This is a genomic window from Kribbella antibiotica, assembly GCF_004349055.1.
Classification (GTDB): Bacteria; Actinomycetota; Actinomycetes; order Propionibacteriales; family Kribbellaceae; genus Kribbella; species Kribbella antibiotica.
Window position 1 is genome coordinate 1 of record NZ_SMKX01000041.1, and the last position, 55947, is coordinate 55947.

At 67.6% G+C, this 55947-nt stretch carries 55 protein-coding genes, 1 tRNA gene and 1 pseudogene (1 of these 57 only partly in view); 30 read left to right on the plus strand and 27 right to left on the minus strand.

Going from position 1 to position 55947, the window contains the following annotated elements:
• Window positions 1-359: 359 nt before the first annotated feature.
• The gene (locus tag E1263_RS16515) at window positions 360-1136 is read right to left on the minus strand and encodes a PrsW family glutamic-type intramembrane protease (protein WP_132168227.1); all 777 of its coding nucleotides are present in this window, start codon (window positions 1134-1136) and stop codon (window positions 360-362) included.
• Window positions 1137-1287: 151 nt separating this feature from the next.
• Here E1263_RS16515 and E1263_RS16520 point away from each other — a divergent pair, with 151 nt between their 5' ends.
• Complete coding sequence (locus tag E1263_RS16520) at window positions 1288-4884, plus strand: S8 family serine peptidase (RefSeq protein WP_132168229.1); 3597 nt, start codon at window positions 1288-1290, stop codon at window positions 4882-4884.
• A gap of 1 nt (window position 4885) precedes the next feature.
• On the opposite strand, the gene E1263_RS16525 is transcribed toward E1263_RS16520, so the two are convergent.
• On the minus strand, window positions 4886-5866 hold the full coding sequence (locus E1263_RS16525; RefSeq protein ID WP_132168231.1) for a helix-turn-helix domain-containing protein: 981 nt from the start codon (window positions 5864-5866) through the stop codon (window positions 4886-4888).
• A gap of 202 nt (window positions 5867-6068) precedes the next feature.
• On the opposite strand from E1263_RS16525, the gene E1263_RS44055 reads away from it, so the two are divergent.
• Both E1263_RS44055 and E1263_RS16530 read left to right on the plus strand, forming a co-directional pair.
• Window positions 6069-6200, plus strand: coding sequence for a hypothetical protein (locus E1263_RS44055; protein WP_272949671.1), 132 nt, complete (start codon window positions 6069-6071; stop codon window positions 6198-6200).
• A gap of 79 nt (window positions 6201-6279) precedes the next feature.
• Window positions 6280-7110: a carbon-nitrogen hydrolase family protein gene (locus E1263_RS16530; RefSeq protein ID WP_132168233.1), complete on the plus strand. Its 831-nt coding sequence runs from the start codon at window positions 6280-6282 to the stop codon at window positions 7108-7110.
• Between the two features lie 82 nt (window positions 7111-7192).
• On the opposite strand, the gene E1263_RS16535 is transcribed toward E1263_RS16530, so the two are convergent.
• Window positions 7193-7275 (minus strand) — tRNA-Leu (locus E1263_RS16535).
• A gap of 170 nt (window positions 7276-7445) precedes the next feature.
• Here E1263_RS16535 and E1263_RS16540 point away from each other — a divergent pair.
• The 6 genes from E1263_RS16540 (at window position 7446) to pknB (ending at window position 14937) form a co-directional block, all read left to right on the plus strand.
• Window positions 7446-8279 (plus strand): FhaA domain-containing protein, encoded by an 834-nt coding sequence (locus E1263_RS16540; RefSeq protein ID WP_132168235.1) that lies wholly within the window; start codon window positions 7446-7448, stop codon window positions 8277-8279.
• Window positions 8280-8289: 10 nt separating this feature from the next.
• Window positions 8290-8778 carry an FHA domain-containing protein FhaB/FipA gene (locus tag E1263_RS16545; RefSeq protein WP_132168237.1) on the plus strand — a complete coding sequence of 163 codons (489 nt, stop codon included), beginning with the start codon at window positions 8290-8292 and terminating at the stop codon, window positions 8776-8778.
• A 10-nt stretch (window positions 8779-8788) separates the two neighbouring features.
• A complete protein-coding gene (locus E1263_RS16550) occupies window positions 8789-10168 on the plus strand; it encodes a PP2C family protein-serine/threonine phosphatase (protein ID WP_132168239.1) in 1380 nt (459 codons plus the stop codon).
• Window positions 10165-11550, plus strand: a complete 1386-nt coding sequence (locus tag E1263_RS16555; RefSeq protein ID WP_132168241.1) for an FtsW/RodA/SpoVE family cell cycle protein — start codon at window positions 10165-10167, stop codon at window positions 11548-11550. The genes E1263_RS16550 and E1263_RS16555 overlap by 4 nt, the downstream gene beginning before the upstream one ends.
• Complete coding sequence (locus tag E1263_RS16560; protein ID WP_132168243.1) at window positions 11547-12998, plus strand: peptidoglycan D,D-transpeptidase FtsI family protein; 1452 nt, start codon at window positions 11547-11549, stop codon at window positions 12996-12998. The genes E1263_RS16555 and E1263_RS16560 overlap by 4 nt, the downstream gene beginning before the upstream one ends.
• Window positions 12999-13110: 112 nt before the next feature.
• Complete coding sequence (gene pknB, locus E1263_RS16565; protein WP_132168245.1) at window positions 13111-14937, plus strand: Stk1 family PASTA domain-containing Ser/Thr kinase; 1827 nt, start codon at window positions 13111-13113, stop codon at window positions 14935-14937.
• A gap of 68 nt (window positions 14938-15005) precedes the next feature.
• Here pknB and E1263_RS16570 read toward each other — a convergent pair whose 3' ends face one another.
• Both E1263_RS16570 and E1263_RS16575 read right to left on the minus strand, forming a co-directional pair.
• Complete coding sequence (locus E1263_RS16570; RefSeq protein WP_132168247.1) at window positions 15006-15623, minus strand: aminodeoxychorismate/anthranilate synthase component II; 618 nt, start codon at window positions 15621-15623, stop codon at window positions 15006-15008.
• A 27-nt stretch (window positions 15624-15650) separates the two neighbouring features.
• Complete coding sequence (locus tag E1263_RS16575; protein ID WP_132168249.1) at window positions 15651-16424, minus strand: DUF881 domain-containing protein; 774 nt, start codon at window positions 16422-16424, stop codon at window positions 15651-15653.
• A 112-nt stretch (window positions 16425-16536) separates the two neighbouring features.
• Here E1263_RS16575 and E1263_RS16580 point away from each other — a divergent pair, with 112 nt between their 5' ends.
• The 4 genes from E1263_RS16580 to E1263_RS16595 all read left to right on the plus strand — a co-directional run bounded on the left by E1263_RS16580 (window position 16537) and on the right by E1263_RS16595 (window position 19525).
• Window positions 16537-16797, plus strand: a complete 261-nt coding sequence (locus tag E1263_RS16580) for a cell division protein CrgA (protein ID WP_132168251.1) — start codon at window positions 16537-16539, stop codon at window positions 16795-16797.
• A gap of 367 nt (window positions 16798-17164) precedes the next feature.
• A complete protein-coding gene (locus E1263_RS16585; RefSeq protein ID WP_132168253.1) occupies window positions 17165-17689 on the plus strand; it encodes an EXLDI protein in 525 nt (174 codons plus the stop codon).
• 112 nt (window positions 17690-17801) lie between these two features.
• Complete coding sequence (locus tag E1263_RS16590) at window positions 17802-18737, plus strand: ATP-binding cassette domain-containing protein (RefSeq protein WP_132168254.1); 936 nt, start codon at window positions 17802-17804, stop codon at window positions 18735-18737.
• A complete protein-coding gene (locus E1263_RS16595) occupies window positions 18737-19525 on the plus strand; it encodes an ABC transporter permease (protein ID WP_132168256.1) in 789 nt (262 codons plus the stop codon). Before E1263_RS16590 ends, E1263_RS16595 begins: the two co-directional genes overlap by 1 nt.
• Here E1263_RS16595 and E1263_RS16600 read toward each other — a convergent pair.
• A complete protein-coding gene (locus E1263_RS16600; protein ID WP_132168258.1) occupies window positions 19522-20202 on the minus strand; it encodes a pyridoxamine 5'-phosphate oxidase family protein in 681 nt (226 codons plus the stop codon). The two genes, E1263_RS16595 and E1263_RS16600, sit on opposite strands and share 4 nt — an antisense overlap.
• A gap of 69 nt (window positions 20203-20271) precedes the next feature.
• Here E1263_RS16600 and pdxR point away from each other — a divergent pair, with 69 nt between their 5' ends.
• Together pdxR and E1263_RS16610 are read left to right on the plus strand one after the other, a co-directional pair.
• Window positions 20272-21651, plus strand: coding sequence for a MocR-like pyridoxine biosynthesis transcription factor PdxR (pdxR, locus tag E1263_RS16605; protein WP_132168260.1), 1380 nt, complete (start codon window positions 20272-20274; stop codon window positions 21649-21651).
• 33 nt (window positions 21652-21684) lie between these two features.
• Window positions 21685-22650 (plus strand): hypothetical protein, encoded by a 966-nt coding sequence (locus tag E1263_RS16610; protein ID WP_132168262.1) that lies wholly within the window; start codon window positions 21685-21687, stop codon window positions 22648-22650.
• 124 nt (window positions 22651-22774) lie between these two features.
• Here E1263_RS16610 and E1263_RS16615 read toward each other — a convergent pair whose 3' ends face one another.
• Genes E1263_RS16615 through arfA form a run of 3 tightly spaced genes read right to left on the minus strand, consistent with a single transcriptional unit; the run spans window position 22775 to window position 27325 of the window.
• Complete coding sequence (locus tag E1263_RS16615) at window positions 22775-23614, minus strand: glycoside hydrolase family 43 protein (protein ID WP_132168264.1); 840 nt, start codon at window positions 23612-23614, stop codon at window positions 22775-22777.
• Window position 23615: 1 nt separating this feature from the next.
• Window positions 23616-25823, minus strand: a complete 2208-nt coding sequence (locus tag E1263_RS16620; RefSeq protein ID WP_238161282.1) for a family 43 glycosylhydrolase — start codon at window positions 25821-25823, stop codon at window positions 23616-23618.
• 14 nt (window positions 25824-25837) lie between these two features.
• Complete coding sequence (gene arfA / locus E1263_RS16625; protein WP_132168268.1) at window positions 25838-27325, minus strand: arabinosylfuranosidase ArfA; 1488 nt, start codon at window positions 27323-27325, stop codon at window positions 25838-25840.
• Between the two features lie 127 nt (window positions 27326-27452).
• Here arfA and E1263_RS16630 point away from each other — a divergent pair, with 127 nt between their 5' ends.
• Window positions 27453-28463 (plus strand): LacI family DNA-binding transcriptional regulator, encoded by a 1011-nt coding sequence (locus E1263_RS16630; RefSeq protein WP_132168270.1) that lies wholly within the window; start codon window positions 27453-27455, stop codon window positions 28461-28463.
• Here E1263_RS16630 and E1263_RS16635 read toward each other — a convergent pair.
• Window positions 28460-30139 carry a M14 family metallopeptidase gene (locus E1263_RS16635; RefSeq protein ID WP_165956636.1) on the minus strand — a complete coding sequence of 560 codons (1680 nt, stop codon included), beginning with the start codon at window positions 30137-30139 and terminating at the stop codon, window positions 28460-28462. The genes E1263_RS16630 and E1263_RS16635 overlap by 4 nt on opposite strands.
• 125 nt (window positions 30140-30264) lie before the next feature.
• Window positions 30265-31413, minus strand: a complete 1149-nt coding sequence (locus tag E1263_RS16640) for an FAD-dependent oxidoreductase (RefSeq protein WP_132168274.1) — start codon at window positions 31411-31413, stop codon at window positions 30265-30267.
• Between the two features lie 78 nt (window positions 31414-31491).
• Between E1263_RS16640 and E1263_RS16645 the strand changes: the two genes are divergently transcribed.
• Window positions 31492-32043, plus strand: a complete 552-nt coding sequence (locus E1263_RS16645) for a TetR/AcrR family transcriptional regulator (protein ID WP_132168276.1) — start codon at window positions 31492-31494, stop codon at window positions 32041-32043.
• Here the strand turns inward: E1263_RS16645 and E1263_RS16650 are convergent.
• The 3 genes from E1263_RS16650 to E1263_RS16660 form a co-directional block, all read right to left on the minus strand.
• A complete protein-coding gene (locus E1263_RS16650) occupies window positions 32036-32755 on the minus strand; it encodes a sugar phosphate isomerase/epimerase family protein (protein ID WP_238161283.1) in 720 nt (239 codons plus the stop codon). The two genes, E1263_RS16645 and E1263_RS16650, sit on opposite strands and share 8 nt — an antisense overlap.
• Window positions 32756-32799: 44 nt before the next feature.
• Entirely contained in the window at window positions 32800-34770 is a 1971-nt protein-coding gene (locus E1263_RS16655) for a DUF4328 domain-containing protein (protein ID WP_238161284.1), read from the minus strand.
• Between the two features lie 238 nt (window positions 34771-35008).
• The gene (locus tag E1263_RS16660) at window positions 35009-35734 is read right to left on the minus strand and encodes a DUF4328 domain-containing protein (protein WP_132168280.1); all 726 of its coding nucleotides are present in this window, start codon (window positions 35732-35734) and stop codon (window positions 35009-35011) included.
• Window positions 35735-35794: 60 nt separating this feature from the next.
• Here E1263_RS16660 and E1263_RS16665 point away from each other — a divergent pair, with 60 nt between their 5' ends.
• Window positions 35795-36271 carry a methylated-DNA--[protein]-cysteine S-methyltransferase gene (locus E1263_RS16665; RefSeq protein ID WP_132168282.1) on the plus strand — a complete coding sequence of 159 codons (477 nt, stop codon included), beginning with the start codon at window positions 35795-35797 and terminating at the stop codon, window positions 36269-36271.
• Between the two features lie 176 nt (window positions 36272-36447).
• A complete protein-coding gene (locus E1263_RS16670) occupies window positions 36448-36777 on the plus strand; it encodes a hypothetical protein (RefSeq protein ID WP_132168284.1) in 330 nt (109 codons plus the stop codon).
• A gap of 69 nt (window positions 36778-36846) precedes the next feature.
• Here the strand turns inward: E1263_RS16670 and E1263_RS16675 are convergent, their stop codons facing one another.
• Window positions 36847-37575 carry a DUF5324 family protein gene (locus tag E1263_RS16675; protein ID WP_132168286.1) on the minus strand — a complete coding sequence of 243 codons (729 nt, stop codon included), beginning with the start codon at window positions 37573-37575 and terminating at the stop codon, window positions 36847-36849.
• 158 nt (window positions 37576-37733) lie between these two features.
• Between E1263_RS16675 and E1263_RS16680 the strand changes: the two genes are divergently transcribed.
• Entirely contained in the window at window positions 37734-38276 is a 543-nt protein-coding gene (locus E1263_RS16680; RefSeq protein WP_132168288.1) for a peptidylprolyl isomerase, read from the plus strand.
• A gap of 63 nt (window positions 38277-38339) precedes the next feature.
• Entirely contained in the window at window positions 38340-39095 is a 756-nt protein-coding gene (locus tag E1263_RS16685) for a rhomboid family intramembrane serine protease (protein ID WP_132168290.1), read from the plus strand.
• Here the strand turns inward: E1263_RS16685 and E1263_RS16690 are convergent.
• Window positions 39092-39508 (minus strand): PPOX class F420-dependent oxidoreductase, encoded by a 417-nt coding sequence (locus E1263_RS16690; RefSeq protein WP_132168292.1) that lies wholly within the window; start codon window positions 39506-39508, stop codon window positions 39092-39094. The genes E1263_RS16685 and E1263_RS16690 overlap by 4 nt on opposite strands.
• A 44-nt stretch (window positions 39509-39552) precedes the next feature.
• Here E1263_RS16690 and E1263_RS16695 point away from each other — a divergent pair, with 44 nt between their 5' ends.
• On the plus strand, window positions 39553-40149 hold the full coding sequence (locus tag E1263_RS16695) for a TetR/AcrR family transcriptional regulator (protein WP_238161285.1): 597 nt from the start codon (window positions 39553-39555) through the stop codon (window positions 40147-40149).
• Window positions 40149-41072 carry an aldo/keto reductase gene (locus E1263_RS16700; RefSeq protein ID WP_132168296.1) on the plus strand — a complete coding sequence of 308 codons (924 nt, stop codon included), beginning with the start codon at window positions 40149-40151 and terminating at the stop codon, window positions 41070-41072. Before E1263_RS16695 ends, E1263_RS16700 begins: the two co-directional genes overlap by 1 nt.
• Before the next feature lie 174 nt (window positions 41073-41246).
• On the opposite strand, the gene E1263_RS16705 is transcribed toward E1263_RS16700, so the two are convergent.
• The 3 genes from E1263_RS16705 to E1263_RS16715 are packed head-to-tail and all read right to left on the minus strand — an operon-like array spanning window position 41247 to window position 44564.
• Window positions 41247-42278 (minus strand): S-adenosylmethionine:tRNA ribosyltransferase-isomerase, encoded by a 1032-nt coding sequence (locus E1263_RS16705; protein ID WP_132168298.1) that lies wholly within the window; start codon window positions 42276-42278, stop codon window positions 41247-41249.
• On the minus strand, window positions 42275-42994 hold the full coding sequence (locus tag E1263_RS16710; protein WP_132168300.1) for an SDR family NAD(P)-dependent oxidoreductase: 720 nt from the start codon (window positions 42992-42994) through the stop codon (window positions 42275-42277). The genes E1263_RS16705 and E1263_RS16710 overlap by 4 nt, the downstream gene beginning before the upstream one ends.
• 22 nt (window positions 42995-43016) lie before the next feature.
• Entirely contained in the window at window positions 43017-44564 is a 1548-nt protein-coding gene (locus E1263_RS16715) for an FAD-binding oxidoreductase (protein ID WP_132168302.1), read from the minus strand.
• A 115-nt stretch (window positions 44565-44679) separates the two neighbouring features.
• Here E1263_RS16715 and E1263_RS16720 point away from each other — a divergent pair, with 115 nt between their 5' ends.
• The 3 genes from E1263_RS16720 to E1263_RS16730 all read left to right on the plus strand — a co-directional run bounded on the left by E1263_RS16720 (window position 44680) and on the right by E1263_RS16730 (window position 47952).
• The gene (locus tag E1263_RS16720; protein ID WP_132168338.1) at window positions 44680-45300 is read left to right on the plus strand and encodes a TetR/AcrR family transcriptional regulator; all 621 of its coding nucleotides are present in this window, start codon (window positions 44680-44682) and stop codon (window positions 45298-45300) included.
• Window positions 45297-46835, plus strand: coding sequence for a glycerol-3-phosphate dehydrogenase/oxidase (locus E1263_RS16725; protein WP_202868915.1), 1539 nt, complete (start codon window positions 45297-45299; stop codon window positions 46833-46835). Before E1263_RS16720 ends, E1263_RS16725 begins: the two co-directional genes overlap by 4 nt.
• A gap of 193 nt (window positions 46836-47028) precedes the next feature.
• Window positions 47029-47952 (plus strand): DUF4328 domain-containing protein, encoded by a 924-nt coding sequence (locus E1263_RS16730; protein ID WP_132168304.1) that lies wholly within the window; start codon window positions 47029-47031, stop codon window positions 47950-47952.
• On the opposite strand, the gene E1263_RS43685 is transcribed toward E1263_RS16730, so the two are convergent.
• The 3 genes and pseudogenes from E1263_RS43685 to E1263_RS16740 all read right to left on the minus strand — a co-directional run bounded on the left by E1263_RS43685 (window position 47943) and on the right by E1263_RS16740 (window position 49612).
• On the minus strand, window positions 47943-48206 hold the full coding sequence (locus E1263_RS43685) for a hypothetical protein (protein WP_238161288.1): 264 nt from the start codon (window positions 48204-48206) through the stop codon (window positions 47943-47945). The two genes, E1263_RS16730 and E1263_RS43685, sit on opposite strands and share 10 nt — an antisense overlap.
• Before the next feature lie 172 nt (window positions 48207-48378).
• Window positions 48379-48795: pseudogene (locus E1263_RS44225) on the minus strand (hypothetical protein); the annotation flags it as partial.
• The gene (locus E1263_RS16740; protein WP_238161286.1) at window positions 48716-49612 is read right to left on the minus strand and encodes an NAD-dependent epimerase/dehydratase family protein; all 897 of its coding nucleotides are present in this window, start codon (window positions 49610-49612) and stop codon (window positions 48716-48718) included. The pseudogene E1263_RS44225 and the gene E1263_RS16740, both read right to left, overlap by 80 nt.
• A 105-nt stretch (window positions 49613-49717) precedes the next feature.
• Here E1263_RS16740 and E1263_RS16745 point away from each other — a divergent pair, with 105 nt between their 5' ends.
• Window positions 49718-50326 carry a pentapeptide repeat-containing protein gene (locus E1263_RS16745; RefSeq protein ID WP_132168306.1) on the plus strand — a complete coding sequence of 203 codons (609 nt, stop codon included), beginning with the start codon at window positions 49718-49720 and terminating at the stop codon, window positions 50324-50326.
• 90 nt (window positions 50327-50416) lie between these two features.
• Here E1263_RS16745 and E1263_RS16750 read toward each other — a convergent pair whose 3' ends face one another.
• The 4 genes from E1263_RS16750 to E1263_RS16765 all read right to left on the minus strand — a co-directional run bounded on the left by E1263_RS16750 (window position 50417) and on the right by E1263_RS16765 (window position 53092).
• Window positions 50417-51070 carry a VanZ family protein gene (locus E1263_RS16750; RefSeq protein ID WP_132168308.1) on the minus strand — a complete coding sequence of 218 codons (654 nt, stop codon included), beginning with the start codon at window positions 51068-51070 and terminating at the stop codon, window positions 50417-50419.
• A gap of 218 nt (window positions 51071-51288) precedes the next feature.
• Window positions 51289-51852, minus strand: a complete 564-nt coding sequence (locus E1263_RS16755; protein WP_132168310.1) for a hypothetical protein — start codon at window positions 51850-51852, stop codon at window positions 51289-51291.
• Window positions 51849-52409: an RNA polymerase sigma factor gene (locus tag E1263_RS16760; RefSeq protein WP_132168312.1), complete on the minus strand. Its 561-nt coding sequence runs from the start codon at window positions 52407-52409 to the stop codon at window positions 51849-51851. The genes E1263_RS16755 and E1263_RS16760 overlap by 4 nt, the downstream gene beginning before the upstream one ends.
• 68 nt (window positions 52410-52477) lie before the next feature.
• Window positions 52478-53092, minus strand: a complete 615-nt coding sequence (locus tag E1263_RS16765) for an FMN-binding negative transcriptional regulator (RefSeq protein WP_132168314.1) — start codon at window positions 53090-53092, stop codon at window positions 52478-52480.
• A gap of 105 nt (window positions 53093-53197) precedes the next feature.
• Here E1263_RS16765 and E1263_RS16770 point away from each other — a divergent pair, with 105 nt between their 5' ends.
• Window positions 53198-53803: a hypothetical protein gene (locus E1263_RS16770; protein ID WP_132168316.1), complete on the plus strand. Its 606-nt coding sequence runs from the start codon at window positions 53198-53200 to the stop codon at window positions 53801-53803.
• Here E1263_RS16770 and E1263_RS16775 read toward each other — a convergent pair.
• Entirely contained in the window at window positions 53766-54197 is a 432-nt protein-coding gene (locus E1263_RS16775) for a hypothetical protein (RefSeq protein WP_132168318.1), read from the minus strand. The two genes, E1263_RS16770 and E1263_RS16775, sit on opposite strands and share 38 nt — an antisense overlap.
• A 25-nt stretch (window positions 54198-54222) precedes the next feature.
• Between E1263_RS16775 and E1263_RS16780 the strand changes: the two genes are divergently transcribed.
• Complete coding sequence (locus E1263_RS16780) at window positions 54223-55161, plus strand: threonine ammonia-lyase (protein ID WP_132168320.1); 939 nt, start codon at window positions 54223-54225, stop codon at window positions 55159-55161.
• A 45-nt stretch (window positions 55162-55206) separates the two neighbouring features.
• On the plus strand, window positions 55207-55947 hold the 5' portion of the coding sequence (locus E1263_RS16785) for a GNAT family N-acetyltransferase (protein WP_132168322.1). Its footprint extends 222 nt past the window's final position; 741 of the gene's 963 nt are visible here — the first part of the coding sequence; the start codon lies at window positions 55207-55209; its stop codon lies beyond the right edge, outside the window.

Below are 55947 nucleotides of genomic sequence, written 5' to 3' on the forward strand. Positions count from 1 at the left end.
AAACCGTCGCCGACGAACTCAACGACCGGCCCCGCAAACGCCTCGGCTACTACACCCCTACCGAAATGCTCGCTAGCCTCATCCTCAAAGACCTAGACAGCGTTGCGACCACCCCCTGAATCCGCCGACATGAAGTTTCCACACTCGGCGCTGCTTTTGGACCTCAGCCATAGCGGGCACCTCAAGCAGCGGTCACGCGATCGCCGACCTCGCCAGTACCTCAACCACCCGCCGGGCCCAGCCAAGCTCTTTATGTAACGCGGCCGCCGCGGCGACCAGCCACAGACAACGTGTCCGGCTTGTCCGGAGCGGCGACCAACCAGGTCCGCCATACCGGAGCCGAACCCGAAAGCGGCGAGTTAGACGGCGGCGTCGGCTCGTTGGGCTCGGCGGAGGCCGTAGAGCAACAGGCCGATGGAGATGGCGCCGACTACGGCGTAGGTGATGACTCCGCCGATGCCGTCCGAGGCGGTGTGGAGGGCTACGGCCAGGGCGTACATGCCGGCGAAACCGGCTAGGTGTTTGGCGGTGGGGGCGCTGACGAAGCGCCAGAGGCCCCAGCAGCTGAGGCCGGTCCAGGCGGCGTGGCCGGCGGGGGAGAGGAGGCCGCGGACGAAGAGGGTTTGTTCGGCGGCGCCTACGTTGCCGCCGGACTGGAGGAGGGCGACGAAGGCGTAGCCCATGGTTTCCAGAACGGCGAAGCCGGTGCCGACCGCCACTCCGATGACGATGCCGCGTCCGATCGAGCTGCGGTAGCGGTGGCCGAAGAAGACCACCAGGATCGCGGGGACGACCAGCTTGGCCGCCTCCTCGATCAGGCCGACACCGAGCATCGGCAGCGTGCCGAGTCGGCGCATGGCGTCGTACTCGAGTAGTCCGGCGACTACGACGCCCACTACGCCGCCGAACAGGAGGCAGCCGCCCAGGGTCGGTCCGTCGATCAGCCAGCGGCCGGAGCGGCCGGCGGCGAACGTGACGAAGGTCAGGGGGACGACTAGGGCCCCGAGCAGGATCATCGTCGGGAACAGGTTCGGATTGTTGGTGTCGGCAAGCACTGCGAGGACGGCGAAGTACAGCGCCGCCCCGATCAGCAGTGTTCCCAACCATGCCCACTTGCGGACCGCAAACACACTCATGTGCTGATGGTGCCGGTGCTGGCGTGCTTGCGCCATGTCGCAGGGACGGCAGTGATGGACAGGGCGGATCACCGTGACCTGATTGCAAACTCAAGGCGAAGGGGTTGCCCCCAGCTCCTGAACCTCTCCCTCCGAACGAGGAGACCTGCCCATGCGCTCCCCACGGATCACTGCGGTCGCAGTTGCCGCGGTCCTGACCCTCGGCGTGGTCCCGGTGACCCCGGCTGTCGCCGCGGCACCGCCCACCCGTGCCACCAAGACGCAGCCCACCAGCACGCCTCGCACCAGCACGGTCACACTGATCACAGGTGACGTCGTCTCGGTCACCGACGCCGGTAACGGCAAGAAGGCTGCCAGCGTCCAGCCCGCCCCCGGCCGGGAGCGCATCGCGTTCCACACTGTCGAGGCTGACGGCGGACTGCGTGTCCTGCCGAGTGACGCCGTCCCGTACATCTCGACCGGAGTCCTCGACGTCGACCTGTTCGACGTCGACGAGCTGGTCCGAGACGGATACGGCGACTCTGCCGCACCGCAGCTCCCTTTGATCGTCAAGTACGCCGGTGGTGCCCGCACCTCCTCAGCACTCACCGGTACGACGACCACTCGGCCGCTGGACTCGATCGGCGGCGCTGCGGTGTCGGCGGCGAAGGACCAGCTGCCCGCACTGTGGAAGTCACTCTCCGGCGCGCATGCGCTGAGCGGTGGCGTCAGCAAGATCTGGCTGGACGGCAAGGTGCGTCCGGTGCTCGACAAGAGCGTGCCGCAGATCGGTGCGCCGGATGCGTGGAAGGCCGGTTACCAGGGCTCCGGCGTACAGGTCGCCGTGCTGGACACCGGTGTGGATGCGCAGCACCCGGACCTGGCCGGCAAGGTCAAGGAGGCGCAGGACTTCTCCGACAGCGCCACCGGACCGGTTGACCACTTTGGGCACGGTACCCACGTCGCTGCGACGATCGCCGGGACCGGTGCGGGCGCAGGTGGTACCCGGAAAGGTGTTGCGCCGCAGGCAGACCTACTGATCGGCAAGGTGCTCAACGACGACGGCATCGGCTACGACTCGTGGATCATCGCCGGGATGGAGTGGGCGGCCGCGAAGGGCGCCAAGGTGGTCAACATGAGCCTCGGCGGTGAGGCCACCGACGGCACTGACCCGATGAGCCAGGCCGTCAACGACATCACCGCCCGTACCGGCACGTTGTTCGTCGTTGCGGCCGGCAACGACGGCCCGAGCGAAGAGACCGTCGGTACGCCGGGCTCTGCCGCCTCGGCGCTCACAGTCGGAGCGGTCGATCGCGCTGACAAGTTGGCCGAGTTCTCCAGCCGCGGACCGCGGCTCGGCGACGGCGGACTGAAGCCGGAGATCACCGCACCGGGTGTCGAGATCGTTGCGGCCCGCGCGGCCGGTACCGCCATGGGTAACCCGGTGGACAACCTCTACACCGCGGCCTCCGGTACGTCGATGGCCACGCCGCATGTGGCCGGAGCCGCAGCGCTGCTCGCGCAGCAGCACCCGGACTGGAAGGCAGACCAGCTCAAGAACGCTCTGGTCAGCACGGCGAAGACGCAGGCGAACCAGACCGTTTACCAGCAAGGCGCCGGCCGGGTCGACCTGACGCGTGCAGTCGCCCAGCAGGTGTTCGCGAGCGGCGTGGCCGACTTCGGTCTGACCGCAGACAGCAAGACCATCACCTACCGGAACGACAGTGCAGCACCCGTCACGCTGGCCCTGTCCACAGCAGTCACCAACGTCGACACAGGCAAGGCGGAGACCGATGCGTTCGGCCTGCCGACCACTGTGACCGTCCCGGCGCACGGCAGCACCGACGTCCCGGTGAAGCTGGACACTGCGAAGCTTGAGCGCGGTCTGCACAGTGGCTGGGTCGCTGCGACCGGACCTGGTGGCGTAGTCCTGCACACTGCGGTTGGCGCTTTCAAACAAGGCCCTAAGCACACAGTGACGTTGCGGGCGGTCGGACTGGACGGCAAGCCGACCGGTGTCCCGGTCATCTCGCTCTACGGCAGCAACGCGCGTTCCGACGTACTGGCTTGGATCGGCGACGGTGAGAGCTACCAGGCCGAGGTCGAGGAAGGCACGTACCTGCTGCACTCGTTGGTGGAGGACTACAACCCCGAGTTCGAGCAGGTCAGCCTGTTCACCGACAACGTCGAGGTCACCAAGGACAGGGAGATCGTGATCGATGCCCGCAAGGCGGTTCCGATCACCATCCAGACCCCGAAGCCGTCCGAGCAGCAGGCAGTGCTCAGCTACTACGTGCATCGCGAGTACCCGAACGGTCGCTCGATCAGCCACGGAGTCATGCACTTCAGCACTGTGCAGCAGGTGACCGTGACGCCGACCAAGCCGGTCAAGGACGGCAAGTTCGAGTTCTCGTCGCGCTGGCAACTGGTCGCGCCGATGGTGCAGACGTCAGTGTCGGGAGTCGACATCAACCTGCTGCACGAGTCACCGTCGTACGAAGGCAAGCGGCGGTTCCCCCTGGCGCTCAAGCCGACCAAGGGTGCGCTCGTGGTGCAGCGGACGAACGACGACGTGGGTGAGCGCGAGCAGATCGCCGCAGCGGCTGCTGCTGGTGCCGCAGCGATCATTCTGGTTCGGCCTGCTGGGGAAGGCGCCTGGACTGTCTGGCGACCAACCGGCGACCGGGAGCCGATCCCAGCGATGGTGGCCACCGCCGGAAACGGTCAGAAGCTGCTCGACCTGGCCCAGCGCGGCCGCGCGACCATCGACGTCACGCTGACGACCTCAAGCCCGTACCTGTACGACGTGCAGCAGGTGTCGACCGGATCGATCCCCAGCAAGATCACCTACCGGGTGAGCGAGCAGAACTCGGCCCGCGTCACCACGCGTTACAACGACAACGGCGGATTCGGCTGGGCCAAGGAGCAGCGCTTCGGCTGGCGTCCGTGGCAGGACTACTCGTGGAACGACTCGCAGCGGTTCGTGCAGACACCCAAGGTCCGCGAGGAGTGGGTGACGTCAGGCGACTCGCTCTGGCAGCACCGGGTGAGCCATGGCTATGGCTGGGACACCATGAACCCGCTGCGCGGAGGCATGACTCATCAGCCGAAGAACTACCGCGCCGGTACGTCGAACGAGACGTGGTTCGGTCCGGTCGTGCGGCCGGCCGCTGCGCCTGGTGTGGTCTCCACGCGGACAGGTGATCGGCTCTCGCTGCGCATCCCGACGTTCGTCGACTCCGACGGGCACTACACGATCGGCGAGACCACTGCAGCCTCCGCTGTGCTGTCCCGCAACGGCAAGACGATCGCCGAGCTGCCCGATGCGTGGCAGGACGTGATCACCACCAGCGGCGACGCGTCGTACCGGCTGGACCTCAGTACCGAACGGACCGATCCGGACGGTGAATGGCTCTGGGGCACCAAGACTCAGACCAGCTGGGACTTCCGCTCGGCGAAGACGGCAGAGGACAAGTCCACTCCGCTGTCGCTGCTGCAGGTTGGCTACAAGGCGCCAACCGACCTCACTGGCCGCGCACCGCGCACGCACGTCCTCGGCTTCGATGCGCCGAAGGCCACCAGCCTGCAGGCGTGGGCGTCGTACGACGAAGGCAAGTCCTGGCAGCGGCTCCCGGTCGTGGGCGCCTTCGGCCAGTACGTCGCTCTCGTGGCCCACGCCCGCAACACCGTGTCCCTGAAGGTCCAGGCGACCGGTGCGAACGGCACCAAGGTCACTCAGACCGTCATCAGGGCATACGGCATCAAGTGAGTTAGATCCAGTCGCGTCGAGCGGCTTGGTACGCAAGGCCGGTGCGGGTATCCACACCGGCCAACGACATCAACCGGTCGAGCCGGCGCTGGACAGTACGACGGCTGATGCCGAGCTGGGAGGCGATCGACTTGTCGGGGACACCTGCGACGAGCAGTGAGAGCAGGAAGCGCTCGTGGTCGTCGAGGACCTCACCAGCCGGCAACTGAGCAGTGTGCAGAGCCACCGGAGTCGCCATCTCCCAGTGGACCTCGAACAACGCCAGTACGGCGTCCAACAGCTGACCGCGGTTGATCACAGCCGCGGTGGGTTCGCCGATGCCCAGTTCCTCGTCTCGGACCAGCGGACAGACTGCGGTCGCCCGGTCCACGATGGCGAGCCGGACCGGCAGTGTGGGGAGCGTTCTGGCCTCCTCACCCCAGCTGACGCCCTCGGCGATGGTGTCGAGCTCACCGGGTGTCTCGAGCAGCGCTCGCTCGTAGATGGCGCGATAACGCACCCCACGGGACAGAGCGCCGTACTCCTCGGTGTTCTCGGCGCCCTGCATCGCCACTGGGTTCGCACGGCAGAACCAGAGGATCTCCTCGCGCGCTGACTCCTGTAGGTCGCGGAGCCGCTCGCGTAGCGCGGTAGCACCGACGACGACCTCGACCAGATGGTGTGCGTCGCGGCGGCTCGCACTGGCCCGGAACTCCTCGCTCAGCACAGCCACCGACTTGCGGGCTGCTTCCAGCGACTCCTGGCGCCGCAACAGCGTCGTACCGAGAGCTAGGTCCGGAGGGAGCGCGCGGAACACCGGTTCGTCGGCGGACTGGCTGACCGCAACCAGCCCCTTCGCCTGCAACCGCTGCAGCAGCTCATCAGCCTCGTGCTGCGACACCTCGGCCACCTCCGCGAGGTCCGCCGAGCGCGCAGCCGACAGGCCGACCAGCAACCGGTAGGCACGTTCTTCCCGCGCATCGAGCAACAAGCCGTCCTGCATCGATTCACCTCCCGCCCCCAGCTAACCAGTCCATCCACGCTCACGGCGACCGTTTTCCGCGCCGGTTTGATCAAATCCTTACTGACACTGCTGAGACACGGCACTCCTATGCCATCACGGAACAGATGAGCGCGCGTCACTTCCCGTCAGTTGTCCGCGGACCCTCGCCGCCGCCCGAGCCCGCCGCTGGAAAGAGAAACTCATGAGCGTGACCGACCTTGCCGGCATCGCCGGTCTCATCAGCGCGGCCCTGCTGGCCCTGTGGATGCTCCTCGGCTCCCCCAACCTCCGCCCCACCCCGCAGACCGGGAGGCATCGCCGCACCCGCGCCTAGTCGTCGCGGTCCTGGTTGTCAGCGGCAACATTCCGCGCCGGTCCGCGGTTCTGTCGGCGCGGGCTGAGACCGTAGGGCGATGACGGGGATTCGCATGGCCATCGCTCAGCCGACCATCACTGCAGATGCGGCGGCGAACGGGAAGCAGGTCCGTTCGCTGATGCGGAAGGCAGCGGCCGGGCGGGCCCGGCTCGTGCAGTTCCCCGAAGGCATGCTGAGCGGTTATGCCAAGGAGCAGATCGCCGACTGGTCCCAGGTCGACTGGGACACCGTCCGGGCCGAGCTCGAGCAGATCATGGCGCTCGCCGCCGAGCTGGAGATCTGGGTCGTGCTCGGCTCGGCGCATCCGCTGACCCCGCCGCACCGCCCGCACAACAGCCTGTACGTGATCTCCGACGCCGGCGTACTGATCGACCGCTACGACAAGCGGATCTGCTCGCACACCGAGATCACGCACTTCTACAGTCCCGGTTTCGAGCCCGTGGTCTTCGACATCGACGGCTACCGCTTCGGCGCCCTGCTCTGCGTCGAGGTCAACTTCCCGCACCTGTTCAGCCAGTACGAGCGGCTCGGTGTCGAGTGCCTGCTGCTGTCGGCCTACCCGGTCGATGTCGGCTTCGAGGTCAAGGCCCGGGCCCATGCCGCGATCAACTGCTACTGGATCGCGATGTCGCTGCCGGGCCAGACCGTCGACCTGATGCCGTCCGGCCTGATCAACCCGGCGGGTATCTACACCACCCAGGTCGCCGGCCAGTCCGAGCTGGCCTTCGCCACCATCGACCGCGACGACCCCACCGTGACCGGCCCGCTCAAGCACGCCCGCCCCTGGCGCGCCGCCGCCACCAAGGGCGACATCTACCGCAGCCGGGCCGTCACCGATCCGCGTTCCAGCAACCGCACAGCGTTGTGACGGGAGCCGTTGTGAGCAGGGACACTCCCGGGACAACAAAAAATCCCGGTCTTTCGACCGGGACTCCTGCTGACATTCGCTGTGCGCGAGGGGGGAGTTGAACCCCCACGCCCTTTCGGGCACACGGACCTGAACCGTGCGCGTCTGCCATTCCGCCACTCGCGCGATGATGCCTCGGACGATGCCCTGGCAACGAAAAGGAACATTAGCACGGGAATGTCGAGTGCTTCACATTGCGGGTTCGGTCGAACATCCCGTTACGATCGATCGTCGTACCCGGTGTGTCCGCCACGACCGGTGGATACGGACCGTGGACCGACCGTGGAGGAGGAGGCGTGCGACCGCTGCAGCGCTTCGAGCGTCGTCTGGAGGGCATCGTGAGCGGTGTCTTCGCGCGTGCGTTCAAGGGTGACGTCGAGCCGATCGAGCTGGCCGCGGCGCTCAAGCGTGAGATCGACAACACCGCCCGGATCCTGTCCCGGGACCGGCGGCTGGTGCCGAATCACTTCACCATCGAACTGGGTCCGGGCGATTTCGAGCGCCTGAACGCGTACGGCCGGACCCTCAACCACGAGCTGTCCAACGAGCTGCGGGACCATGCCGACATCCAGCGGTACACCTTCTCTGGGCCGATCGAGATCGAGTTGACCCAGCAGGACGACCTCCCGACCGGTAAGTTCCGGGTGGTCAGTGCGACCGTCGGGACACCGCAACGGCGGGCCCCGTCCTACGAGCAGCCCTACCAGCAGGAGCCCTACGTGCCGCCGAACGACGGCCAGACGGTGCTGCAGAGCGCCCCGGTCACCCCACCGCCCGTCCCGCAGCCACAGCGCAGCGGCCACCCGCAGGTGATGCTCGAGGTCAACGGGCGTCGCCGTCCGGTCAACCCTCCGGGCGTCGTACTCGGCCGTGGCACCGACGCGGACATCCAGATCAACGACCCCGGCGTCTCCCGCCGGCACGCGGAGATCCGGCTGATGCCCGAAGGCAACGGCGGGATCCGGGTCGTGCTGGTCGACCTCGGTTCGACCAACGGCACGCTGGTCAACGGCCGGCGCGCCTCCGAGCAGGAGCTGGTCGACGGCTCCACCGTGCGGATCGGCAACACCACGATGACCCTGCGGCTGGCCGACGAGCCGATGGCCCAGCCGCCGAGCAGCGGGTGGTGACCGCACCACCATGTCGGAACTGACGCTGACCCTGATCAAACTGGGGTTCCTGGCCCTGCTGTGGATGTTCGTCCTGGCCGTGCTGTCCGTGATTCGCTCCGACCTGTTCGGGGCGAAGGTGGACAGCCGGGCAGCGGCTTCGGCCGCCGCGCCGTCGGCGACGGCCCGGACGCCGCAGCCGGTCAAGCCGGTGAAGAAGCGCAAAGGCCTGCCCGGCTCGGTGACGATCGCCGACGGGCCGCAGGCCGGGGTCGGCGCGACCCTGGTCGAGGAGCCGGTCGTGATCGGCCGCGGTTCGGACTGCCAGATCCGGCTCGACGACGACTACTCCTCCACCCGGCACTCGCGACTGTTCCTGTCCGAGGGCCAGTGGTGGGTCGAGGATCTCGGCTCGACCAACGGCACGTATCTGGACGGCCAGCGGGTGACCCGCCCGGTGCCGGCTGAGATCGGTGGCTCGATCCGGATCGGCCGGACGACACTGAACATCGCGAAGTAGGTCTGCCTCGATGACCCTGTCGCTCGACTACGCCGCACTGTCCGACGTCGGACGGGTGCGCCGCAACAACGAGGACTCGGCGTATGCCGGTCCGCACCTGCTGCTGCTCGCCGACGGAATGGGTGGCGCGGCAGCCGGTGAGGTGGCCAGCGCTGCGGCGGTCCAGGTGATCCGGCGGCTCGACACGGCCACCATCGGTGGCGAGGACATGATCGAGGCGCTGGCCGGCGCCGTGCACCGCGCCAACGAGCGGCTGTCCGAGCTGGTCGAGGAGGACCCCGAGCGCGAAGGCATGGGCTCCACCGTGACCGCGCTGATGTTCGACGGCCAGCAGCTCGGCCTGGCCCACCTCGGCGACTCCCGTGCGTACCGGATGCGCGACGGCCTGCTCTACCAGTTGAGCCACGACCACACCTTTGTGCAGTCGCTGGTCGACGAGGGCCGGATCTCCCAGGAGGAGGCCTTCACGCATCCGCACCGCAACTTGATCCTGCGCGTGCTGGACGGCCGGCCGGACTCCGATCCGGACCTGCAGATTCTTGATGTCCAGGCGGGCGACCGCCTGATGCTGTGCAGCGACGGCCTGCCGGACTACGTGGCCGCCGAGGTGATCGCCGCCTCGATGGCTGACGGGACACCCGACTCGGTCGTCGTCGAGCTGATCACGCATGCACTCGAGGCGGGCTCCAACGACAACATCACCTGTGTTGTGGCCGATGTCGTCGAGACCGCGCCGGCGAGCGGGAGCACTCCGCAGCTGGTCGGTGCCGCGGCCGAGCTCGCCCAGGGCAGCACCGGGCGTGGTGAGGCAACCACGCTGGTGCCCGGTGGCAGCAACAGCGGTGGCAGTGGCGGCCGTGGCGGCGCACTCGACCCTGAGGAGCTGCGCTACGCGCCCCGCCCGCCGAAGCGGTTCCCGTGGGTCCGCCGGATCGCTGCGGTCGTGGTCATTCTCGGGCTGATCGGTGGAGCCGGCTGGCTCGGCTATCGCTGGACCCAGGACCAGTACTACGTCGGCACGGACGGTGACTTCGTCGCGATCTACCAGGGTGTCGACGCGGGGATCCCCGGTCTGAGCCTGACGAAGGTGTTCGAGAAGCAGTCGCAATTGCAGGTGGACGACCTTCCGACGTTCCGGCGCCAGCAAGTGGAGAACAACATCGAGGCTGACGACCTGGCCGGAGCCCGCGCGATCGTCGGCGAGCTGCAGAGCACCGCCGACGAGTGCGCGAAGAAGCTCCTGCCGCCGACGCCGACACCCAAGCCGAGCACGACGCCGACGAAGCCCCCGGTCTCGAAGGCGCCGACCACCGCGCCGACGAAGGCCACGTCCGGTGTGCCAAGCACTCCGGCCGGCGCCAACCCGGACGACTGCGACGGCGTCAAATGAGCATTGCCTCCACTTCGGTCATCCAGATCATCCCGCGCACTCGGCGCGGGGTGGAGTTGTTCCTGCTCCTGATCGCGGTCGGTATCTCGGTCGGCGCCTACGTGAACATCGGCATCACCGCCCAGGGCGGTGTCCCGGCCAGTACCGGCCTGTACGCCGCTGGGATCGGCCTGCTCGCCTTGGTCGCCCACCTCGCGCTGCGCTTCCGGGCGCCGTACGCGGATCCGGTGATCCTGCCGTGCGCCGTGCTGCTGAACGGCCTCGGCGTCGCGATGATCCACCGGCTCGACCTCGGACTGACCTCGGTCGGCAAGACCAAGGGCGTCCCGTTCGCACCGCAGCAGATCACCTGGACGGCGGTCGGCGTGGTGCTGTTCGTCGCGGTGATCATCATCATCCGCGACCACCGGCGGCTGCAGGCCTTCACGTACACGCTCGGGCTGGTCGGTCTCGTCCTGCTCGTACTGCCGCTCGTGCCGGGTCTCGGCGTGAACATCCACGGCGCCTCGATCTGGATCCGGGTCGCGGGAATGTCCTTCCAGCCCGGCGAGTTCGCCAAGGTCTGCCTGGTCATCTTCTTCGCCGGCTATCTGGTCGTGAAGCGCGACGTGCTGACGCTGGCCGGCCGCCGGTTCCTCGGTCTGGACCTGCCGCGGGCACGCGACCTCGGCCCGATCCTCGTCGCCTGGCTGGTCAGCCTCGGCGTCCTCGTCTTCGAGAGCGACCTCGGCTCCTCGCTGCTGTTCTTCGGCCTGTTCCTGTTCCTCCTGTACGTCGCCACCGAGCGGGCCGGCTGGTTGATCATCGGTGGCCTGCTGTTCGCCGGCGGCGCCTTCTTCGCCTTCCAGACCATCGGGCACGTGCACAAGCGGATCACCGACTGGCTGGACCCGCTGGCGATCGAGGGCGGCCAGATCGCCGGCGGCATGATGGGCCAGGCCTGGGGCGGCATCCTCGGCCGCGGCCTCGGCCAGGGCCAGCCGTACCGGACCCTGTTCTCGAACAGCGACATGATCATCTCCTCGATGGCCGAGGAGCTCGGGCTGACCGGGCTGATCGCGATCCTGCTCGTCTACACCCTGATCATCGAGCGCGGTCTACGGACGGCACTCGGCTGCCGCGACATCTTCGGCAAGCTGATCGCGACCGGTCTGGCGATGTCGTTCTCGCTGCAGGTCTTCGTGATCGTCGGCGGTGTCACCGGCCTGATCCCGCTGACCGGTCTGGCCACCCCGTTCATGACGCTGGGCGGTACGTCGCTGGTCGCCAACTGGGCGATCATCGCGCTGCTGCTCCGGATCAGCGACCAGGCCCGTAGGCCCCAAACTCCAGCCGCCCCAGTGTCCGACGAAACGATCGCGATGGCGGTGCAGAAGCAGTGAATGCGGCAATCCGAAAACTGGCAGTGGCGGCGATGGTGCTGATGCTCGCCCTGATGGCGAACTCGACGTACCTGCAGGCCTTCCGGTCCAACGAGCTGAACAGCCGCAACGACAACGCGCGGGTCCGCGACTCGCAGTTCTCGATCGACCGCGGCCCGATCCTGATCGGGAACATGCCGATCGCGTCCAGCAAGCCGGTCGACGACCGGTTCAAGTACCAGCGCACGTATTCCAACGGCCCGGTCTACGCCCCGGTCACCGGCTACTACTCCTACATCTTCGGCCGCGCCGGCATCGAGCTGAACCAGAACTCGGAGCTGAACGGTTCGGACCCGTCGCTGGCGTTCCGCCGGATCATCGACGTGATCAGCAACCGGCCGCAGCAGGGGGCCAGCGTCAGTCTGACGCTCAACGCGCCCGCCCAGCTGGCGGCGTACAAGGCGATGGGCAACAAGAAGGGTGCGGTCGTCGCGATCGAGCCGAAGACCGGCAAGATCCTGGCGCTGGTGACCACGCCGTCGTACGACCCGAACCAGCTCGCCGGGCACGACCTGGACAAGGTCGCGGCCGACTGGAAGAAGCTCGGCGCGGACCCGGACAAGCCGACGACGAACCGGGCCGTCCGCGAGACCTACCCGCCCGGCTCGACGTTCAAGCTCGTCACCGCCGCGGCCGCGCTCTCCAGCGGGAAGTACACGCCGGAGACCAAGACCAACTCGCCGGCCGAGCTGCCGTTGCCGCAGACCACCACCCCGCTGGTCAACGAGAACCGGCAGAACTGCGGTGGCAGCAACACCGCGACGCTGACGATCGCGCTGCGCTACTCGTGCAACACCGCCTTCGGCAGCGTCGGCCTCGACATCGGCGCGGACGCACTGCGTGAGCAGGCCGCCAAGTTCGGCTTCGGCGAGCGTCAGCTGCCCGAGCTGTCCGGTGTCGCCAGCGCGTTCCCCGGTGACCCGAACCCGCCGCAGACCGCACAGTCCGCGATCGGCCAGTTCGACGTCCGCGCCACCCCGCTGCAGATGGCGATGGTGGCCGCCGGGATCGCGAACAAGGGCGAGGTGATGAAGCCCTACCTGGTCCAGAACGTGAAGACCGCGAACCTGAAGACGGTCTCCGAGACCAAGCCCGAGTCGCTGCACCAGGCCATTACCCCCGAGGTGGCCGCGCAGCTGACCGGCATGATGGTCGACGTCGTGAAGAACGGCACCGGCAAGAAGGGCCAGATCGACGGGATCGACGTCGCCGGCAAGACCGGTACGGCGCAGACCTCGCCGGAGCGCCCGCCGTTCGCGTGGTTCACGGCGTTCGCGCCGGCCAACGACCCGCAGATCGCGGTCGCGGTGATGATCGAGTCGGCCAACGTCGCGCGCAACGACATCGCCGGTGGCGCGCTGGCAGCTCCGGTCTCGAAGGCCGTGATGGAGGCGGTGCTCAAACGATGAGCACCATACGGAATGATTCGCTCACAGAGCGTCTTTCCAACGGGGATCCACTGGTGGCGACAGCTACCGTGGGCAAATTGAACGTGTTCCGGACAGGTTGGAAGGCTGAGTCATGACATCGCAGGCACGTCTCGTCGGCGGCCGGTACGAAGAACACGAACCGCTTGGCCGCGGCGGCATGGCCGAAGTGCGCCGGGGGATCGACAACCGGCTCGGCCGGGCGGTCGCGATCAAGCGGCTGCGGGTCGATCTGGCCAGTGACTCGACCTTCCAGGCCCGGTTCCGGCGGGAGGCTCAGTCGGCTGCCTCGCTGAACCACCCGACCATCGTGTCGGTCTACGACACCGGTGAAGAGCCGGACCCGAACGGCTCCGGCATCACCATCCCGTACATCGTGATGGAGCTCGTCACCGGCAAGACGCTGCGGGACCTGATCCGCGAGGGCCGCAAGATCATGCCTGAGCGCGCCCTGGAGATCACCTCCGGTGTGCTCGAGGCGCTCGACTACAGCCACCGGGCCGGGATCGTCCACCGTGACATCAAGCCCGGAAACGTGATGCTGACCCCGCAGGGCCAGGTCAAGGTGATGGACTTCGGGATCGCTCGCGCGGTCGCCGACACCACCTCGGACATGACCCAGACCGCGGCCGTGATCGGTACGGCGCAGTACTTGTCGCCCGAGCAGGCCCGCGGCGAGACCGTGGATGCCCGCTCCGACCTGTACTCCACCGGCTGTCTGCTCTACGAACTGCTCGTCGGCCGGCCGCCGTTCGTCGGTGAGTCGCCGGTGTCGGTCGCCTACCAGCACGTCCGGGAACAGCCGCTGCCGCCGTCGTCGTTCGATCCGGACATCCCGCCGGAGGTCGACGCCGTCGTCCTCAAGGCGTTGGTGAAGAACCGCGACGAGCGCTACCAGAGCGCGGTCGAGATGCGTCAGGACCTGCATCGCGTGCTCGCCGGTCAGCAGGTGACCGCGCCGATGCACGCCGTCGCCGAGACCCGGGCGATGGCGCCGACGACAGTGGCGCCCGCCGCGCCGACCCAGGCCTTCCGGCAGACCGGCAACGATCTGCTGCCGCCGGACAACGGTGACGACGAGGTCGACGACGCCCGGGCCCGCCGGAATCGTGGGTTGGCCTACTTCCTGCTCGGCCTGGCGATCGTCGCGATCGCCATCGGTGGTTACGCGCTGATCAACAACCAGAACAACAAGGACAAGGATCCGGGCGGCGGCAACACCTCGGCCCCGGTCGCGAACAAGGTTCAGGTCCCGGATGTCAGCGGGATGACCACCTCGCAGGCGACCGCCGAGCTGGCCAAGTACAAGCTGAAGTTCATCCAGGGCGCTTCGCAGCCGAGTTCGACCGTCGACAAGGGCAAGGCGATCTCATCGACCCCGACGGCCGGTTCGCAGGCCGAAGAGGGCTCGTCGGTCACCGTGCTGTTCTCCACCGGCCAGCAGGCGTTCGAAGTGCCGCAGGGGCTGATCGGGCTGCCCGAGGACCAGGTCCGGTCGAAGCTCGAGAACGCGCAGGGCCAGTTCAAGGTCGCGAGCAAGAACATCGAGAAGGACTCCGAGGAGAAGGCCGGCACCGTGCTGGCGATCAGCCCGGACACGGGCCAGAAGTACGGCTCCGGGACGACGTTCACGCTGACCGTCTCCAGCGGCAAGGTCAACGTCGAGGTGCCGAACCTGCTCACCGTGACCGCTGACGACGCGATCGCGCAACTGAAGGCCAAGGGCTTCGTGCCCGGCCAGAAGTACGGCGAGGACCCGAATGCGGTCGACGGCACCGTGATCGCGCAGAGCGTCGAGGGTGGCAAGACCGCGCCGAAGGGCAGCACGATCACGATCACCATCAACCGGCTGCCCGAGGACGACCCGTCGGACCCGCCGTCGAGCACCCCGACGACGACGCCGATCATCCCCAACGGCTGATCGCCGGACCGAACGGCAAAGCCCCCGCGAGCCCTTGAGGTTCGCGGGGGCTTTCGTTTGTCGCGGGGTCAGCTGACGAGCGGGGCCATCCCGGCCGAGCGCTCGACGGCGCCGGGGTCGCCGCACATCTCGAGCCAGTTGGCGAGCATCCGGTGGCCTCCCTCGGTGAGCACCGACTCGGGGTGGAACTGGACGCCCTCGACCTGCAGGTCGCGGTGGCGGGCGGCCATGATCACGCCGGCCTCGGTCCGGGCGGTCACCTGCAGCTCGGCCGGGACGCTGTCCTGGGCGATGGCCAGCGAGTGATAACGGGTCGCGGTGAACGGCGACGGCAGGCCGCTCAGGACACCTGCGCCCTCGTGGAACACCTGGCTGGTCTTGCCGTGCAGCAGCTCATCGGCGCGGCCGACAACTGCGCCGTACGCGACGCCGATCGCCTGCAGACCCAGGCAGACGCCGAAGATCGGCACCTGACCGCCGGCTTCCTTGACGATGTCCACACAGGCGCCCGCCTCTTCCGGGGTCCCGGGACCGGGGGAGAGCAGAACACCGTCGTACGCCGTGACCTGGTCAGGGGTGACCTCGTCGTTGCGCAGCACGATGGTCTCGGCCTGCAACTGCTGGAGGTACTGCACCAGGTTGTAGACGAAGGAGTCGTAGTTGTCGACGACAAGGATCCGCGGCATGCGGCCCATTCTGACAGGCAACCGCTGTCAGCGCCCGCCGGTGGCTGTCGGACTGACTGTCGGCGTCCGCTCGAACCCCGGCGCGGCCGCGCTCTGCAGGTCCAGCGTGCCTTCGTAGGCCGGCATCAGGATCGACGATTCGTTCGTCACGTCGTACCCCAGCTGGAACCGCACCACGTAGTCCTGCAGGTTCTCGATGTACTTCGAGTCGTCCAGCGCCTTCTGCAGCTTCCGCTTGTCACCGATCGCCGTGATCTTGTACGGCGGCAGGTACGGAACGCCGTGCAGGACGACCGAGTTGCCGACGCACTTGATCCCGGTCGTCGAGATGACCCGGTGGTTCTGGATCGTCAGCGCCTCGGCACCGCCGGCCCAGAGCGCGTTCACCACGGCCTGGATGTCCTGCTGGTGGATGACCAGCCAGTCGGCGTCGACATCGGGATTGTCCCGTACGACGTCCTTCGGCGCGTCCTTGAGTGTCACCGTCAGCCCGGGCCCGGTCACCGGTGTGGTGCCGACCGCGTCGGACAGGCTCTTGAGCCGCGCGGCCACCTTCGGATCGATCGAACCCTGCTGCTCCTGCAGCTGCTCGATCTCCTGGGTGAGCGTGGCGTGCTGGCGGACCAGGGCAGCGCTCCGGCGGCTCTGCTCCTCCACCAACCCGGCCAGCGTCGTGTTCCGGCTGGGGCGCAGATCGGTGCCGCGGGCGCTGGTGGCACTGGTCGCGAACAGCAGACCGGCGCACAGCAGCGCCAGTGGCACGCCTGCGCGCCATAGTGAAATCCGCTTCAACCTACGCACCAGTCACCTCAAGATCGCTCTCTGCACTACGCTAACCCGGGACCGGACCCGACAGGTCCTGCCTCCTGGCCATTAAGAGGTCAGCTTATGCGTCCTTACAAGGAGTTCAGCCGTGCCCGAGTCGAGCAGTCGTAACAAGAAGAAGACCGAGAAGGTCAAGGCCGAGAAGACGCCGAAGGCGCCGCGCACGCAGAGCCGGGTCTGGGTGGCCCCGCTGATGCTGGCCTCCTGGCTGCTCGGGCTCGCCTGGCTGGTCGTCTTCTATGTCGCCGGCCAGGACATCCCGCTGATGAAGGACCTCGGCAACTGGAACCTGCTGGTCGGCATGGGCCTGATCGCGCTGGGCTTCGTCGTCTCCACGCAGTGGGTCTGACCTTCCCCTTCTTCGGGCAGCACAGTTTGCTCCACTGGCACGACTGAGGCGCTCCGCCGCGCCTCTTGGCCGACGTTCCCGGGTCACCGGGTGAACGTCGGCCACTTTGCGTTGTCCGGGGTCCGGCGCTGAGAGCAGAAGTTATCCACACCACTTTCCCCAGCTGTGCACACCGATTCGGCGGGGTTATCCCCAGATGAGACCTTACTTATCCACGGTTTCCACCGAAAACTGCCCAAAATCTGTGGATAACTCAGGTTTCAACAGGCTGGTTTCCACACCGTTCACCTGCGGGTCATCCACACTCTGATCTATACGTACAGATATAAGTAGACGTGGAGTTCGTTCTCTACGTATAGTTATGCGCATGCCGAACAAGACGATCTATGTGTCGGACGACGACCTGCCGGTTTACAAGCGCGCGCAGGAGTTGGCCGGCAACCTGTCCTCGGCGATCTCGGTCGCCCTGCGCAAGTACGTCGAGCTGGAAGAAGGCCGGCTCGCTGGGTACGACGAGATCACCGTCCGGATCGGCCGCGGCTCCGGACGTAAGCAACGCTTCTCCGGGGTGCTGCTCGCCGAAGGCGGCCGGTCCAGCAGTTCCGGGTACGAGGCCTTCAAGGTTTATCGCAGCCGCACCGGCAAGTTCGTGCTGCACGCCGACCGCAGCGCGCAGTACACCCAGGGCGCGGACGACGAGAAGTACCTGAGCGGCTGGCGCTCCTGGGTTGGCAACTGGAGTGCCGACTCGTCCTGGAGCATGGCCCAGGGCGAAGCCACCCTCGACGTGGTCGACACCGTCGAGGAGCTTCGTGCCCTCATCCCTGACGACCTCTATGTGCTGGTCGAGATGGCCTCCGACCAGCCCGCGGTGGAGGACCTCGACATCTAGTCCCCACACCCCCAAGCCGATGCCTCTCAGGTAGCTCGGCCGATCTCCCACACCCTTTTTCACCCACACACACCCCAGGGCGGCGGCAGCCTGCCCGGAAACAGGACCACTCATGTCTGCAGCGATCGAAGCCCTCGGGCTGCACAAGTCCTACGGCGACAACGTCGTCCTCGACGGCATCGACCTGACCGTTGCCCAAGGCACCATTTTCGCCCTGCTCGGTCCGAACGGCGCCGGCAAGACCACCGCCGTCCAGATCCTCTCCACGCTCATCACCGCCGACGCCGGGCAGATCCGCGTCGCCGGCCACGACCTGTACGCCGATCCTGACGCGGTCCGCGCCGCCATTGGCGTCACCGGCCAGTTCTCGGCGGTCGACGGCCTGCTCACCGGTCGCGAGAACCTGATCATGATGGCCGACCTGCACCACCTCGGCCGCCGTACCGGTCGGGAGCGGGCCGACCGGCTGCTCGAGCAGTTCGATCTCGTCGAGGCGGGCGGGAAGCTCGCGATGACGTACTCCGGTGGCATGAAGCGCCGCCTCGATCTGGCGATGACGCTGGTCGGCAACCCGCAGATCATCTTCCTCGATGAGCCGACCACCGGTCTCGATCCGCGCAGCCGGCACAGCATGTGGACGATGATCCGGGAGCTCGTGGCCGGTGGGGTGACAGTGCTGCTCACGACGCAGTACCTGGAAGAGGCTGATCAGCTGGCCGACAGGATCGCCGTACTGGATGGTGGGCGGTTGGTTGCGCAGGGGACGCCGGAGGAGCTGAAGCGGCTCGTGCCGGGCGGGCATGTCCAGCTGCGGTTCACCTCACCAGAGGAGTTCGCGCGCGCCGGGCAGGCCCTGTCGACCGCGCTGCCCGATGGTGACGCCTTGACGCTGCAGGTGCCGAACGACGGCAGCGTGAACGCGCTGCGCGAACTGTTGACCCAGATCGAGGCCTCCGCGCTCGAGGTCAGCGAACTCACCGTCCACACCCCTGACCTCGACGACGTCTTCTTCGCCGTCACCCACTCCGACTCGAAGGTAGCCAGCTGATGAGCACCACGTCGTACGCCCTGGCCGACACGGCCACCATGCTGCGCCGCAACCTGCGGCACTCCTTGCGCTATCCGTCGCTCGCGATCGGCGCCGTCGGGATGCCGATCATCATGTTGCTGCTGTTCGGTCTCGTCTTCGGCGACACGTTCTCGGCCGGGATCAACGGCGGCGGCTTCGACTACCTCGACTTCCTGACGCCGGGTCTGCTGCTGATGTCGATCGCCTCCGGAACCATGTCACCCGCAATCGGCGCCGCCGTGGACATGACCGATGGCATCGTGGCGAGATTCCGGACAATGGCGATCTATCGGCCGGCCGTACTGACCGGGCATGTGCTCGGCAATGTGGTGCTGACAGTCATCAGCCTGGCGTTCGTGATCGGTTTCGCCGTGCTGATCGGATTCCGCCCGAACGCCTCGGTCGTGGACTGGCTGCTGGCCGCCGGGTTGCTGATCCTCGTCACGATCGCACTGACCTGGTTCGCGATCGCGCTCGGCCTGATCAGTAAGACGGCCGAGGGCGCGAGCAACATCGTGCTGCCGATCAGCTTCGTCCTGCCGTTCCTCAGCAACACGTTCCTGCCGCTGGAGGCGATGCCGAGTGGCATTCGCTGGTTCGCCGAATACCAGCCGTTCACGCCGATCATCGACTCGCTGCGGCACCTGCTGCTCGGTACGCCGGCCTCGGCGGGCTCGGGCTGGCTCGCGATCGCGTGGTGTGTCGCGATCACGATCGTCGGCTACTTCTGGGCGCAGAAGAGCTACAACAAGGGCACTGCGGCTTAGGAAGGAGCGCCGAGCTGATTGGCTCGCGTGCGGACGTGGGCCGGCACCAGCAGATCGCAGTCGGAGTTGGTGATCGGCTCGTCGGCCACGACGCGGAGCGGAACCACCCCGGTCCAGTGCGGGAGGTCCACGTCGTCGGGTTCGTCGTTCGCCTCACCGGAGCGGGTCTTCACGGACGCTTCGGTGAGTTCGAGTGCCAGCACCGAGGTCTTGGCCAGCTCCTTGCGGTTCGGCGCCCGCGTGCCGGTCGAGCGGCCGGGCACCAGGTGATCGACGATCCGGTTCAGGGCGTGCAGCTTCTCGTCAGGATCGGTGACGAGACGCGGTACGCCGAAGATGACCGCCGAGCGGTAGTTGACCGAGTGATGGAACGCCGACCGCGCGAGCACCAGCCCGTCCGCGTGGGTCACGGTCACGCAGATCGTCTGGTCCGGCGCCGCGACCACGCTCCGCGCAGCGACCGAGCCGTGCAGATAGAGGGTCCCGTCGGGTCCACGGTCGAGGTCCACGCCGTACGCGGTCGGCAGGACGAGTGGTGAGCCGTCAACCACCACGCCGAGGTGACAGAACATGCCGTCGATCAGTACGTCGTACAGGGCCGCGCGCTCAGTCGCGGCACGGTGCTTCTCTCGGCGCAATGAGGTCCGGGCGGTCGGCTGCAGCGGCGTCGTGGTCATAACTCAAGAGTGGGCCGGGAAGTGGCATGCTTGCACGGTCCAATCCTCGACGAAATAGGTAGTCCATTCGTGGAGAGTTCGCTCCCGCTTGTCATCGACCGTGCTGCTGGGCAGGCGCTGCATCTGCAGTTGGCTGAGCAGATTCGAGCTGCGGTGCTCGATGGTCGGTTGCAGGCGGGGCATCGGCTGCCGTCGACTCGGGATCTGGCGCGGCAGTTGGCGATTTCGCGAGCGGTGGCACAGTCGGCGTACGACCAGTTGCACGCGGAAGGCTGGATCGAGGGTCGCACCGGGGCGGGCACATTCATCACGGATGTCGGGCCGCTGCGACCAGCCGAGCCCCGCCGTACGGCGTCTCCTCCCGAGCCTGAACGCTCATTGCTCACTCTGCGCCCTGGTATCCCGTACATCGACCCGACGCCCGATCCAGGCTGGCGCCGCGCCTGGCGGGAGGTCTCCAGCCAGTCACCACCCCGCGGGTACGACGATGCTGCGGGGTTGCCCGCGTTGCGCGTCGCCCTGGCTGAGCATGTCGGCCGGGTGCGCGGGATCGCTTGTGGGCCGGAGAACATCCTGGTCACCAACGGCACCGTGCATGGACTGCGGCTGTTGCTCGGAGTGACTCGGGAGCCGGGGGACCGGATCGCCATCGAGGACCCTGGCTATCTGAACGCGGTCGCGGCCGCACAGGATCACCGGCTCGAGATCGTCGACATCCCGGTGGATCGGGACGGTCTGCAGGTGTCCGCGCTCACTGATGACCTGCCTGCTGTGTACGTGACACCGTCGCATCAGTATCCGCTCGGCGGTCGGCTACCCGTTGCCCGGCGCAACGAATTGATCCGGTGGGCCCGCCGTACCGGGGCAATGCTGATCGAGGACGACTACGACAGCGAGTTCCGCTTCGACGTCGCGCCGCTGCCCGCGCTCGCGCAGCTCGACCTGGATCGGGTCGTCCATCTCGGGACGCTGTCGAAGACACTCAGCCCGGCGCTCCGCCTCGGCTGGCTGGTCGCCTCCGAAGCCACCGTCGTTCAACTCGCCGACTTCCGCGCCAACTCCGGCGACTGGCCAGGCTGGCCCATGCAGGCCGCGCTCCTCGCCATGCTCCGCGACGGCTACCTCGACCAAGCGATCCGCAAACACCGCCGCCGGTACGCCGAGCGTCGTACCCGCACGTGCTCGGTCCTCGCGCCGTACGGCCGCGTGATCGGTCAGGATGCCGGTCTGCACATCACGCTGCTGCTCTCCAACCACATCGACGACCGCGAGGTTTCTGCTGCAGCCCGCGAAGCCGGTGTCGCCGTCGGTCCGCTCTCCGACTATCGCCGTACGGTCTCGGGGCCACCCGGCCTCGTCATCGGCTACGCGACACCCACCACCGACGACCTCCACCGGGCCCTGGAGATCCTGACCGAGGTCCTCCTTCGAGCAGGCTCGAAAGGCTGACATTCTGGACCGGCCGACTGCCACGCTCGGGCCATGAATCGACGAGCCGGCCTGGCCATCCTTGCGCTATCCCTTCCCCTGCTGGCGACCCAGACCGCTCACGCGGCTCCGGCTCCCTGCCTGCAGCACCCACTCACCACTGTGTCCGGCCTGACTGGGCTGGGCCCGTCCGGAGCCGCACCGGCCGGGCGTTTCGTGGTCGGTTCCGGCGAACGCAGTGATGGTCAGCAAAGCGCCGTCCGCTGGCATGACGGCGTACCGAAGCAGCTCGGCATCACCGGCGACTTCGTGCGGCCGGTCGATGCCAGTGATGACGGGCAGATCGTGATCACCACCAGTACGGCGAACCTGCGCTACCGCGACGGGGTCACCGAGCAACTCCCCACACCCACCGGGTACGCCGGCGCGGGCGTGACCGCGATCGACAACGCGCACGGCCTGATCGCCGGCTACGCCACCGACGCGAACGGCGAGAACGGCCACGGCGTCGTCTGGAGCGCCACCAACCAGCCCCGAGTCCTCACCCTGCCCACCGGCTTCAACCACGCCATCGCCAACGACATCGACGACGACGGCACAGTCGTCGGCATCATCCAGGACTGGGACTGGCAGAACGCGAACATCCGCGCCCAAGAAGCCGTCGCCTGGAACCCCGACGGCACCATCACCGTCCTCCCCAAGACCGATACCAGCCCCGAGCCGACAGCAATCCGCAACGGCACCGCCGTAGGCGCCGACGCGGGTCAAGCCGTCAGCTGGAACCTCGCCGCCGGCACACCGCCCACTCCCATCGCCCGCGGCAAAGCCACCGCCCTGAACGACCGCGGCGACGTACTGGTCGGCACCGAGGTAGCCCTCACCGCCCAGGGCCTCCGCCCTCTCGAGCAGAAAGACTCCGGCGGCGCCTCCGGCATCTCCGTCGCCGCCCTCACCAACACCCGCCAGCTCTACGGCACCGACGGCTTCACCCACCAGGCAGTCCGCTGGGACTGCAACTAAGCCGACCGAGAGCTCCAGCTACCCCCTCTTTGGGCACGGATCGCATCTTTGTGTACCTGCCAACCACGCAGAGCCGGTTGAAATGGTTGGTGGGTACTCAAAGTTGGTGGCGGTGCCCAAAGAGCTACTCGCGAACGGTCGGGCGATCGCCATTCCAGGTGAGCTGGGTGATGTGCATGGTGCGGCCTCGGGGGTCGGTGCCTACTTGGGTGGGGTCCCAGGCGTGGTAGACGAAGTAGTCGCCGGCGGGGGTGCTCAGGACCATGTTGTGGCCGGGGCCGCCGGGGCCGGAGAGGATTGGGTCGCCGGATTTGGTGAAGGGGCCTGTGGGGGTGGGGGCTACCGCGTGGCCTACGGCGTAGTCGGCTCGGTCGAAGGCGTTGGCTGAGTAGAAGAGGTGGAAGAGGCCGTTGCGTTCTAGGACGTAGGGCGCTTCTACTAGGGCGCCTTCCCAGGGGAGGTCTTGTTTGATGAGCCGGTACGACGGGCCAGTGAGGGCTAGGCCGTCGTCGGAGAGGCGCTGGGCGTAGATCCAGGTGTCGGCGCCGATCGCGTTGCCGTCGTTCTTCCAGTAGAGCCAGCTGCCGAACGGAGACGCGTCAATGGAGCCGCCTTCGTCCGCCTGGCTAATCAGTGGACTTAGAGATTTGTCGATATATGGACCTTCGGGGCTGGTGGCCTCGGCGACACCGACTGCCTGGTGGCCGGTGACCGGATCGGCGGAGGTGTAGTACATGAGGTAGCGATGGGGGCCATGGGCAACCACTTCGGGAGCCCAGACGCGGCCCGGGGTGGTCCACGCCGGCAGCGTGGGGAGCGCGTCGCCGACGGGCTCCCACTCCTTCAGGTCCACCGATCTGAGGGTTTGCACGTTGCCGAGTGGGCCGTTCGTCGCGTAGGCGTAGAACGTGTTGCCTACGGCCACAACGAACGGATCGGCGAAGTTGCCGGCGTAGACCTCCATGTCACTTGCTCTCGTAGAACCGCAGGTAGTCGAAGGTTGCGACCGGAGCCGGGTTCGCGCCGGTGAACTCACCGTGCGCAAAGAGACCGAGCTTCGCTGGGGCCGACAGGACCCACGACGCACCCCACGTCCAGTTCTTCCCGTCCACACTCGTCCCCGCCTGGTAGACGTGCTCACCAGCCGCGTTCTTGTGATAGGCCAACCGCATCCACTGCGTCGGCGCCGACCGACCGATCGCGGCCCCGCCATAACTGGTCGCGCCATCCGATGCGCGCGCCACCAACTCACGCCCGTACTCGATCTGTCGCGTCTTCCAGATCGCCACGTTCCCGAGTCGCGCGAAGTCGCTGTCGTTCAGATAAGCGATCATCCCGGCCTGCTGGTAGTTGCGGATATCGCCCGACCCCGTGTCGAGATGCAGCTTCGTCTCCGCAATCCAGCTGTCGCCCGCAGGCGCGTTGTGGAACAGCAGTCCGGCGTTATTGCCGCCACCCACCAGATCCGCGTTCTCCAACGGCCACGATAACTTGCCGTCAGCAACTACTGCCTTGTCGTCCTCCCGCACCCAGGACCAGGCAGCGCCGAGCGGACCACCGAAGTCGTCACCCAAGAGCAGCTTTCCAAGCTTCGGTACGGCGGCCATCCGTCGTACCGGCGTTGCCACCGGCCGCACCGTCAGGTTGTCGGCCTCCGCCGACCCGATCCACCGCACCGGCGCGGCATTCAGCTTCAACCCCGGTACGGCGACCACGGCCTCGGCGTACACATCGCCCAGCCCCGCGTCATTCACCCGCGCGCTCACCGTGGAACCCGTCACCTGGACGATCAGCTTGTTCCACTGCGACCGGTCGAAGTCCGCCGGCAACGCAGCAGACGCCGTACGACGCCCTGCCACCACCGTCACTTTGCCGTGCGCAACCGTGGCCGAGACCTGATGACCACCAAGCACCGTGGTGAACGACGACCCCAGCCGGACATCAGCCTCGACCCGGAGCGAGCCACCCGGAGCCGACTTCCGCGTCTGCGCTGCGCCGGAGATCGAGGCAGTCGGACCACCCAGCGCGTCACCAGGGCGCCTGGAAGCCCCGACCAGCCCACCAGCCGGGTCAGTCGCGTTGATCCCAAGACCAGAGCCGGTGACCGGAGCCGGCACCGGACCCTCCGACGGACCAGCACCGGCGCGGGTCCGCGGCCAGCCGTCGATCCAGTCGATGCGGTCGATCAGCATCGGCCGCCGGTTGATGCCGAACGGGTCGGTCAACCAGGCCGCGTTGCGGTCGATCGCGTGATAGACGATGTGGTCCTGACCGGCCGCGTCCGTCATGAACGCGTGGTGACCGGGGCCGATCCACTTGTTGCCGTTCTGCGTGATGACCGTCGTACCGCCAACCCTCGACTCGGTCATCGAGACTCCGTCGGCGTCCAGGAACGGACCCTTTGGCGACTTCGAGCGGCCGGCGAAGACCGAGTAGCCGGTGGTCGGGCCGGCGCAGCAGTTCTGCGACGAGGCCATCAGGTAGTAATAGCCGTCGCGGTAGACGACGTACGAGCCTTCGTAGCGGTCGCCGATCGTCACCTGAGTCGGTTCGCCGACCGCGTGCAGGCCATCCGGGGTCAGCTCGGTGACCGAGATGCCGCCGTAGAAACCGCCGTAGTACATGTACCGCTTGCCGTCGGCCGCAGTCAGCAGCGCCGGGTCGATCGTGTTGTACCAGCCGCCGTTCCCGTCGGACTTCGGTGTGACCACCGGTCCATCTGAAACGGTCCACGGCCCGGTGGGAGTCGGCGCGGTCGCAGCGCCGATCGCGAAGTCGCTACCAGGGTTGGCGAGCGTGTCCGTGACGGTGAAGTACATGACGTACTGACCGTCGAAGAAGCGAATGTCCGGTGCCCAGAAGAACGAACCCGGCGCGGCCCACTTCGGCTTGGTCTGCTCGTTGAAGACCGTGCCCAGGTACTCCCAGGAGCTGAAGTCCTTGGTCCGCGCCATGTGCATCAGGCCGAACGGGCCGTTCGCGACCAGCGGGTCCGAGGTGGCGTAGGCGTACCAGTAGCCGTCGCGGCCCTGGATGATCGACGGGTCGGCGAACGTGTCCGCGAAACTCGACGAGATCGCGTTGGTGGTCGTCACTGCTGGAGGTGCGGCGGTGGCGGCCGTCGTACCGGCGGTCACCGCGACAACGGCAAGAGCTGCGGCCAAGAGTTTCACGGGCGGTTCCCCTCTTAGGTCAGTCGGATCAGATGCCACGACGCCGGCGGCAGCGTGGCGGTGCAGACGCCGTCGACGATCTCGGTCCCCTCGATCACCCGGGGTACCACCCGGTCCGGGTCGTCGGCCGTGTTCACGGCCACGCGGTCGTCGTCGTACAAGGCAAGGTGCTGCGCGACCCGCAGGCCGCCGACCGGGATCTCCAGGTCGAGCTTGTCGGTCTCGCTCCGGTTCACCACGAAGATCGCGATCTCGCCGGTCTTCTCGTCGTACGTCGCGGTGCTCCACAACGCAGGCACGCGCCCGAACGCGGCCGTGTCAACCGAAGGACCGTCGCTGATCGCGGTCTGCAGCACGGTCGGACCGGCGTACTGGGCAGTGAGCGCGAAGGGATGGAAGATCGACTGCCGCCAGGCGCGACCGCCCGGCTCGGTCTTGATCGGGCCGATCACGTTGACCAGTTGCGCGAGGCAAGCGATCTTCACCCGGTCCGCGTGCCGGAGCAGCGTGATCAGCAGGCTGCCGACGACCACCGCGTCGTCGACCGTGTAGGTGTCCTCGATCAGCGGGCTGACCTCACGGATACCGAGGCCGAGCTCGCCCGGGAAGTCCTGTTGCCGCCAGACGTTCCACTCGTCGAAGGAGAGCGTGATCTCCTTCGTGCTCCGCTTGAGCGCCTTCACGTGGTCGGTCGTCGCGATCACCGACGAGATCATCCGATCCATGTCCTCGGCCGCAGCCAGGAAACTCGCGTGGTCGCCGTCGTGAGGTTCGTAGTACGCGTGCAGGCTGATGTGGTCAACAAGGTCGTAGGTGCGCTCGAGAACCACGCGCTCCCATTCGCCGAACGTCGGCATGCGTGAGTTGCTGGAGCCGCAGGCGACCAGCTCGATGTCGGGATCGACCCGACGCATCGCATTCGCGGTCTCTTCGGCCAGCCGCGCGTACTCCTCGGCAGTCTTGTGCCCGATCTGCCAGGGCCCGTCCATCTCGTTGCCCAAGCACCACACCTTGATCCCGTACGGCGCTTCCTGGCCGTTCGCGACGCGGCGGTCGGGGAGCTCGGTTCCGCCCGGGAGGTTCGTGTACGACAGCAGCTCGACAGCTTCCTTGATCCCGCGCGTCCCGAGGTTGACCGCCCAGACCGGCTCGACGCCCGCCTTGGTGGACCAGGCCATGAACTCGTCGGTGCCGAACTGGTTCGGCTCGATCGCCCGCCAGGCCAGGTCCAGCTTGCGCGGCCGCTGGTCCTTCGGCCCGACGCCGTCCTCCCAGTCGTAGTTGGAGACGAAGTTGCCGCCGGGATAGCGGACCGCGGTCACCCCGAGCTCGCGGACCAGGTCGAGCACGTCACCGCGGAAACCGTCCGGATCGGCGGTCGGATGCCCGGGCTCGTAGATCCCGGTGTACACACAGCGGCCCATGTGTTCGACGAACGACCCGAACAACCGCCGGTCCACCGCGCCGACGACGAACGCCGGATCCACCACCAGCCGGGGCATCGAACCTCCACTTGTCGAGCATTACAACGTTTACCGTGGATTCTTACAACGATTGACATCCGCGGTAAAGGGTTCGTGGTTCGCGAGCGTGGCACACTCGGGCATCAAGCCGAGCACGGAGGTACGGATGGCGACCAGGCTGAGCGATGTGGCGGCACGCGCCGGGGTGTCGGTGAAGACGGTGTCCAACGTCATCAACGACTACCCGCACATCACCGCGCATACCCGGGCCAAGGTCGAGGCCGCGATCGCCGACCTGGACTACCGGCCGAACGTGAGCGCCCGATCGCTGCGCAAGGGCCGCTCCGACTTCATCGCGCTGGCGATCCCGGAGATGGCCTCGCCGTACTTCGCCGAGCTCGGCGCCGCGTTCTCGCGCGCCGCCAAGCGGCGCGGGATCACCGTGCTGATCGAGCAGACCGAGGGTGAGCCGGCCGCCGAGCAAATGGTCCTGGACGGGATGCGCGGCCAACTGATCGACGGCATCGTCTTCTCCCCGATCACCAGTACGCCGGCCAAGATCGGTGCCGCGGTGAGCAGCGGGAAGCCGCTGATCCTGCTCGGCGAGCGGACGGCCGGCGGAACGTTCGACCACGTCGCCGTCGATTCGGTCCAAGCGGCGTACGACGCCACCACACATCTGATCTCACTCGGCCGCCGGCGGATCGCGGCCATCGGTGTCGGCGGCGGCGGTGCCTCGGGCACAGGCGCCGTACGGCGTCGTGGGTATCGGAAGGCGTTGAAGGCGGCCGGGCTGCCGCACGATCCGGCGCTGGAACTGGCCGGGACTGGTTATCACCGGCTGGATGGCGCGGCCTCGATGCGCGCGCTACTGGAGTTGCCTGAGCCTCCGGATGCGGTGTTCTGCTTCAACGACCTGCTCGCGCTGGGCGCATTGCGCACGCTGAACGATGCGGGGCTGTCGGTGCCGGACGATGTGGCCGTCGTCGGCTTCGACGATATCGAGGACGGTCGCTATCACTCGCCGTCGCTGACCACGATCTCGCCCGACAAGGAGTGGCTGGCCGACCAGACGGTCGCGCTGCTGCTCGAGCGGATCGCCGGGAGCGGTGAGGATGCTCGTCGCACCCTCACCGTCCCTTACACACTGGAAATCCGCGAGTCGACTGCCGGCTAGAAGGCTGTTGAGCAGGCCGTCAGGTTGGCAGTGACACTGCCGCCGCGAGCGACGGTAACCGAGCGGGTCTCGAGGACCTGACCGGTCGGACGCTCACAGGTCAGCGTCCACGACTCCGTACCGCCACCGTTCTGGATGGTGATCGGACGCGTGGACTGGTTGGTGTGCCACGTGTAGGTCCCACCTGCGGGCACCGTCATCGTGGTCTCCAGGACGTCGGGCAGCAGCGTGCCGTTCCACGTCTTGGTGGTGAACGACTTCTTCAACCGCAGTACGGCGCCGGCCGGGCCGGTCCCGGTGACAACCGAGTGCCGTGCCGGGTTGATGGTGGACTCGGCCGCGATCAGATACGCCTCACGGTTGCCCTTGCCCGCCGTACTTCCGGATCCGAAGTAGTAGTTCGGGATGTTCGAGAACGCCGGGTGGAAGCTGCTCGCACCGTGCTCGAAGGTGAACCCGAGCCCGCCGGTTGCGTAGTACGACCAGTCCTCGGTCGTGCCGGTGGTGTCGTACAGCTGGTACGCCTTCTGGCTGGTGTAGCCGTTCTGCGCAGCCATCTGGTCGCCGAGCGACTTGTAGACCGTCTCGTCCGGAGTGTTCGCAGCCGCGGCATAGCCCGGCTCACGCAGGACCAGGTTGGAGTACGTGTGGTTGGTGATCAGCGTGGTCACCTGGTGTGCGGAGACCAGCGCCTGGATGTTGCGGGTCTCCGGTTCGCTGAACGCACCCGGGCCGCGGTAGGTCTCCGAGGTCGTGCTCGTCGACGCTCCCGGGCCACCCCAGAAGCCGGAGTAGTTCCGGTTCGGGTCGACACCGCGGGACTGGTTCGACGACTGCGCGCACTGCCCGGCGGTCGGGATCTGCCCGTTCGTGATCCGGCAGTTCTTCCGCTTCATCTCGTAGCCGAGCGTCCGGCTCAGGTTGAAGCCGTCCGGGTTCACCACCGGTACGACGATCACCTTGGACTTCTCCAGGATGTTCGTGATCCGGGTGTCGACCCCGTCGTTCTTCAACAGGTCATAGGCGAACTCGATGGTCAGCTCACCCGACGGCCACTCCCGCGCGTGGTGCAGACCCATCGACAGGAACACCGGCTTACCGCTGCTGACCCCGACGTTGTGCGAGATCTCCAGCCCCTGGACGCTCCGGCCCTCCAGCGACTTCTCCTTGAGGGTGATCAGCTTCGCCTTGGTCGGGTACTGCTGCGCAAGGCTCGCCAGGTCGTTGTTGAAGTCGGCCAGTTGCCGGTACGACGTCCGGCCGCTCGGCAAGGTGGCCAGGATCGACTTGTTCCGGACCGCCTTCGCGTAGGCGGCGTCGTCCTTCTCACGCTGCCGGTCGGCCCCTTCGAGGTCGTCCTCGAGCACCGACCAGGTGAATCCGGCCAGTGTCAGCAGCCGGAGATCACTCTTGCCATAGGCAACAACATCGGTGTACGTCGGTCCGGCCGACTCGGCCAGATCGAGGTCGAGGCTGGTCAGGCGCTTACGGTCAGGCTGCGTCGGGGTATTCACCCGGAGCAGTTGAATCAGCTCGTCGTTCTGCTCAGCCACGGACTTGCGGTCCGGTGGTGCCGACGCCTGCACGGCGGCAGGCAGTTGGCTCCCGGCACCGACGGCAAGAACGGCCGCCAGGGCGAGGGGAACGAGTCGAGTCCATCGGGCGGGACGGAACACGATGACCTCCAGTAGTTGAGGCATTGCATGCGGTAACTGGAGCGTAGAGGTAGCACCCCTCCCGCGGAAGCGATTCCCCGCGCGGCGAGGGCTAACCTTCGCCGCCGGTTCGTCTGTCCCCGCGCTCAGCGTGCTCGGGTCGCCTCGGTCAGCCCGGCCAACTGCTCAGCCAGACCGCGAGTCGCTCGGTGCGAGCCGGCCACCAGCCCCAGCACCGCGTTCCGGATCGGCCGCACCGGTCGCGGAACATTCGCCAGCCGCGTCAACCGACCCGCGAGCGCGATCACGCGGACTGCCTCCGCACGAGCCTGTACGGCGTACCGGTCGAGCTCGGACTCGTCTGCCGTGTTGAGTGCAGTGGCGAGTGCGTTGGCTAGGGCGATGGCGTCGCGGAGGCCGAGGTTCATGCCTTGGCCGCCGGCTGGGCTGTGGGTGTGAGCGGCGTCGCCGGCGAGCAGGACGCGACCGGTGCGGAAGGTGTCGGCCACCTGCTCGTGGATGCGGAAGCGGGAGCCCCAGACGACCTCGGTGACCTTCGGGGCGCCCGCGCGCGGACCGCGTTCGGTGAGCAGTTGCTGGGCATAGGCGAGATCCGGGTGCTCCGGCGCATCGCCCACCTCGGCGACCAGGCGGAACGAGCCGTCGCGGAACGGCGCGACCACCAGCAGGCCCGCCGTACCGAAGTACAGGGCGACCTCGTCGGCTCGTAGACCACCGTCGACGCGGACGTCCACCAGACTGCAGGACAGCGAGAGGGTGTCACCAGGCATCGTGATCCCCGCCAGCTCGCGGATCGTGCTGTGCATGCCGTCGGCGGCGACGACGTACTGCGCGTCGATCACCTCGCCGGAGTCGAGCGTGACGCGAGCACCTTCGGCGTCCTGGGTCAGCGCGACCGCGCTCCGCGGACGCAGCACCTCACCACCGAGCTCGATCAGCCGATCCAGCAGCACCTGCTCGGTGACGGGCTGCGGGATCATCAGCGTGAACTGATAGTCGGACGGCAACTCCCGCATGCTGACCGGCACGAGCATCCGGTCGCCCTCGCGGATCGAGAAGTCCTGAAGCGGTAGGCCCAGCTCGATCAGCCGCTTGCTGACGCCGAGCTGCTCCAGCATCTCCAGGGTCCGAGCGTGGACGACGGCAGCGCGCGAGGTGTTCGCCCCGGCGGCCTGCTTGTCGACGACCACCACGCTGCGTCCGTGCTGCCGGAGCGCGGCCCCCGCCGCGAGCCCGACCGGTCCGGCGCCCACCACCACGACATCGACCTTCATCGTCGCCTCCCATTTGTCAACGCTTGTTGATTTTAAAGGTAGCACGAAAGTCAACAGCCGTTGGCATATGCTGCGACCATGGCAGAACGGAAGTCCGAACGGACCCGAGCCGCGATCCTGACGGCGGCGCGGGAGCGGTTCGGTGCAGATGGGTACGAGCGCGCCACGGTGCGAGCGATCGCGGCCGATGCGGCGATCGACCCGGCGATGGTGATCCGGTATTTCGGCAGCAAGGAGAAGCTGTTCGCCGAGGCGGCCGAGTTCGACATCCGGATCCCCGACCTGAGCGACGTACCGGCTGATGAGGTCGGGGCGAGGCTGGTTCGGCATCTGGTCACGCGGTGGGAGGAGGAAGACACCTTCCGGGTGCTGCTGCGGACGGCGGCGACCAACGAGAGTGCGGCCGAGCGGATGCGGCAGATCTTCGCCAGCCAGCTCGCACCGACACTGGCACGGCTCGCCGTCGATCAGCCCGCGCTACGTGCAGGTCTGGTCGCGACGCAGGCACTCGGCTTCGCGTTATGCCGCTACATCCTGCAGTTCCCACCAGTGACCGCGCTGTCGGCCGATCAGGCTGTCGCCTTCCTCGCGCCGACGATCACGCGCTACCTGACCGAGCCGCTCAGCTGAGCCAGGCCCGTACGGCGGGGAGTGTCTCCGCGAGCGACGGGAGGTGCGGGTGCCACTTGGTTTCCCACTCGAGCGAGAGCGGGTAGTCGGTGCCGGCGAGAGCGGCCAGCAGGTCCTGGATCGGGAAGTCGCCGTCCTCGATCGCCACCGGCCGGTAGTTCTGCGCCGAGTCGCTCTGCTTGATCTGGACGAACTCCAGCCACGGCTGCAGCAGCGCGAACGCCTCGGCCGGCGTCTCGCCGTGCGACCAGGTGTGCGCGCTGTCCCAGATCACCTGCACGTTGTGGCCGGCGACATTCGAGTCGATCAGAGTCAGCAGGGCGGCCATCTTCTGGCCGGCCGAATGCGAGTCGTGGGTCTCGAGCAGGATGCGCGACTCCTTGGGAGCCGTCGCGATGCGGTCGAGGGCGCGGAATTCGCCGGCGGTCGGGGCGTCCGTCGTACCGGGGTCGTCGCCGGGGAAGACGCGGACGCCACGGGCGCCGAGGTCGGCGGCGAGCTCGAGGTGCGCCTCGAGCGGCTGCTCCTCGACGGCGCAGAGTTTCACGTAGCTGCTGACCGCGAGGATCTCCAGGCCGGCGTCCTCGATCCGGCTGCGGAGCTCGCGGCGCTCGGCGGCGGACAGACCGGTGTGGGTGAACTCGTCCGGCGCGGCACGCAGCTCGAGCCCACTCACATCGTTGCCCTTGGCAAGCTTCAGAACGTCTTCCAAGGGTGCGCCATGGCACCCGAGGGTCGAGAAGGCGATCGGCAAGATCAGGTCCACCGACGACGCGGGTGCGGACGGGGATCGGTCGGCTCGGCGGGAGCGGGCTCCTCCGGCTTGTACGACGGATACTCCTCGGCGGGCTGCTGTCCGTAGGACTCGTTGCCGTAGCTGTAGCTGGTCGGCTCGTACGACGTCGCGGGCTCGGTGTACTCCGAGCCGCTGTACGAGGCCGGGGTGTACGTCGAGTCGTACGACGGAGCCGGCGGCTCGTAGGCGGTCGCCGTGTAGTCCGAGTTGTAGCCGTACTGGCCCGCGTCGTAGCCGGTCTCGCTCGTGTACTCCGAGCTGTACGACGACGTGTAGTCCGCAGCCGGCGTCTCGTAGGACGGGTAGCTGGTCGGCTCGTACGACGGCGTCGTGTAGTCCGAACCGTAGGTCGGGGTCTCCGACGCGTACGACGACGGCTCCGGCCCGTACTCGGGGACCGAGGGGAGCGGCTTCGACGGTGTCAGGTAGTCGTCCTGCGGCGCGGACTGGTAGTACTCCGGCTCGACAACCGACGGGCTGTCGACCGCGACCCGAGCGGCCCGGCGGCCTACGCGCGCAACGGGCGCGGGCTCAGGCTCGGGTGCGGGCTCGACTGACGATGACGCCGTCGAGGTCAGGTAGTCAGAGGTGGTCTCGTACGACGTGTAGGGCTCGGAGTAGCTGCTCGCCCACGACGGCTCGGGGTCGGCCTGCTGCTCGGGCTGGTACGCGTACGGGTCGGGCTGGACGCTGGTCTGGGCCGGCTCGCTCATCCAGCGGCTCTTCGCCGCGGCCAGCGGGTCCTCCTCGGCCGGCGAGCTGAGGAACTCGTCCCAGGACGGCTTGAGCGGCTGGTACGCCGTCTGCTCGGCCGTGTTGTTGTCGTCCTGCCAGGTGGAGACTGCGTCGAACTGCTCGGTGGAGGGTCCGGCGTCGACCGGCTGCTCGGCAACCGGGGCGAACGGGCTCCACTTGGGCGCCTCCTCGGCCGGCTCGTTCGCACCGAACGGGCTGGGGGCGGCTGCACCATCACCGGGGAAGCCGCCGGGTCCTGCTGCGAACGGGCTGCTCGCCGGCGGGAGAGATCCCTCGGCGAAGGGGCTGCCCGCTGCGGCTGCTCCGGGACCACCGGCGAACTGCAGCTCCGGCTGACGCTCGAGGCGCCGGGTCGGCGACGAGGCCAGACCGGCCTGCGCCGAGGCGGCGATCGGCTCGGCGATCGCCGGCTGCTCGTCGGTATCGTCGTTCGCGTAGGTCGGGACCGCAGTCAGCTTCGGCTCGCGCTGGTCCCACCACGGGGTCCACTCGCGTTCGGTCTGCATCGCGGTGATCTTGCGGATGATCAGCGTCGCGGCGACCGCGGACACTCCGGTCAGGACGAGCGACGCCGTACCGGCCAGCGCGATCCCGCGCAGCGACTTTTCCGTCGCATCCATCCACATCAGGAAGCGGCGCACCACGACATCGAACGCAAGAGCGCCGATCCAGGCGACCCACCAGAAGTTCGTGAGGCTCGGCGTCCGGAATCGGCGCAGGTCATCGGCGTACACCGGGGTCTTCGGATCGCTGGCCAGCCAGACGTCATCGACGATCTGCTTGGGATACCAGAGGTTCGGGCCGGGGACGAACCAGCTCGCCAGCACCCAGCCGTGGCTGCGGCGGTGGTCGGCCTGGCAGAACACCTCGGAGTTGACCCGGGCGCGCCACAACCAGATGACGAAGAAGACGGCCGCGGCCACGGAGATGATGACGTTCGGGATCGCGGTGAACTTCGCGATCGCGTCGGCACGGTTGAGATCCGCGTCGTCGACACCCGGCAGGCCGCCCAGGTACCGGTGGACCACGGAGTACGTGTTCCAGTCGGACCAGGTGGAGAGCAGGTGCGTGACAGTCGACGCCCCCAGCAGTCCGATCGCAATCTTGCCGACCGTTCCTACCTGCTGGAACTCTTCGGTTGCGTGCGGCTGCCACTCATCGTCTGGGCTCTGCACAGATGACAGAACTGTGGGTTGCGGGTGGCTCACGTCGTGCGTCCCTCGCGTTGCCGGAACTCCGTCTGTTAGTCGGTTCGGCCAGAACCTGCCCCCGCATGACCGAGCCACATTGATACCACGAAGTAGGTACGCCAAGGGAGCCGGTCCCAGCACGGAGGGTATCGACTTAACGTGTTCTTTTCGTACGGCCATCACCACTTGTAACGACGAATCAGACCCTGTGTAACGGTTTGGTTTACCGCGCAGGAGGTTGGAACCGTCGTTGCGCCTGATCCGCCGCCCACCAAGGCACCCAGGGACGGTTCGTCTGCAGGTCGTCGAGGTGCGCGATCAGCTGTACGGCGAGCACTGCCGCCGCCGATGTGGAGACCGCCGAGATCGTCGACAGGATCACGTTCGTACGCAGGTCACCGACCGAGGTCGCGCCACCGAGAACACCCCGCTGGACGATGTTGCCCGAGACCAGGCCGACCACCCAGGTCAGCCACCAGGCCCACACCAATCGGGTCCCCGGCAATTCGCGCAGCGACTCGGTCTGCGGCGGCGTCCGCGGGTCGCTGGCCGCGACGATGTCGTCCATCACCTGCTTGGGGTACCAGAGGTTCACCACCGGGCAGATCCAGCTCCCGAGCACCCAACCGCGAGTGAACCGATGCTCGCCCCGGCAGAACATCTCAGCGTTCCATCGAACCCGCCACAACCAGACGATGAACACCGCCGCCGCAGCGAACAGCACGATCGCCGAGACGATCCCGAGCGATCCCGAGAACAGGTCCGCCTCGGCCAGTCGATCCGGATCGTCGCCGTACCGCTCGACTGTCCGATAGGAGTACCAGTCCGACCACGTCGTGGCCCAGGTGGTGATCGTGACGACACCGATCAGCACCGAGGAGGCCAGGCCCATCGTCCGCTCAGAACTGAACCATCGGTCCAGCGGCGGTTGCGGCGGCCGGCTCGGCATGGACCAAATGTAGGACAGGAGTCACACAAAGTGTCGGTGGCGCCCGCGAAGATGGATGACATGCGCTGGTCAGTTATCGATTCACCGATTGGTGAGCTCTCGTTCGCCGTGGACGACACCGGCCTGTGCCGGGTCAGTTTCCAACGGCTGGATCATCCGGAGCAGAGCGATCCGCTGCTGACCAGGACGGCCGAGCAACTCACGGCGTACTTCGCCGGTGAGCTGCAGGAGTTCGACCTCCCACTGTCGGTGCGCAGCGGGACAACCTTTGAGCGTGCTGTCTGGACGCACCTCTCCGAAATCCCCTACGGCGAGATGCAGACGTACGGCGATGTCGCCAAGATGGTGGCGGCGGATGTGGGTGCCTCCCGAGCCGTGGGGACGGCCTGCAACCGCAATCCGCTGCCGATCGTGGTGCCCTGTCACCGGGTGGTCGGCGCCGGCGGGAAGATGGTCGGCTTCGGTGGCGGGATCCCGACCAAACGGCATCTGCTCGAGCTCGAGGCACGGGTCAGCTTCGAGACCCTGTGGTCGTGACTGCACACGGAGCGAAACCTGACGAAGATCTGACACCGACATAGCCTCATTCGGCGCGCCTCGTTGGACAGAGCAGGACTACGGTTGCTATCAGCGATCAATCGATCACCCAAGAAACAAGCGATTCAGCAAATGATCGATGGTCGCGCCCTCCACCTGCCCGGGAAGACGCCCAAATGACCAAGACCCGCTCGATCACCCACCCCCACCCGGACCTGAGCGCGCTGATGGACAAGAGCGCCGAAGAATGGTCCGCTCCCGAAATCCAGGACGCCGCCCGGGCTGCGATGCAGACCCATGCGCCTGACCGGGAACCGATCACCCGCAGCAAACGGTTCGGCATCGTCCCGTGGATGCACCGCAATCACGCGCTGTGCACCCACTGCGGCGGCACCTACCCGTGCATCACCCACCGCTACGCCAGCCAGCTGCTGTCCGCCGGCCGCTACACGATGGCCGCGGCAGGCCACGACGACCACACGGACCCAGAGCCGCAACCGGTCTGATCGGCAAAGAACAACACGAAGGGCCGCAACCCCACCGGGGAAGCGGCCCTTCGTGATTGCGGTGCTAGCTCAGGAGTCGGTCGGCTTGGTGTCGGTCGACTTCCTGGGGGTGGTGGCCTTCTTGGCCGTGCCGTTCGACGCGGCCTTGACGTCGTCAGCCTTGGGCGCCTCGGCCTTGGGGGCTTCCGTCGTCGGAGCCTCCGGCTTCGGCGTCGTGTGACCGTTGGCGCTCTCTGCGTTCGAGCTCTGGGTGCGCGGGGCTGCAGCAGAGCTGTAGTCGCGACCGCTCGTCGGCGTCGACTGCCAGGCCGGCTCCGGCGGAGTCAGCAGCTTCTTGACAGCCGCTGCAGCGAGCGCACCGAAGCCGAGCAACAGCACCGCCGTACGGAGCTTGTGGCTCTTCTTCGGGACCTCGATCTCACCGCGCAGCGCGGCCTTGGTGGCCTTGCCTCGACGCGAGCTCTCCTCGATGACCGGCTCGGCGACGGCCGCCAGCGACGCCAGCGCTGCCGTCACCTTCGGCAGGACGTCGTCATTGAACCGCTCGCGCGCCTTCTCGGCCGCATGCTCGGTGGCCGGTCCGACCTTCGACAATGCGTCGTCGATGCGCGGTCCGGCCTTCTCGACCGCGACGTGGGCCAGGTGCGCGCCACGCTCGACAGCCTTCTCGGCGTACGGCGACACCTTCTCCCGTGCGGTGCCCACGGCCGGGCCGAACTTCTCCGACGCCGTTTCGGCGTACGGCCGGACCCGATCCTTGGCGATCTCGATCCGGCCCTTGGACTTCCTCAAACCCACAGTGCCCTCCATGGACGCAACTGATACCGCTCTGGACAAATCCGGTCTCATCTGCATCGTAGCCGTACCCACCTGGCAAACCCCCGGTCCCACTGATTCTTGCCTGGACGTGACAGGATCGATGGCGTCAGAGGTAACTACCGAGGAAAGTGACTCCCGTGGCCGAAGAGCTGTACGCAACCCTGCAGACGACGATGGGTGATGTCGTCATCCGGTTGTTCCCCAACCACGCACCCAAGACCGTGGAGAACTTCGTCGGCCTGGCCGAAGGCACCAAGGAGTGGACGGACGCCCAGACCGGGCAGCCGAGCCACGAGAAGTTCTACGACGGCCTGGGCTTCCACCGCGTCATCAAGGGCTTCATGATCCAGGGCGGCTGCCCGCTCGGGACCGGGACCGGTACGCCGGGCTTCTCGTTCGACGACGAGATCCACCCCGAGCTCCAGTTCGACCGTCCGTACCTGCTGGCGATGGCGAACGCCGGCATCCAGTTCGGCAAGGGCACCAACGGCTCGCAGTTCTTCGTGACCGTGACGCCGACGCCGCACCTGAACCGCAAGCACACGATCTTCGGCGAGGTTGCCGACGACGCGTCGCGCAAGGTCATCGACGAGATTGCGGTCGTCAAGACCGCGGCCGCCGACCGGCCGATCGATCCCATCGTGATCAACCACGTGGTCATCGAGCGCAAGAACGCCTGATCCACCCCCCGCGGGACCGGTCAGCGGACCGGTCCCGTCGCCCGTTCCCCGGAGGACCGCCGCGTGACCGAACCGTATGCCGGCCCTGTCTGCTACCGGCACCAGAACCGGCCCGCGGGTGTGCGGTGCCAGCGCTGCGACCGCCCGATCTGCCCGGACTGTATGAACAATGCGGCCGTCGGCTTCCAGTGCCCGAGCTGTTTCAACGAGGGCGTGAAGTCGATCCCGAAGACCCGTACGTCGCTCGGCGGCGTCCAGCGCGGCGGTAACCCGCAGGTCATCACGATCACCCTGCTGGCGCTCAACGTGCTCGTCTTCATCGCGGTCCGGACCGGCAGCCCAAGGCTCCTCAGCGACCTCGTGCTCTACCCGGTCATGGTGGACTCCGAGCCGTGGCGCCTGCTCACGTCGGCCTTCACCCACGTGCAGATCTTCCACATCTTCTCGAACCTGTTCATGCTGTGGCAGATCGGTCCGCCACTGGAGCAGATGCTCGGCCGCCTGCGCTTCACCATCCTGTATCTGCTGTCCGCCCTCGGCGGCGGCGTCGCAGTCTGGCTGCTGAGCGCCCCCGGTACGCCGACCCTCGGCGCATCCGGCGCGGTCCTCGGCCTGGTCGGCGCCCTGCTGGTGATCAGCCGCGCCCGCGGACTCGACGTCACCTGGATCCTCGGCTACGTCGCCGTCACCGCCGTGATCTCGTTCCTGCTCCCGAACATCTCCTGGGAAGGTCACCTCGGCGGCTTCGTCACCGGCGCCGCAGTCGCCTGGCTGTTCCTCCAGGACACCAAGCGCCGGCAGGACAAAGCTCGGCGCTAGTCCACAGCGTGCTCCGTACGGCGCGGCCCGAACTCGTCGGTGTGGTCGAGCGCCTGGCCATCGAGATGCCAGCTCCAGCTCGTGGTCGGCGTGATCTGCAAGTACGGGCCCGCACCGAACCGCCCCGCCCGGGTCATCACCTCGGCCGTCCCGTACACCCGCAGGAAGCGCGGCGACCACGGGTCGACCGAGACCAGGTCGTCGATCACGAACGCGACCTGCTGCTGCCCAGCCGCGACGTTGCGCAGCTTGCGCGTCCGGGCCGGCTCCATCGCCCCGCCGATGTAGAAGTACTTCCCGTCGTACTCGAACCCCACGGGCACCACATCCGGTTGCCCGTTCGCGCCGACCGTGGCCAGCCGGGCGAGCGGCTGCGTCTTCAGATAGTTCAGCTCTTCCTCAGTGAATGCCATATACTCAAAGTACAACGGTCGTTGCACTTACGCCAAGGAGCTCCGTGGCCCGAACCAGCAAGCGGCAGGACGTGCTCAGCGGTGCGTTGACCGTGTTCGCGCGGGACGGCTATGCGCGGGCGAGTATCGACGTCATTGCGGCTGCGGCCGGCGTCTCGACCCGAACGCTCTACAACCACTTCGGCGACAAGGCCGAGTTGTTCCGGGTGGTCATCCAGGAGAGTGCGGTCCGGGTCGCCGCCGCGCAACTTGCCATCGTCGAGAGCCACCTGACCGAGATCACCGACCTCGAGTCCGACCTGGTCGCCTTCGGTATCGCCTGGCGGACGCCGATCCCCGACTTCGCCGAGCACTCGGCCCTGGTCCGGCAGATCAACGCCGAGGCCGGTCACCTCCCCGAGGACGCCATCGACGCCTGGCAGGAGGCCGGCCCCCTCGCCGTACGGCGGGCGATCGCCGACCGGTTCGCTGCCCTCGCCGCCGACGGACTGCTCCGGATCGACGACCCACTGCGGGCGGCACTGCACTTCTCGCTACTCATCTCCGGATCCAATCCGTCCTACCGTGGAGGACCTATGCCCGACCTCGCCGACACCGTCACCACCGGCGTCCACGCCTTCCTCCACGGCTACGCCAACTGATGCGCTACCGGCTGTTCGGTCGCACCGGCCTCCGCGTCTCCGAACTGTTCCTCGGCGCCATGCGCTTCACGTCGGTCGAACAGGCCCGCCCGATCATCGACCTGTACGCCGCATCCGGCGGCAACGTGATCGACACCGCCGACGCGTACGGCCCGAGCGAGGACATCGTCGGCGAGGTGCTCGCCGAACGCCGGGACCAGTTCGTGCTGGCGTCGAAGTACTCGCTGCCGCGGGACCGGCACGATGTCAATGCCACCGGCAACCATCGGAAGAACCTCCGGCTCGCCCTCGAGTCCAGTCTGCGGCGGCTCGGCACCGACTACCTCGACATCTACTGGGTGCACTACTGGGAGCGGCACACCCCGATCGAGGAGACGTTGCGTGCGCTCGATGACGCCGTCCGCGCCGGGAAGATCCTGTACGCCGGGATCTCGGACGCGCCGGCCTGGCTCGTCGCGCGCGGCAACACCCTGGCCGAGTGGCGGGACTGGTCGCCGTTCGTGGGCCTGCAGGTGCCGTACAGCCTGCTGCAGCGTGACATCGAGCGTGAGTTGCTGCCGATGGCAGAGGCGTTCGGGATGACCGTCGCGGCCTGGGCCCCACTGGCGCACGGCCGGCTCACGAAACCCGCAGCCGACGACGCTGTGGTCAGCACTGTCCACGAGGTGGCCGCCGAACTCGGCGCCACCCCCGCGCAGGTCGCCCTCGCCTGGACCAGAACCCATTCACCGGCCGTGCATCCACTCGTCGGCGCAAGCTCACCCGAGCAACTCACGGACAACCTCGGCGCACTCAGCCTCGATCTGCCGCCCGACGCCGTACAACGGCTGGAGACCGCCACCGGCTTCGCGATCGGCTTCCCACAGGACTTCATCACCGAGGCCATGCTCGACCCCGACCGCATCGACGGCCGGCGAGTCTGATTTGAGGGCTAGGCCACAATTAGCGCTCGGTTGGATCAAAAACCGTGACACCTTCCGGTGTGGCGTGTCCTATAGAGGCACGTCCCGACGGGGGACCCAGGCGGTTAGGACTGTTCGATGAGCCCACGCGCAGTGAACAAGCGCGCCCGGCCCGGTAACGAACCGGCGCCCGTGTCAGCGCAGGATCAAGCAGCTGTCCCCGAATTCATGCCAGAGATACCGCTCATGCAGAGCCGCGTCGTAGGCCTGCTGCACGGTGCCACCTCCCGCCACGGACTCCAGGAGGAGAAGGTGCGAGGCCTCGGGAGCGTGCATTCCGGTGATGAGTCCGTCGACGACGGCAGCGGGGTGATCGGGACCGAGGACGAGGTCGGTCCAGCCGCGCGCAGCGACGACTGATCCGTCCGCCGCGACCGCCGACTCGATCGCCCGGACCGCAGTGGTTCCCACTGCCACGATGCGACCGCCGTTGCCCTTGACCCAGTTCACCAAACCTGCGGTGTGCTCGGGTACGTCGTACCGCTCGGGCAACGGCGGTTCGTGGCTCTCCAGCGAGGAGACACCACAGTGCAACGTGATCGGCGCGATCAGGACGCCTTGCGCAGCCAGTCGACTCACCAGCTCGAAGCTGAACGGACGCGCCGCGCTCGGCATCTCCGCGCTGCCCGGATCCCTCGCAAAGACAGTCTGGTACGACGCCAACGGCCACTGTTTGTTCACGTAGCTATAGGTGATCGGGCGCCCGTGCCGTTGCAGGTAGCCCACCATGTCGGTCACGGGCGGCTTGGCTCGCCACAGCCGGTTCGACTCCGACTGGTACGGCGCTAGCAGCGTCAGGATGCCGCGTGGCAACTCCACCTGATCACCCGCCGTACCGCCGAGCATCGGTGCGCCGCCGTTGCGTAGTTCGACCACCCAGTTGCCGTCGTCGAGCGCAGTGGAGAAGTGCACGACCACTCGCGCCACACCGGCTCCCGTGATCCAGGTGCCGTCCACTGCGGCGGCCAGCGTCCCGGAGGTGTTGACCAGTAGGAGATCTCCGGGCCGGAGGTGGTTGCCGATCCGATCGAAGCGGGTGTGCGTGATGGTCGACCCCTCCGCGACCAGCAGCTTCACCTGATCCCGCGCCAGCCCTCTGGCCTCCGGAGGCTCCGTAGCGTTGAGTGAATCGGGCAGGACGAATCTCGTGTGCGGATGAACAGTCACGGTGTCACCGCCGGCGTGAACTCGGCTGCGCGGTAGCGCCCGCTCGCCGGCCGCTGGTCCAGCAACGCCAGAAACGCCGGTACGACGGTGGCTGGCTCCGGCCGGTCCGAGATGTCCTCGCCAGGGAAGGCGGCCTGGTGCATCGCAGTGCGCAGATCACCTGGGTCAACGGCGTACACCGCCAGCGCCGGGTGCTCTTGCCCCAGGACTCGGGTTGCGTGGTCGAGTGCAGCCTTGGCGGAGCCATAGCCGCCCCAGGTTTCGTAGGCCTCGACTGCGGCATCAGAACTGATATTGACGACCACTCCGGTCGCCGCTGTGAGCTGTGGCAGCAGAGCCTGCGTGAGAGCGAGCGGTGCGAGCACGTTGACCTCGTAGACACGACGCAGCTCGTCGAGGTCCGCAGAACCCAACGCCTGCAGGGGACTGGGCCCGAGGTAGCTCGCGTTGTTGATCAGCAGGTCGAGACGGCCGAGCTCCTCGATGGCGTCGGCCAGGTCAGCGCGGTGCTGCGGATCGGTCACGTCACCTGCGAGCGGTACGACGTCGGTGCGATCGGCCAGTGCGTCGGCGGCATCCTTGAGCGCGTCGGCACCGCGGGCATTGATCACCAGCGCCCAGCCCCGATCGGCCAGACCATGCGCGAGCGCAAGACCGAGACCGGCCGAGGCGCCGGTGATGAGAGCAACAGGACGGTTGGCGGGTTCAGGAGTCATGCCCGAACTCTCATACTTCAAGTTAACTTGAGGTCAAGAGGATCCCCGGATTGAGCACTGCCGTCGGATCCAGCACACCCTTGACCGCCTGCAGCACCTCGACCGCCAGCGGACCGATCTCCGCGGCATACGCCTCGCGGTGGTCCGTGCCGACACCGTGGTGGTGGGTGATCGTCCCGCCGGCCTCGGCGATCGCTGCGTTGGCTGCGAGTTTCGCCTGGTGCCATTGGTCGAGCGGCTCATCGTTCTGCGCGCAGATGATGGTGAAGTACAGCGAGGCGCCGGTCTCGTACACATGCGACACATGGCAGAGCACGAGCGGCGGAGTGCCCTGATCACTCAACGCCTTCACCAGTGCGTCAGTCACAGCGGCCTTCAGCACCGGGATGCGCGACCAGAACGCCGCCGTCTCGAGCGTCTCAACCAGTGCGCCTTCATCAAGCAACGGATCCCGCAGGTACGGCGCTTTGTACCGCCCAACCCGCCATGCCTCGCCGGCCTCCGCGCCAAGGTTCTGACCACCTGCCGCGGTGAGCACGTCAGCGGTCGCCTGCTTGTACGGACCATCGAAACCGATAATCGCCAGAGCGCCGCCAGGCCCGTCCGGATTGTTGACCGCAGTCTCGGCCTCGTCCGACAACCGGAGCACGGTCGGCAACGGCCCGTCCTGCGCAAGCCCCCGTACGGCGGTCAGCCCGGCCTCGAAGGTGTCGAAGCGCCAGCCCTCGAAGTGCCGCTCAGTCGGCCGCGGCCGAACTCGCACCACGACCGAGGTGATGATGCCGAACGCGCCTTCGGACCCGAGCACGAGCTGGCGCAGATCCGGTCCGGCTGCCGACATGGGAGCGCGGCCGAGCTCAACCGTGCCACGCGGGGTCGCCAGCGTCACCCCGACAACCATCTGGTCGAAACGGCCGTAGCCGGCGGACGACTGACCGCTGGACCGAGCGGCGGCGTACCCGCCGATGCTGGCGCCTTCGTAGGACTGTGGGAAGTGGCCGAGGGTATAGCCGTGCTTCGCGAGCAGCGCCTCGGCCGCCGGACCGCGGACACCGGCCTGCAGCGTCGCGGTCCGCGAGATGTCGTCGACCTCGATCAGCTGGTCGAGCCGGCCCAGGTCCACGGTGACGAATCGCCGCGAAGCGGCCAGTCCGCCGACTACCGACGTACCGCCGGAGTAGGGCACCACTGCGAGATCGTGCTCGGCGCAGGTTGCCAGCAGCGCCAGGACCTCGTCATGGTCGGCCGGGAAGATCACTGCGTCCGGCATGTCTGAGGTGTCGCCAGCGCGGTGCCGCAGGAGGTCCGGAGTGGAATAGCCGCGCGTGTGAGCCCACCGGTCTGAGAGCTCAGTCGCCACGTGCTCGGCACCGACCACGGCGGTCAGCAGACGCACCTGCTCAGCCGACAGCCCCGGGCGGTCCACCGGATCGACCGGGCCAGTGGCAGGTCGCCGTACGCCGAGGTGGTGCAGTGCGGCCAGCGCGGGGGCCGGCACTTCGACAGAGACCTCGGGATCACCCCAGCGGCCCGGAGTGAGTTGCACCACCGGCAAGTCGGACTCAGTCACGGCAGTCTCCCCATCAGTCGGTCGGCGGGGTAGCGTCCTGGGCAGATGAAACCCCTGATCCCACCTGCCCAGGACTGTCCCTCGGCGTCGAGTCGCTGATACACTCTGACGCGTGATGTCTCAGCGTAGCAGCGAATCAGGGTCCGAGACCAGTAGTCGCCCCACTCCCGCGAATGCCATCGGCGAAGAGCGGATTCTCGACGCGGCCTACGAGCTGCTGCTCGCGATCGGGATGCGCCGGATGACGATGGCCGATATCGCCCGGCATGCGGAGGTCTCCCGCGCGACGCTCTACCGCCGCTGGCCGAACGTGCAGGCCGTGGTCGCCGCCCTGATGACCCGCGAGTGGACCACCGCGCTGATGTCGGCCTTCCAGCCGGACGCCGCCGACGGCCGTACCCGCCTGGTCGAGGGTGTCGTCGAGGTCGTCGCGCACACCCGGACGCACCCATTGATGCGGAAGATCATCGAGCTCGACCCCGAGTTCCTCACGCCGTACCTGCTCGAGCGCCGCGGCAGCAGCACGGTCGCGCACCTGGCGCTGGTGGAGGCAGGGGTGAAGGCCGGTCAGGAGGACGGCTCGATTCGGGACACCGACTACGTCTGGCTGTCCCGGCAGATCATTCTGGTGTCGCTCGCCTCGGCTGTCTCCGGTCCGGTGATGGCCGCCAAGGATGAGTACCCGAAGCTCGACGAGCAGCTCCGCGACATGCTGAATCGGTACCTGCAGCCATGATGACCGTGGGCAACGCCAGTCTCAATGCGGCCCGGCGCAGCCGTGACCTGGACTGGCTGGACACGACCGGCAAGGTCGACGTCCTGGTGATCGGCGGTGGCGTGACCGGCACCGGCGTTGCGCTGGATGCGGCGGCCCGCGGTCTGAGCGTTGCCCTGGTGGAGAAGCACGACCTGGCTTTCGGAACGAGTCGCTGGAGCTCGAAGCTCGTGCACGGCGGCCTGCGCTACCTGGCTTCCGGCCATGTGGGCATCGCGTACGAGAGCGCGGTCGAGCGCGGAATCCTGATGAAGACGACCGCGCCGCACCTCGTGCATCCGGTCCCCCAGCTCGCGCCTTGGTTGCCGCAGGCAAAGGCTTCGCAGGCGGCGCTGGTGCGCGGTGCGTTCCTCGGCGGCGATCTGCTGCGCACCTTCGCGCGGACGAGCGACGACTACTTGCCACATTCGCGCCGGGTCAGCTCGGCCGAGGTCCTGCGCTACGCACCCACGCTGCGACCCGAGGGACTGCGCGGCGGCTTCCTGACCTGGGACGGCCAGCTCTACGACGACGCGCGCCTGGTGCTCGCGATCGCCCGGACAGCCGCCCAGTACGGCGCTCGCGTGCTCACCCGCGTGGCGGCCACCCAGGTGACCGGACAGGGCGCCGTACTGGTTGATCAGCTGACCGGACACAGTCTGAATGTCGATGCGACGGTGGTCATCAACGCCGCTGGGATCTGGGCCGGCCAGCTCACTGACGGCATCAAGCTGCGGCCGAGCCGCGGGAGCCACCTGGTCTTCCCTCAGTCTGCGTTCGGTGGACTGTCCGCAGTGCTGACCGTTCCGGTGCCAGGGGAGATGCGCCGGGTGGTGATGGCGATTCCCGCGCCGGACGGCCGCGTGTACGTCGGTCTGACCGATGAGGACGCGCCTGGCCCGGTGAGCGATGTACCGCGAGCAACCGACGTCGAGATCGACTTCCTGCTCGACACCATCAACCGTGCGGTGCAGACACCGCTCACCCGCGCCGATCTGCTCGGCACGTACGCCGGACTGCGCCCGCTGCTCGACACCGGCCACGGGAACAAGACTGCGGACATCTCCCGGCGGCATGCGGTGATCACCGGGCCGGATGGGCTCGTGACGATCGTCGGCGGCAAGCTGACGACGTACCGGCGGATGGCGCAGGACGCGCTCGACACTGCGCTCGCCCAGTCCACTCTGACCACCACGCGGCCCTGTCTGACCCACCGGATCCCACTGGTCGGTGCAGCCGACCGGGTGCGGCTGGCTGCGGTCGCTGCGCCGACGCGGTTCGTCCAGCGGTACGGCGTCGAGGCACCTGTCGTCGTGGCGGGCGGTTCACTCGACCCCATCGCGGCCGGGCTCAAGACGACGTACGCAGAGCTGCTGTTCGCAGTCCGGCACGAGGGCGCGCTCGACGAGGACGACGTGCTCGATCGGCGGACCCGGATCGGGCTGTCGGCCGCCGACCGTGAGTTGGCGCTGCCTGCGGTCCGGGAGGCGTTCGCAGCCGTAGGGCGGGTCTCTTGACTCCGCGCCGTAGCGAGCATGTGCTCGGTGCGGTAGCTCGGCGTGCTGGAGGGGAGGCCTCGATGTGGTTCATCGTGGCCTTTCCTCCAGTACGGCGAGGTGCCGTGCCGAGTGCAGCGCAGTAGGCGGGGAGTCGAGAGACCCGCCCTAGATCGCTCCCCTGCCGGGATACCGTTGGCGCGGAGGGGTGACGATGACACAGCCGTACTATCAGCCGGGTCCGCAGGGTCCGCCTGGTCCGCCGCCGCGGCAGGGACCGTATGCGGTGCTGCCGCCGCGCTACCGAGCGCTGCGCACGATCGGCATCGTGGCCATCGCGCTGATGGGGGTGACCGCACTCCTCACCGCAGTGCAGTCGGTGCTGATGTGGCGCTCGTACGACAAGGTCAAGGACTTCATCTTCCTCAACGTCAGCGAGGACGACCTCGACGGCCTCGTGGACACAATGGTCGGGGCCAACTGGGCGCTCAACGTTGTCGGCTACCTGATGTTCGGGACGGCGATCGTCTACCTGCTGTGGCTCTGGTATGCCCGCGAGAACACCGACTTCCTGAACTCCACCCTCGCTCCGCGCCCACCTGCGAACCCGCTGCCGCCCGGTGAGGGTCTGCACCGCCGGAGTGCGGGCTGGATCATCGGGGCTTGGTTCTGCCCCGTCGTCCAGTTCTGGTATCCGCTGCAGCTCGTGCAGGACATCACTGTCGCCAGCGAACCGCTGGACCAGCCAGGCGCAGCCCGCAGCCCCCGGATCAAAGCCCTCATCTACACCTGGTGGGCCGGGTGGACCGGCTACTGGGTGATCGTGTGGGCCAGCCTGCTGGCCATCAGCATCGGTTTCATCACCTTCATCGTCCAGGCGGTCGAAGCCTCCGAGGACGCGGAGGGGTCGGTCAAGTTCTACGGTCTGCAGGACGTAATGGTGCAGGTCGCACTCTGGGTCGACATCGGCTTCAGCATCGCCGCACTGCTCCTGATCGTCGCGACCATCGCGTCCGCGCTGCTCATGCTTCAGATCGGCCAGTGGCAACAACAGCGCATGCAGGCTCCGCCGCCGCCCCCGGTCCAGGACTACTACCGCCCGCCGCCGGCCTTCCCGTCGTACCGGCCTCAGCAGTAGATGGCGACCGCGGTCGCGTCGTCGTAGCGCTTCCGGCGGACTGTGGTTGCGGCCTCGTCGTGGGTGCGGACTCGGCTGATGAGCGCGGCTGGGCCTTCAATGGTGAGGACGGTCATCAGGTCGGCCCAGCTGTGTCCGTAGTGCTCGGCGTAGCGGGAGGCACCATCGCTCAGTACGCCGATCGCCGTGACCTCGGCGCGGTCCGTCGTACCGGTGACTGCTTGGTACGCCGCCCCTGGGTTGGTGCTCGCCACCCAGAAACCTCCCGGGGCGTTGCGGAGCCGGCGGACGCTCTCGACTGTTCTCTCCGGCAAGTGCTCGAGTCGGTCGTCGCTGTGGACAGTCACCAGCTTGTCTGGGGACCAGCTTGTCTGGGGACCAGTAGACGACAGGGGAGTCAGCCAGAACCAAGTGCTCGACGCTGTCCGGCCGGACACGCACCATGGCGACGGTGGACGACGGACTGTCCCGGTTGGCGAGGTCACAGCTGTCCGCGTGCTCCGCACCAACAGCAGCGATCGCCTCAGCCAGTACGTCGGGCAGTGGCGCCGTCGACGCGGTGAGCAGCGGCGGTGCGACGTACCTGGCTAGTCGACCGACCAGCCAGGCCACCGTGTGCCGGCAGCCGGAGTCGACCCCGGGAAACGGGGTAGCTCCGTCGAACACCACTGCGAAGTCGGGCCCGGTCAGCACGAGGTCCTCGTTCACGGCGGGTGGTCGGCGGTCCGGTGCGGGCTGACAGCTCGAGCGGATCTCCACCCGGTCAGTCTGCCCGCAGTTCGGCCCAACTATCGGCGAGCGACTGCTCCAGTGCGATCTTCGGCGACCATCCGAGCCGCTCACCGATCAGTCCGATGTCGGCCTGCTGCCAGGGGGCGCCCAGCACGCCGTCCTGCATGGGGTCGTCGATGATCCGGGCCGGCTGGCCGCTCAGCTCGAACAGCTGACCGGCCACGTCGCGGGCCAGCGTCGCCCGGCCGCTGCCGACGTTCAGCACCGCTGGCAGCTTGGTATCGGTCAGCGCGACCGAGACCACCGCTTCCGCGGCATCGCGGACGTCGACGAAGTCGCGCCAGACATCGAGCGAGCCGACATCGATCTGCTGCCGGTCTCGCAGGTCCTCGATCACCCGGCCGGTCACCGTCGTCGCCGGCGATCCCGGCCCGTGCACGTCGAAGATCCGCAGTACGACCGCGTCGGCACCGTTGCGCTGGGCGCGAGTGACCAGCTCGGAGCCGGCCAGCTTGGTCAGCCCGTACGGACCGGTCGGCCGAAGCGCGGACCCCTCCGACTGACTCGCGCCATGCGAACCACCGCCGTACTCGGCCGCCGAACCGAGCTGCACGAACCGCGCATGCCCGGCGTTGTCGCGAGTCGCCGTCAGCAGTGCCTCGACCGCGGTGACATTCGCGGCAACCAGCTCGGCCGAATCACCGGTGGTCGCACCGACGGCGTTGATCACCACCGTCGGTTTGTAGAGACCGATCTGGGTCTCCAGCGCGTACGAGTGCATCGTGGCCAAGTCGCAGCGCAGGTGTGGTTCACCCCGGTTCCGGCTCAGTCCGCGGTACTCGACGCCCCGATCGGCGAGCAGCGCACAGATCCGGGCCCCGAGGAATCCACTCGCGCCGAACACCATCACCCGCTCTGATCCGCTCACTCCTCCATCGTGCGGCCCGTAGTTGTCGATCGGCTGAAGGCATCATCACAACCTGACGCGTAAGCATCACAACTGACTGTCGGCCGCGCCTGCGAGAGTGGTGGCATGGCGGGACAAAGTGGGCGTAGCGCGGTACCGACGGAGTCGACGGTTCGGGAGTGGGACGATCCGGAGCTGTCCGGGCGGACACAGCGGCGGGTGCTGTTCATCGACACCGATCTGACGGAGGTGGACAACCGCGGTGGGGTGTTCGAGGAGTGCACGTTCCGCGGGGTGCGGTTCAACGCGTCGACGCATACCGATGCCGCGTTCGTGAACTGTACGTTCGTCCGGTGCTCGCTGTTCGACACCACGTTCACCGGATGCAAGCTGGTCGGCAGCTTCTTCGACGACTGCACCTACAACCTGCTCAAGGTCTCCGGCGGCGACTGGTCCTTCACCGGGCTGCCCCGGGCTGACCTGCGCGGTGCGGAGTTCCACGGCGTGAAGCTGCGCGAGGCCGACCTCACCGGTCTGCGGGCCGCGAAGGCTGTCTTCCGCGACGTCGACCTGTCCGGCGCATCGCTCGCCCGAGCCGACTTCACCGGCGCCGATCTGCGCGGTTCGGACCTGTCGACCATCGACCCGCTCACGGTCGGGCTGCGCGATGCGCGGATCGATTTAACCCAGGCGATGGTCGTGGCGACCTCGCTCGGGCTCGATGTCCGGCCCTAGCCTGTGGATAACTTTACGTAGCTGAGCCGTCATCCCCCGGGTTACCCACAAGCTGTGGATAACCTTCCGGATAACTCACGTTCCCGCAGGTCAGCGGGCCCTCGCCACCGGTCTCAACCCGCTGGATGACTTGGCCGCCACCGGGATCGGGCGGAGCGGCAGGTGCTCGTGCCGCCGATGACGTGCTGTCGGACGGGGTCGAACCACGATCATGGCCGCGTGCTCGACGACGTACGGGCTGGGCACCAGAAGCCGGCGCCGCGCGATGGACTGTACCCCGGCGACCAGCCCGACCCCGCAGAAGGCACCCGCCGTGTTGGCGATCAAATCGTGCAATTGGCAGGAGCGCCCGAGCTGGGGGATCAGCGCCTGGACCGCCTCGACCGAGGCCGACAGCCCGATCCCGGCGGCGATGCCGTCGCCCGGCCGGCCGCTCGCCAGTGCCAGCAGCCCGGCGGCCGGGACGAACAGCAACACGTTGAGCAGACCCTGGACCGAGGTCAGTCCACCGGTCGTGGCCAGATGCGTACCGCACTGACCGACCACCGTGCCGAACCGGTGCGGCGTCGGACTGAGCGTCGCCGCCAGCACCAGCGCGAACGCCGCCGGCATCCCGAAGGCCGCGAGGCGAGGAGGCAGGGCCCCCGGCCGTCGCAGCGACGAGAGTGCAACCGGCAGTGCCATGCCGGTCAGCACGAGCCAGGTGTCGAGCAGATGTGGGATGCCGCGATAAGTCTCGAGCACTCGCCGGACCCTCCCGTGGTCGACCGCCTAACCCGATCTCTCTTCCTCTTCTCGACGATCTGTCGTCACGGGCACCACCCGCCACCCTTGTCCGGACATCTGCACGCAGCCGCAAGCCTGCTGTGACAATCCGTGCGCAAACTGTCACGCCATGTAGGGGCCAAGGGCAACGATTATTTGCGATGCGAAGCTGCCGGGTTTAGACCGGCAACTCCTGGTCAGCGCTGCGGCTTCAGCGGAAGCCAGGGTGAGTCCACCGGCGTGCACCGGCCGAACGTCCCGGTCTTCAACGTCGAGACCTTCGTCAGCCACTGTTCCCCGGATCCTTCACCTTCCAGCAGCAGCGTCCTTCCACGGCTGCGGTAGTCATTCGGCCAGAGCACCAGCACTGTCACCTGTCCGTTCGGGCCTTCGTGAAGCACTGTGAGCCGCGAGTCAGCGTCCCCCGGCGGCTTCCCGGCCGGCGTCCGGCGGCAGGTCTTCCCCTTCGCAAGGAAATCCACCTCGGCGGGCACGCCGGCTGCCCGCAGCCGCTTCTGCAGTCCTTTGTCGCCCTCCGCCCGGTAGATCGTCACCCGCACCGAACCGTCCGGCTGCGTGACCACGGCGTACGCAGGATCGCCACTCAGCATCGGTACGGCGACCGCCGTACCGGCAGCGAGTGTCAGGCAGGCGGCGATCCCGACCAGGACCCGCTTCGGACGCTTCCGGCGGATGTCGACCGGCCGCTCGGCGACGACTGTGCGGAGCTCGGCCAGGAGTTTGTCTTCGAAGGTGTTCATGAGGTCATCTCCGTGGGAGTCGGTACCAAGTGGAGTGACTGCGACCTGAGCCGGCCGCGCGCCCGGTGCAACCGCACTCGCATCGTCGGGAGCCGGATGCCGAGCACCTGCGCGGCGTCCTGCGGAGAGAGCCCGTCGAGCGCAACCAGCTCCAGCGCGGCACGCTCACCGGGCGGCAACTCGTCCATCGCCCGCAGCAGCGCCCGCGCCGATGCCTCGGCGTCGATCCGCTCCTCGAGCCGGGTGACGTCATCCGCTGTGAGCAGCCGCCGCCCCGAGATCCGCCGGTTCGCCCGCAATTCGCGGGCGTGCCGGCGCTTCTCCGCGGACACCACGTTCCGGGCGATCCCGTAGAGCCAGCCGATCGGCGTACCGAGGTTCGCCCGGTACCCGCCCGCCGCGTCGATCGCGGCCAGGAACACATCCGCCGTCAGATCAGCCGCAAGGTAGGGGTCGTCGACCCGCCGCGCCACGAAGCGCTGAATCCGTTCGATGTGTTCGGTGTAGAACGCCTCGAACGCATCTGGGTCCCGCCCGATCTCCGCAATCTCGGTCACGTCCGTCCTTCCGTCGCAGTCGGAAGTACTTGGCCCGAGCAGGCCTCGACGTTACGTCCGGATCAGGTTCAGAGCGGTCGGTGTTGCTGCACCGCTTCGGCCGCCCGCTCATCCCCGTCGGCCCGGAGCCCGGCGATCACCCCATCGACGTCAGCGGCCGACCGGTTCTGAGACAGCTTCACCTTCGCCTCGACCCGCGTGATCGCGAGCTCGATCCCCACGATCGCCCGGAGTTGCCCGCTCACGAACTTCTCCGGCGCATCGTCCACCGACCACGGCTCGGGCCGCGACCCCTCGTGCAGGTCCGACAGACGCCGTACGAGCTCTCCTACCCAGACCGGATCGTCGTGCACGGTCAGCTCGCCGTACACGTGGGCCGTCACGTAGTTCCAGGTCGGCACGACTCGCCCGTGCTCCTGCTTGGCGGCGTACCAGCTCGGCGAAACGTACGAGTCCACGCCGTGCATGATCACCAGCGCCTCGCCAAGCGCCGGCCGCTGCCACTGCTCGTTGTTCCGCGCCAAATGGCCCTGCAGCACCTTCCGCTCCGCGTCGTAGACAAACGGCAGCATCGTCGCCAACAGACCGCCCTCGGTCACCGTCACCAAGTCCGCCGCCCCATGCCGACGCAGCAACTCCTCAACGACAGCATCATCAGCAGCGAAATGCGCAGGCACATACATCCGAAACTCCCACCGTCGACTGATGATCACCCTGCCGCGCCACCTCCCGCCTGCCCAGGGCCAATTCGCGCCGTCTTCCACCCTCGACCGGCTTACGCTGCCGCCATGGGTTTCTGGGGAATGTTCATGGTCGCCGAGTCCGCCGTGCATCCGCGCGATGTCATTCCGGAGTTGCCCGCCGAGGTGGAGGTTGAACAGACCCGCCTCACTTCGGCGGCCGGCGACTGGTCCCGCTGGCGGATCTGGACCAACGTGGGACGCCTCTCGGCCGAGCTCGGTCATCAGGTCGAGGTGATACCTCGCAGCTCGGTCATCCTCGCCGAGTTCTACGACAGCGACGGCGCGCGGGTCGATTTCGTGGATTGGCCGTCGACGCACTGGACGACGTACCTGAACCTGGATCGGACCCTCGGCTACATCATCACGCCGTACGCGCCGTTCGATGCGGAGGGCAACGAGCTGGACGAGGCGGCCGTCGAGGCTCAGGATGCGGTCTACCAGCGCGAGCGTGATGCCGAGTACGCCCGGTTGCATGTCCCCGCTGCGACCACGGCACCGGCGGCGCTCGCCTGGGCAGAGCACGCCGGCCTGACGCCACAGTCGACGGTCGCTGAGCTCATCGCGCTCCTCGACTCCAACGAGCTCTTCGCCGAGGACGCGTTCTACGACCTGCTCAAGGCGCTGGGGCTGGAGCCGGCGGCAGCCACATGATGGTGGTGATCTCTTCCGTCGCGGGTGCGTGCGGGACGACCACGACCTGGTATTCGTCTTCGTAGAGGACGCGACCGGGGTCGGGGGAGGCGTAGCGCTCGCACGGGTAGTTGTGGGCGGCGAGGATCTCCAGGTAACCGGGAATCGGCGCGACCAGGTGGTCGGCGGTTTCGCGGAACCACGCCGCGGCCAGCGGGTTGTCGGCGTATACGGCTGGGTCGGTATCGGAGGGGTTCGGGTACGTCGCGTCGTACCAGGCGTTCGTCGTACGGCGGAAGTTCTCCTCTTCGGCGGTGAGCAGGCTGCGGTGGCCGAGCGAGTTGACCAGGCCGAAGATGCCGAGGTGTCGACCGCGTCGGTCCGGGACGGGGCTTTGGTAGCGCACGAAGGTCATCCGTCGATTGTGCGACGCTGGGGGAGTGGACACGCGCTTGGACACCGCCCGGATCCGTGCCGCCCGCGAGGTCATCGACCCGGTGTTTCTCGACACTCCGTTGTACGAGTGCGAAGCGCTCGAGCTTGGATGCCGGGTCAGCATCAAGCTCGAGACGGCGAACCCAGTGCGCAGCTTCAAGGGCCGCGGCACCGAACTGGTCGCGAGTCAGCTGGTCGGGCCCGCGGTCTGCGCGAGCGCGGGCAACCTCGGTCAGGCGCTCGCATGGTCCGGTCGCAAGCGCGGGCTCGACATCACCGTCATCGCCTCCCGGTTCGCGACCCCGGCCAAGCTCGACCGCATCCGCGCGTTGGGTGCCACCCTGGAGTTGGTGGACGGCGACCACGAACTCGCTCGCGACCGCGCCGCGGAGATCGCCCGCACCACGGGCATCCGGCTCGTCGAAGACAGCCTCGATCTCGAGACTTGCGAAGGTGCAGCGACGATCGGTCTGGAGCTGCTGTCGTCCGATGTCGACACCGTCCTGATCGCGCTGGGCGGCGGCGCGATGGCCACGGGAATCGGTCACGTACTGAAGGAGCTCGCACCCACCGTCGAGGTCGTCTGCGTCCAGCCGGCGGGTGCGCCCGCCATGACCCGGTCCTGGCACGAACGCCGCGTCATCACCACCTCCAGCGCCGAGACGATCGCCGATGGCGTGGCTGGGCGGCGCCCGATCCCCGAGGTGCTGGCCGACCTCCTACAGGTCGCGGATGACGCCGTACTGGTGCAGGAGGCGTCCATCGTTGAGGGCATGCGTCTGCTGCAGGTTGAGGCTGGTCTGGTTGCCGAGCCTTCGGCGGCGCTTGGGTTGGCTGCTCTGCTCGAGAACCCCGATCGCTTCGCCAGCCGCCACGTGGTGACCATCCTCTGCGGCAGCAACGTGAACCCGCCGGACTACCTGAGGTGGATCCGGCAGCCCTGAGAAATCGCGTGGCCAGGCCGAGCCGCAGACCCTAGCGTGGCCTGCATGTACGACGTTGTGGTTCCGATGACCATCCGCGGCCTGACCGTCGACGACCTCCCGACGCTCGGCGAATCCCCGAGCAAGCTGGTCTCGATGGAGATCGAACTGCAGCGAGCCGAACGCGGCGAAGTCGACTACCTCGCCGTCTGCACCCCCAACGGCCAACCAGTCGGCTATGGCGCCGTCGACTTCCTGAAACCACCCGGCGGAGCGACGCTCTACCAACTCACGGTCCTGGAGCAGTTCCAGTCCTGCGGGATCGGCACCATCCTCATCCAGGCTTTGGAACAGAGCATCCGAGCCCGCGGTATCGCCTTCGCCGAGCTCGGCATCGACGACGCGAGCCCCCGCCCACGCGCCCTGTACGAACGCCTCGGGTACGTCGTCAGCGGTACCGAACTGGGCTCATGGCAGATCGACACCCCCGCCGGTCCCGCCCGCTACGAAACGACCATCACCCTGTTCCGCAAGCCGCTAGGACCTCCCGCCCCGGAGTGGGCGACCACCGCCCTTCCACGCGAGATAGTCCGCTTGCTCGAATCACCGCGAACGCTGGCGGAACTGTCCGACGTACTGGGAGTGACCGACGCCCGCATCCTCTGGTACCTCACGAAACTGGCCGCGGCAGACCGGGTCCGGGAAACCGACGGCCGCTGGATCCGAACCCAGCAAGGCGCCACAGACCTCGCCACTCCACCGCCGACCACCGATCTCCTCGGCAGCACCACCTACGACTACCAGCAA

Excerpts from the sequence above, each read along its gene's own strand:
- E1263_RS16640 (WP_132168274.1), bottom strand. The coding sequence starts at position 31,413 with ATGAAGGTCGATGTCGTGGTGGTGGGCGCCGGACCGGTCGGGCTCGCG.
- E1263_RS16520 (WP_132168229.1), top strand. The coding sequence starts at position 1,288 with ATGCGCTCCCCACGGATCACTGCGGTCGCAGTTGCCGCGGTCCTGACC.
- E1263_RS16600 (WP_132168258.1), bottom strand. The coding sequence starts at position 20,202 with ATGACCACGACGCCGCTGCAGCCGACCGCCCGGACCTCATTGCGCCGA.
- E1263_RS16765 (WP_132168314.1), bottom strand. The coding sequence starts at position 53,092 with ATGTATGTGCCTGCGCATTTCGCTGCTGATGATGCTGTCGTTGAGGAG.
- E1263_RS16610 (WP_132168262.1), top strand. The coding sequence starts at position 21,685 with ATGAATCGACGAGCCGGCCTGGCCATCCTTGCGCTATCCCTTCCCCTG.
- E1263_RS16525 (WP_132168231.1), bottom strand. The coding sequence starts at position 5,866 with ATGCAGGACGGCTTGTTGCTCGATGCGCGGGAAGAACGTGCCTACCGG.
- E1263_RS16515 (WP_132168227.1), bottom strand. The coding sequence starts at position 1,136 with ATGAGTGTGTTTGCGGTCCGCAAGTGGGCATGGTTGGGAACACTGCTG.
- E1263_RS16745 (WP_132168306.1), top strand. The coding sequence starts at position 49,718 with ATGGCGGGACAAAGTGGGCGTAGCGCGGTACCGACGGAGTCGACGGTT.
- pknB (WP_132168245.1), top strand. The coding sequence starts at position 13,111 with ATGACATCGCAGGCACGTCTCGTCGGCGGCCGGTACGAAGAACACGAA.
- E1263_RS16645 (WP_132168276.1), top strand. The coding sequence starts at position 31,492 with ATGGCAGAACGGAAGTCCGAACGGACCCGAGCCGCGATCCTGACGGCG.
- E1263_RS44055 (WP_272949671.1), top strand. The coding sequence starts at position 6,069 with ATGAGCGTGACCGACCTTGCCGGCATCGCCGGTCTCATCAGCGCGGCC.
- E1263_RS16720 (WP_132168338.1), top strand. The coding sequence starts at position 44,680 with ATGTCTCAGCGTAGCAGCGAATCAGGGTCCGAGACCAGTAGTCGCCCC.
- E1263_RS16730 (WP_132168304.1), top strand. The coding sequence starts at position 47,029 with ATGACACAGCCGTACTATCAGCCGGGTCCGCAGGGTCCGCCTGGTCCG.
- E1263_RS16670 (WP_132168284.1), top strand. The coding sequence starts at position 36,448 with ATGACCAAGACCCGCTCGATCACCCACCCCCACCCGGACCTGAGCGCG.
- E1263_RS16770 (WP_132168316.1), top strand. The coding sequence starts at position 53,198 with ATGGGTTTCTGGGGAATGTTCATGGTCGCCGAGTCCGCCGTGCATCCG.
- E1263_RS16710 (WP_132168300.1), bottom strand. The coding sequence starts at position 42,994 with ATGACTCCTGAACCCGCCAACCGTCCTGTTGCTCTCATCACCGGCGCC.
- E1263_RS16585 (WP_132168253.1), top strand. The coding sequence starts at position 17,165 with ATGCCGAACAAGACGATCTATGTGTCGGACGACGACCTGCCGGTTTAC.
- E1263_RS16570 (WP_132168247.1), bottom strand. The coding sequence starts at position 15,623 with ATGCCGCGGATCCTTGTCGTCGACAACTACGACTCCTTCGTCTACAAC.
- E1263_RS16725 (WP_202868915.1), top strand. The coding sequence starts at position 45,297 with ATGATGACCGTGGGCAACGCCAGTCTCAATGCGGCCCGGCGCAGCCGT.
- E1263_RS16555 (WP_132168241.1), top strand. The coding sequence starts at position 10,165 with ATGAGCATTGCCTCCACTTCGGTCATCCAGATCATCCCGCGCACTCGG.
- E1263_RS16660 (WP_132168280.1), bottom strand. The coding sequence starts at position 35,734 with ATGCCGAGCCGGCCGCCGCAACCGCCGCTGGACCGATGGTTCAGTTCT.
- E1263_RS16700 (WP_132168296.1), top strand. The coding sequence starts at position 40,149 with ATGCGCTACCGGCTGTTCGGTCGCACCGGCCTCCGCGTCTCCGAACTG.
- E1263_RS16550 (WP_132168239.1), top strand. The coding sequence starts at position 8,789 with ATGACCCTGTCGCTCGACTACGCCGCACTGTCCGACGTCGGACGGGTG.
- E1263_RS16615 (WP_132168264.1), bottom strand. The coding sequence starts at position 23,614 with ATGGAGGTCTACGCCGGCAACTTCGCCGATCCGTTCGTTGTGGCCGTA.
- E1263_RS16545 (WP_132168237.1), top strand. The coding sequence starts at position 8,290 with ATGTCGGAACTGACGCTGACCCTGATCAAACTGGGGTTCCTGGCCCTG.
- arfA (WP_132168268.1), bottom strand. The coding sequence starts at position 27,325 with ATGCCCCGGCTGGTGGTGGATCCGGCGTTCGTCGTCGGCGCGGTGGAC.
- E1263_RS16775 (WP_132168318.1), bottom strand. The coding sequence starts at position 54,197 with ATGACCTTCGTGCGCTACCAAAGCCCCGTCCCGGACCGACGCGGTCGA.
- E1263_RS16595 (WP_132168256.1), top strand. The coding sequence starts at position 18,737 with ATGAGCACCACGTCGTACGCCCTGGCCGACACGGCCACCATGCTGCGC.
- E1263_RS16755 (WP_132168310.1), bottom strand. The coding sequence starts at position 51,852 with ATGAACACCTTCGAAGACAAACTCCTGGCCGAGCTCCGCACAGTCGTC.
- E1263_RS16530 (WP_132168233.1), top strand. The coding sequence starts at position 6,280 with ATGACGGGGATTCGCATGGCCATCGCTCAGCCGACCATCACTGCAGAT.
- E1263_RS16630 (WP_132168270.1), top strand. The coding sequence starts at position 27,453 with ATGGCGACCAGGCTGAGCGATGTGGCGGCACGCGCCGGGGTGTCGGTG.
- E1263_RS16690 (WP_132168292.1), bottom strand. The coding sequence starts at position 39,508 with ATGGCATTCACTGAGGAAGAGCTGAACTATCTGAAGACGCAGCCGCTC.
- E1263_RS16665 (WP_132168282.1), top strand. The coding sequence starts at position 35,795 with ATGCGCTGGTCAGTTATCGATTCACCGATTGGTGAGCTCTCGTTCGCC.
- E1263_RS16590 (WP_132168254.1), top strand. The coding sequence starts at position 17,802 with ATGTCTGCAGCGATCGAAGCCCTCGGGCTGCACAAGTCCTACGGCGAC.